Source organism: Pseudomonas sp. E102, from assembly GCF_052660185.1.
This window is the reverse complement of record NZ_CP084025.1, coordinates 4633514-4689608: the sequence shown is the minus strand read 5'-3', so window position 1 is coordinate 4689608 and position 56095 is coordinate 4633514. Positions and strand designations below refer to the sequence as shown.

53 protein-coding genes (2 of these 53 cut by a window edge) are annotated in these 56095 nt (G+C 60.7%); 17 read left to right on the top strand and 36 right to left on the bottom strand.

Features of this window, described 5'->3' with window-relative positions; all coding sequences use genetic code 11:
• The 4 genes from DOCECA_RS21225 to DOCECA_RS21210 all read right to left on the bottom strand — a co-directional run.
• Nucleotides 1-403 carry the 5' end (the start) of an SdiA-regulated domain-containing protein gene (locus DOCECA_RS21225; protein ID WP_434701415.1) on the bottom strand. It extends 512 nt beyond the left edge of the window, so 403 of the gene's 915 nt are visible here — the first part of the coding sequence; it begins with the start codon at nt 401-403; its stop codon lies beyond the left edge, outside the window.
• A gap of 120 nt (nt 404-523) precedes the next feature.
• Nucleotides 524-1450: an SdiA-regulated domain-containing protein gene (locus DOCECA_RS21220; RefSeq protein WP_434561246.1), complete on the bottom strand. Its 927-nt coding sequence runs from the start codon at nt 1448-1450 to the stop codon at nt 524-526.
• Nucleotides 1451-1681: 231 nt separating this feature from the next.
• On the bottom strand, nt 1682-2347 hold the full coding sequence (locus DOCECA_RS21215) for a fumarylacetoacetate hydrolase family protein (RefSeq protein ID WP_420766458.1): 666 nt from the start codon (nt 2345-2347) through the stop codon (nt 1682-1684).
• A gap of 42 nt (nt 2348-2389) precedes the next feature.
• On the bottom strand, nt 2390-3784 hold the full coding sequence (locus DOCECA_RS21210; protein ID WP_445571027.1) for an FAD-binding oxidoreductase: 1395 nt from the start codon (nt 3782-3784) through the stop codon (nt 2390-2392).
• A 204-nt stretch (nt 3785-3988) separates the two neighbouring features.
• On the opposite strand from DOCECA_RS21210, the gene serA reads away from it, so the two are divergent.
• Complete coding sequence (gene serA, locus DOCECA_RS21205; protein ID WP_039592617.1) at nt 3989-5218, top strand: phosphoglycerate dehydrogenase; 1230 nt, start codon at nt 3989-3991, stop codon at nt 5216-5218.
• 194 nt (nt 5219-5412) lie between these two features.
• On the opposite strand, the gene DOCECA_RS21200 is transcribed toward serA, so the two are convergent.
• A complete protein-coding gene (locus DOCECA_RS21200) occupies nt 5413-5838 on the bottom strand; it encodes a DUF4399 domain-containing protein (RefSeq protein WP_420766456.1) in 426 nt (141 codons plus the stop codon).
• Nucleotides 5839-5969: 131 nt separating this feature from the next.
• On the opposite strand from DOCECA_RS21200, the gene DOCECA_RS21195 reads away from it, so the two are divergent.
• The gene (locus DOCECA_RS21195; protein WP_434701420.1) at nt 5970-6536 is read left to right on the top strand and encodes a transporter substrate-binding domain-containing protein; all 567 of its coding nucleotides are present in this window, start codon (nt 5970-5972) and stop codon (nt 6534-6536) included.
• Between the two features lie 185 nt (nt 6537-6721).
• On the opposite strand, the gene DOCECA_RS21190 is transcribed toward DOCECA_RS21195, so the two are convergent.
• The 12 genes from DOCECA_RS21190 to DOCECA_RS21135 form a co-directional block, all read right to left on the bottom strand.
• Nucleotides 6722-7348 (bottom strand): class I SAM-dependent methyltransferase, encoded by a 627-nt coding sequence (locus DOCECA_RS21190; protein WP_434561240.1) that lies wholly within the window; start codon nt 7346-7348, stop codon nt 6722-6724.
• Between the two features lie 69 nt (nt 7349-7417).
• Entirely contained in the window at nt 7418-8062 is a 645-nt protein-coding gene (locus DOCECA_RS21185; RefSeq protein ID WP_434561238.1) for a methionine ABC transporter permease, read from the bottom strand.
• Nucleotides 8052-9176 carry a methionine ABC transporter ATP-binding protein gene (locus DOCECA_RS21180; RefSeq protein ID WP_445571026.1) on the bottom strand — a complete coding sequence of 375 codons (1125 nt, stop codon included), beginning with the start codon at nt 9174-9176 and terminating at the stop codon, nt 8052-8054. Before DOCECA_RS21180 ends, DOCECA_RS21185 begins: the two co-directional genes overlap by 11 nt.
• 2 nt (nt 9177-9178) lie before the next feature.
• The gene (locus tag DOCECA_RS21175) at nt 9179-9988 is read right to left on the bottom strand and encodes a MetQ/NlpA family ABC transporter substrate-binding protein (RefSeq protein WP_420766451.1); all 810 of its coding nucleotides are present in this window, start codon (nt 9986-9988) and stop codon (nt 9179-9181) included.
• Nucleotides 9989-10127: 139 nt separating this feature from the next.
• Entirely contained in the window at nt 10128-11486 is a 1359-nt protein-coding gene (locus tag DOCECA_RS21170; RefSeq protein WP_445571025.1) for an LLM class flavin-dependent oxidoreductase, read from the bottom strand.
• Nucleotides 11486-12679, bottom strand: coding sequence for an SfnB family sulfur acquisition oxidoreductase (locus DOCECA_RS21165; protein ID WP_434608381.1), 1194 nt, complete (start codon nt 12677-12679; stop codon nt 11486-11488). The genes DOCECA_RS21170 and DOCECA_RS21165 overlap by 1 nt, the downstream gene beginning before the upstream one ends.
• A 23-nt stretch (nt 12680-12702) precedes the next feature.
• The gene (locus DOCECA_RS21160) at nt 12703-13944 is read right to left on the bottom strand and encodes an SfnB family sulfur acquisition oxidoreductase (RefSeq protein WP_445571024.1); all 1242 of its coding nucleotides are present in this window, start codon (nt 13942-13944) and stop codon (nt 12703-12705) included.
• Nucleotides 13945-14194: 250 nt separating this feature from the next.
• Entirely contained in the window at nt 14195-14956 is a 762-nt protein-coding gene (locus DOCECA_RS21155; protein WP_434649298.1) for a hypothetical protein, read from the bottom strand.
• A gap of 436 nt (nt 14957-15392) precedes the next feature.
• Entirely contained in the window at nt 15393-16154 is a 762-nt protein-coding gene (gene tcyN / locus DOCECA_RS21150) for an L-cystine ABC transporter ATP-binding protein TcyN (protein WP_420766446.1), read from the bottom strand.
• 3 nt (nt 16155-16157) lie between these two features.
• Nucleotides 16158-16823 carry a cystine ABC transporter permease gene (gene tcyL, locus DOCECA_RS21145; RefSeq protein ID WP_420766445.1) on the bottom strand — a complete coding sequence of 222 codons (666 nt, stop codon included), beginning with the start codon at nt 16821-16823 and terminating at the stop codon, nt 16158-16160.
• The gene (gene tcyJ / locus DOCECA_RS21140; protein WP_420766444.1) at nt 16823-17623 is read right to left on the bottom strand and encodes a cystine ABC transporter substrate-binding protein; all 801 of its coding nucleotides are present in this window, start codon (nt 17621-17623) and stop codon (nt 16823-16825) included. Before tcyJ ends, tcyL begins: the two co-directional genes overlap by 1 nt.
• A gap of 202 nt (nt 17624-17825) precedes the next feature.
• Nucleotides 17826-18818: a D-cysteine desulfhydrase gene (locus DOCECA_RS21135; protein WP_434608372.1), complete on the bottom strand. Its 993-nt coding sequence runs from the start codon at nt 18816-18818 to the stop codon at nt 17826-17828.
• A gap of 389 nt (nt 18819-19207) precedes the next feature.
• Here DOCECA_RS21135 and betT point away from each other — a divergent pair, with 389 nt between their 5' ends.
• The gene (gene betT, locus DOCECA_RS21130; protein WP_434611683.1) at nt 19208-21169 is read left to right on the top strand and encodes a choline transporter BetT; all 1962 of its coding nucleotides are present in this window, start codon (nt 19208-19210) and stop codon (nt 21167-21169) included.
• A 120-nt stretch (nt 21170-21289) separates the two neighbouring features.
• On the opposite strand, the gene DOCECA_RS21125 is transcribed toward betT, so the two are convergent.
• The gene (locus DOCECA_RS21125; RefSeq protein ID WP_420766442.1) at nt 21290-22030 is read right to left on the bottom strand and encodes an SDR family oxidoreductase; all 741 of its coding nucleotides are present in this window, start codon (nt 22028-22030) and stop codon (nt 21290-21292) included.
• Between the two features lie 125 nt (nt 22031-22155).
• On the opposite strand from DOCECA_RS21125, the gene DOCECA_RS21120 reads away from it, so the two are divergent.
• Nucleotides 22156-23046, top strand: coding sequence for a LysR family transcriptional regulator (locus DOCECA_RS21120; protein WP_434561222.1), 891 nt, complete (start codon nt 22156-22158; stop codon nt 23044-23046).
• A 205-nt stretch (nt 23047-23251) separates the two neighbouring features.
• Complete coding sequence (mgrA, locus tag DOCECA_RS21115) at nt 23252-24289, top strand: L-glyceraldehyde 3-phosphate reductase (RefSeq protein WP_434561220.1); 1038 nt, start codon at nt 23252-23254, stop codon at nt 24287-24289.
• Between the two features lie 186 nt (nt 24290-24475).
• Here the strand turns inward: mgrA and tauD are convergent, their stop codons facing one another.
• The 7 genes from tauD to DOCECA_RS21080 form a co-directional block, all read right to left on the bottom strand.
• Nucleotides 24476-25318 carry a taurine dioxygenase gene (tauD, locus tag DOCECA_RS21110; protein WP_445571023.1) on the bottom strand — a complete coding sequence of 281 codons (843 nt, stop codon included), beginning with the start codon at nt 25316-25318 and terminating at the stop codon, nt 24476-24478.
• Between the two features lie 48 nt (nt 25319-25366).
• A complete protein-coding gene (gene tauC, locus DOCECA_RS21105) occupies nt 25367-26206 on the bottom strand; it encodes a taurine ABC transporter permease TauC (RefSeq protein ID WP_434608369.1) in 840 nt (279 codons plus the stop codon).
• Entirely contained in the window at nt 26203-26997 is a 795-nt protein-coding gene (gene tauB / locus DOCECA_RS21100) for a taurine ABC transporter ATP-binding subunit (protein ID WP_434649293.1), read from the bottom strand. The genes tauC and tauB overlap by 4 nt, the downstream gene beginning before the upstream one ends.
• Nucleotides 26998-27016: 19 nt before the next feature.
• A complete protein-coding gene (gene tauA / locus DOCECA_RS21095) occupies nt 27017-27994 on the bottom strand; it encodes a taurine ABC transporter substrate-binding protein (protein WP_445571022.1) in 978 nt (325 codons plus the stop codon).
• A 183-nt stretch (nt 27995-28177) separates the two neighbouring features.
• Nucleotides 28178-29761 carry a glutamate--cysteine ligase gene (gene gshA, locus DOCECA_RS21090; RefSeq protein WP_420766435.1) on the bottom strand — a complete coding sequence of 528 codons (1584 nt, stop codon included), beginning with the start codon at nt 29759-29761 and terminating at the stop codon, nt 28178-28180.
• A gap of 269 nt (nt 29762-30030) precedes the next feature.
• Nucleotides 30031-30414: a PaaI family thioesterase gene (locus tag DOCECA_RS21085; protein WP_445571021.1), complete on the bottom strand. Its 384-nt coding sequence runs from the start codon at nt 30412-30414 to the stop codon at nt 30031-30033.
• A complete protein-coding gene (locus DOCECA_RS21080; protein ID WP_434649252.1) occupies nt 30414-32738 on the bottom strand; it encodes a Tex family protein in 2325 nt (774 codons plus the stop codon). Before DOCECA_RS21080 ends, DOCECA_RS21085 begins: the two co-directional genes overlap by 1 nt.
• A gap of 356 nt (nt 32739-33094) precedes the next feature.
• Here DOCECA_RS21080 and ompR point away from each other — a divergent pair, with 356 nt between their 5' ends.
• On the top strand, nt 33095-33835 hold the full coding sequence (gene ompR, locus DOCECA_RS21075) for an osmolarity response regulator transcription factor OmpR (RefSeq protein WP_003196691.1): 741 nt from the start codon (nt 33095-33097) through the stop codon (nt 33833-33835).
• A 111-nt stretch (nt 33836-33946) separates the two neighbouring features.
• Nucleotides 33947-35260 (top strand): ATP-binding protein, encoded by a 1314-nt coding sequence (locus DOCECA_RS21070; RefSeq protein WP_039592640.1) that lies wholly within the window; start codon nt 33947-33949, stop codon nt 35258-35260.
• A gap of 130 nt (nt 35261-35390) precedes the next feature.
• On the opposite strand, the gene rimK is transcribed toward DOCECA_RS21070, so the two are convergent.
• Together rimK and rimB are read right to left on the bottom strand one after the other, a co-directional pair.
• The gene (rimK, locus tag DOCECA_RS21065; RefSeq protein WP_215003541.1) at nt 35391-36296 is read right to left on the bottom strand and encodes a 30S ribosomal protein S6--L-glutamate ligase; all 906 of its coding nucleotides are present in this window, start codon (nt 36294-36296) and stop codon (nt 35391-35393) included.
• The gene (gene rimB / locus DOCECA_RS21060) at nt 36293-36775 is read right to left on the bottom strand and encodes a retropepsin-like aspartic endopeptidase RimB (RefSeq protein ID WP_039592641.1); all 483 of its coding nucleotides are present in this window, start codon (nt 36773-36775) and stop codon (nt 36293-36295) included. Before rimB ends, rimK begins: the two co-directional genes overlap by 4 nt.
• Nucleotides 36776-37011: 236 nt before the next feature.
• Here rimB and DOCECA_RS21055 point away from each other — a divergent pair, with 236 nt between their 5' ends.
• The 7 genes from DOCECA_RS21055 (at nt 37012) to DOCECA_RS21025 (ending at nt 44171) form a co-directional block, all read left to right on the top strand.
• Nucleotides 37012-37416 (top strand): RNA-binding S4 domain-containing protein, encoded by a 405-nt coding sequence (locus DOCECA_RS21055; protein ID WP_420766432.1) that lies wholly within the window; start codon nt 37012-37014, stop codon nt 37414-37416.
• Nucleotides 37417-37643: 227 nt separating this feature from the next.
• A complete protein-coding gene (hslO, locus tag DOCECA_RS21050) occupies nt 37644-38546 on the top strand; it encodes an Hsp33 family molecular chaperone HslO (protein ID WP_420766431.1) in 903 nt (300 codons plus the stop codon).
• A gap of 178 nt (nt 38547-38724) precedes the next feature.
• Nucleotides 38725-40269, top strand: a complete 1545-nt coding sequence (locus tag DOCECA_RS21045) for a phosphoenolpyruvate carboxykinase (RefSeq protein WP_420766430.1) — start codon at nt 38725-38727, stop codon at nt 40267-40269.
• A 230-nt stretch (nt 40270-40499) separates the two neighbouring features.
• Nucleotides 40500-41735: a colicin E3/pyocin S6 family cytotoxin gene (locus DOCECA_RS21040; protein WP_445571020.1), complete on the top strand. Its 1236-nt coding sequence runs from the start codon at nt 40500-40502 to the stop codon at nt 41733-41735.
• A gap of 7 nt (nt 41736-41742) precedes the next feature.
• Nucleotides 41743-41997 carry a colicin E3-like toxin immunity protein gene (locus tag DOCECA_RS21035; RefSeq protein ID WP_445571019.1) on the top strand — a complete coding sequence of 85 codons (255 nt, stop codon included), beginning with the start codon at nt 41743-41745 and terminating at the stop codon, nt 41995-41997.
• Between the two features lie 481 nt (nt 41998-42478).
• Entirely contained in the window at nt 42479-43705 is a 1227-nt protein-coding gene (locus DOCECA_RS21030; RefSeq protein ID WP_434561198.1) for a 3-hydroxyacyl-CoA dehydrogenase NAD-binding domain-containing protein, read from the top strand.
• A gap of 46 nt (nt 43706-43751) precedes the next feature.
• On the top strand, nt 43752-44171 hold the full coding sequence (locus DOCECA_RS21025) for an acyl-CoA thioesterase (RefSeq protein WP_420766426.1): 420 nt from the start codon (nt 43752-43754) through the stop codon (nt 44169-44171).
• A 72-nt stretch (nt 44172-44243) separates the two neighbouring features.
• Here DOCECA_RS21025 and DOCECA_RS21020 read toward each other — a convergent pair whose 3' ends face one another.
• From DOCECA_RS21020 to DOCECA_RS21005, 4 genes are all read right to left on the bottom strand, one after another.
• Nucleotides 44244-44726 carry a glycine zipper domain-containing protein gene (locus DOCECA_RS21020; RefSeq protein ID WP_420766425.1) on the bottom strand — a complete coding sequence of 161 codons (483 nt, stop codon included), beginning with the start codon at nt 44724-44726 and terminating at the stop codon, nt 44244-44246.
• Nucleotides 44727-44963: 237 nt separating this feature from the next.
• Nucleotides 44964-47312, bottom strand: a complete 2349-nt coding sequence (locus tag DOCECA_RS21015; RefSeq protein WP_434561194.1) for an FdhF/YdeP family oxidoreductase — start codon at nt 47310-47312, stop codon at nt 44964-44966.
• On the bottom strand, nt 47309-48148 hold the full coding sequence (gene fdhD / locus DOCECA_RS21010) for a formate dehydrogenase accessory sulfurtransferase FdhD (protein ID WP_420766423.1): 840 nt from the start codon (nt 48146-48148) through the stop codon (nt 47309-47311). The genes DOCECA_RS21015 and fdhD overlap by 4 nt, the downstream gene beginning before the upstream one ends.
• A gap of 93 nt (nt 48149-48241) precedes the next feature.
• Entirely contained in the window at nt 48242-49129 is an 888-nt protein-coding gene (locus tag DOCECA_RS21005; protein ID WP_420766422.1) for a LysR family transcriptional regulator, read from the bottom strand.
• A gap of 135 nt (nt 49130-49264) precedes the next feature.
• Between DOCECA_RS21005 and lysM the strand changes: the two genes are divergently transcribed.
• On the top strand, nt 49265-49705 hold the full coding sequence (gene lysM, locus DOCECA_RS21000) for a peptidoglycan-binding protein LysM (protein WP_434608346.1): 441 nt from the start codon (nt 49265-49267) through the stop codon (nt 49703-49705).
• Nucleotides 49706-49816: 111 nt separating this feature from the next.
• On the opposite strand, the gene yrfG is transcribed toward lysM, so the two are convergent.
• Complete coding sequence (gene yrfG / locus DOCECA_RS20995; protein ID WP_434649255.1) at nt 49817-50479, bottom strand: GMP/IMP nucleotidase; 663 nt, start codon at nt 50477-50479, stop codon at nt 49817-49819.
• A gap of 89 nt (nt 50480-50568) precedes the next feature.
• On the opposite strand from yrfG, the gene nudE reads away from it, so the two are divergent.
• Complete coding sequence (gene nudE / locus DOCECA_RS20990) at nt 50569-51135, top strand: ADP compounds hydrolase NudE (RefSeq protein ID WP_420766419.1); 567 nt, start codon at nt 50569-50571, stop codon at nt 51133-51135.
• The gene (gene cysQ, locus DOCECA_RS20985) at nt 51132-51959 is read left to right on the top strand and encodes a 3'(2'),5'-bisphosphate nucleotidase CysQ (RefSeq protein WP_434701435.1); all 828 of its coding nucleotides are present in this window, start codon (nt 51132-51134) and stop codon (nt 51957-51959) included. The genes nudE and cysQ overlap by 4 nt, the downstream gene beginning before the upstream one ends.
• 68 nt (nt 51960-52027) lie before the next feature.
• Here cysQ and DOCECA_RS20980 read toward each other — a convergent pair whose 3' ends face one another.
• The 4 genes in view from DOCECA_RS20980 to rfbD are tightly spaced (at most 35 nt apart) and all read right to left on the bottom strand, a layout consistent with a single transcriptional unit that may run on beyond the window.
• Entirely contained in the window at nt 52028-52483 is a 456-nt protein-coding gene (locus DOCECA_RS20980) for a thioesterase domain-containing protein (RefSeq protein ID WP_434561184.1), read from the bottom strand.
• Nucleotides 52484-52515: 32 nt separating this feature from the next.
• Complete coding sequence (locus DOCECA_RS20975; RefSeq protein ID WP_434608340.1) at nt 52516-53907, bottom strand: sigma-54-dependent transcriptional regulator; 1392 nt, start codon at nt 53905-53907, stop codon at nt 52516-52518.
• Nucleotides 53904-55712 (bottom strand): sensor histidine kinase, encoded by a 1809-nt coding sequence (locus DOCECA_RS20970; RefSeq protein ID WP_420766415.1) that lies wholly within the window; start codon nt 55710-55712, stop codon nt 53904-53906. Before DOCECA_RS20970 ends, DOCECA_RS20975 begins: the two co-directional genes overlap by 4 nt.
• Before the next feature lie 35 nt (nt 55713-55747).
• Nucleotides 55748-56095, bottom strand: partial view of a dTDP-4-dehydrorhamnose reductase gene (gene rfbD, locus DOCECA_RS20965; RefSeq protein WP_434561182.1) — the 3' portion only. Its footprint extends 534 nt past the window's final position; only the last 348 of its 882 coding nucleotides appear in the window; the start codon falls outside the window, past its right edge; the stop codon is at nt 55748-55750.

The window sequence follows — 56095 nt, the reverse complement described above, 5'->3', positions numbered from 1 at the left end:
GCTGCTGACGTTCGTCGGTAATGACGTAGATGTTCTCGCTGATGAATTCCACCGCTTCCGGGTCGCCAAAGCCGACCAGGGCGATGCGTCGCAGAATCTTGCCTTCCAGTGACAGCTCGATCAGCTCGGCATTCTTGTTGGTGACGGTGAAGAGGCTTTTGCGGATCGGATCGAACGTCAGCGCGGAAACGTCGTCGTCCAGGCCTTCGATGACTTGGGCTTGTACCGTGACCTGGTATTGGTCCAGCGCAATGGCTTGCTCGCCAAGGGTGTGCCAGAGCGTATTGAAATTGAACCAGGCGCGCTCGAACAGACGCAGGTATTGCCCGGCTGCGATTAATCCAATCAGGGTAATCGACAGCAACAGCAGGATCAGGGGTCTTGGACGGGCAAGTCGGCGCATCGGGAGTGGGCTCGGATAAGAACAGGTGGTTGGAAATACCACGACTGCCTGAACTGAAGCTTAATGGCCGTCTGCCACGCCCTACAACGAAGGAAGAATTTCCCTACAGAGTTTTCGCAATCAGCGTTGTTTTTCGAAACGATAGAACAGGTTCGGCTCGCTGACCATATATAGGTTGCCCGCTTCATCGACGGTGACGCCTTCGGCGCGGGGAACCGTATCTTTCAGCCCGTTAAAGCCTCCCAGCAGCGTCATGAAGCTGACCTGTTCGCCTTCTGCATCCAGTTCCAGCAATAGATGGGAGTCGGCTGACAGCAACAGCATATGTCCCGTACGGGGATCGATCGCCAGGGCGGACAGGTTGCGCAGGTCCAGTTCATCGCTGACATGGATCTGCTTGTCGCCCTTGAGCAATTGGCTGCCGTCACTTTTCCATGTGAACAAGGCTGGCGGGCGCTCTTCGCCCAGCACCAGTTGTTGATTGCGCGGATCCCAGACGATCGCCTCGAACCCTTTGTTCTGGTTCTGTGACGCGCCAAGGTCGTATTGGGGAAAGTCCTTGCTGTTCAGCGTTTGGGTATTCGCATCGACCTGGACGATCGACAGGGTGTGGTTTCGCTCATCGGTAATGGCCAGCAGGCCATTTTCCATATAGGTCACGCCTTCGGGATTGTTCCAGCCCACCAATGGCATCTTGCGCAGCACGTCGCCTTGCAGGGTCAGCTCCGCCAGGAACGGATTCTTGCCCATGACCGCGAACAGCGTCTTGGTCTGCGGGTTGTAGGTGACGTCGGAAGCCTCGTCCTTTTCCATGCCAGGCAGGGGCTTGGCGTCGATCACGGCGCGATAGTCGGGCAACCAGATGCTTTCCTGGCGTTGGGCCGGGCTTTCGAAGCGTTCCGCCACCCAGAGCCGGCCCCGGTCATCCCAATGCATCGCGAACGCCAGGCCATAGGCAGCGATTGCGGCCAGCAGCAGCCAGGCATACCAGGGCAAGCCGAAGCGAGCACGGCGGACGGAGGTGGGCAGGGTTTGGGTCTTGGCCATCGGGGATGCGTTCCAGGAATTCGCGCGAGGGATCGGCAGGCTCAGATGCCGCAATCCCCGGAATTATCCGGATGGCATGTGAAAAAAACGGTAAATGCTGGACAAGGCTGCTCAAGAACCCGGTGGGAGCGAGCTTGCTCGCGATAGCGGACGGTCAGCCAACCTAACTGTTGGATGTGATGACCTCATCGCGAGCAAGCATGCTCCCACAGGAAATTGGAGGCGTGGCCGTTAGCGAACGCTGCTTTCGAAGCGGCTCGCCCCAGGCAGTTCCAGCACCAGTTCATCGCCAATGTTCAGCGGCCCGACGCCCGCCGGGGTGCCCGTGAGAATGACGTCTCCGGCCTGAAGCGAGAAGCAGCCGGCCATGTACTGGATCATCGGCACGATGGGGTTGAGCATCAGGCTGCTGTTGCCGTCCTGGCGGACTTCGCCGTTGATGGTCAGGCGAACGGGAATATCGGTCAGGTCGGCAAACGTGGCGTTCGAGACAAAGGGAGCGATCACTGCCGCGCCGTCGAAGGACTTGGCGACTTCCCATGGCAACCCCTTGGCCTTGAGTTCGGCCTGCTTGTCCCGCAGGGTCAGGTCCAGGGCCGGGGCGAAGCCGGAAATGGCGTCCAGTACTTCTTCAACGCTGGGCTTGGTGGACAGTGGCTTGCCGATCAGCACGGCGATTTCCGCTTCGTAGTGCACCGAGCCGCGGTCGGCGGGAATGCTGAAGCCGCCTTCCAACGGCACCACGCAGCTGCCTGGCTTGATGAACAGCAGCGGTTCGGTGGGCACCGGGTTATCCAGTTCCTTGGCGTGTTCGGCATAGTTGCGGCCGATGCACACTACTTTGCCCACCGGGAAATGAATACGCGTACCGTCGACATACTGGTGCTGATAGCTCATTACCGACTCCTGCCTTGAGATTTCATCAAGTGTTGTTATAGATCAAACCGCGAAAATCTTGCCTGGGTTCATGATGCCGTTCGGGTCGAACACCGACTTCACGGCTTTCATGTATTCGATTTCAACCGCAGAGCGACTGTACGTGAGGTAGTCGCGTTTGGTCATGCCCACGCCGTGTTCGGCGGAGATTGAACCGTTGTACTTCTCGACGGTTTCAAAGACCCATTTGTTCACCGTCGCGCATTTAGCGAAGAACTCATCCTTGCTCAGGTTTTCCGGCTTGAGGATGTTCAGGTGCAGGTTGCCGTCGCCGATGTGGCCGAACCAAACTATTTCAAAGTCTGGGTAGTGTTCGCCGACAATCGTGTCGATTTCGCGCAAGAAGCCCGGGACTTTGGAGACGGTTACCGAAATATCGTTTTTGTACGGCGTCCAGTGGGAAATGGTCTCGGAGATGTACTCGCGCAGCTTCCACAGGTTTTGCAGTTGGGTTTCGCTCTGGCTCATTACGCCGTCCAGTACCCAGCCTTGTTCGACGCAGTGCTCGAAAGTCTCCAGGGCGTGGTTGGCGACTTCTTCGGTGGTGGCTTCGAATTCCAACAGGGCGTAGAACGGGCAGCCGGTTTCGAACGGGGCCGGGACGTCGCCGCGGTCGAGGACCTTGGCCAGGGCCTTGTCGGAGAAAAATTCAAAGGCGGTCAGGTCCAGCTTGCCTTGGAATGCGTGCAGTACCGGCATGATCGAGTCGAAGTCCGGCGTGCCGAGCACCATGGCGGTGAGGTTTTTCGGCGCGCGGTCCAGGCGCATGGTGGCTTCGACCACGAAACCAAGGGTGCCCTCGGCGCCGATGAACAACTGCCGCAAGTCATAGCCGGTGGCGTTCTTGATCAGGTCCTTGTTCAGTTCCAGCACGTCGCCCTTGCCCGTCACGACCTTCATGCCCGCCACCCAGTTGCGGGTCATGCCGTAGCGGATGACCTTGATCCCGCCGGCATTGGTGCCGATATTGCCGCCAATCTGGCTCGAACCTGCCGAAGCGAAGTCCACCGGATAGTAGAGCCCATGTTCTTCAGCCTTGTTCTGCAACTGTTCGGTGACCACGCCCGGCTGGCATACGGCGGTGCGGTCGGTCAGGTTCACATCGAGGATCTGGTTCATGTAGTCGAATGACACGACCACCTCGCCATTCGCCGCGACGGCGGCGGCGGAGAGGCCGGTACGCCCGCCCGATGGCACCAACGCGACTTTGTGCGCGTTGGCCCAGCGCACAATGGCCTGGACTTGTTCGGTGGTCTTTGGAAACACAATGGCGGTCGGTGCGGGCGCGTAATGCTTGGTCCAATCCTTGCCGTAAGCATTCAGGGAGTCGGCATCGGTCAAAACTTTGCCAGGCTCAACCAGGGTCTTCAGCTCATCTATCACGGCAGGATTGGTCATCGACAGAACTCTCGAACAATTCATGGTCATCCTGAGAACGCTTCACGTCGCAGGAATGGGTGTTTGCGGGGGGCATATGCTAGCATACCGACCCCGCAGCGTAGTGCCCAACGGCTGTTCTGCGGCGACGGCTGTCATGCCGGTCGGGCCAGCATGCGCTGTCCGATTCCCTGCCATTTTTCTCCGGGACACAGGTTTACGCAGATGAGCAAGACTTCTCTCGATAAGAGCAAGATCAAGTTCCTTCTTCTCGAAGGCGTCCACCAATCGGCTGTCGACGTCCTCAAGTCGGCGGGCTACACCAGCATCGAGTACATCACCAGTTCTCTGCCGGAAGCCCAGCTCAAGGAAAAGATCGCCGATGCTCACTTCATCGGTATTCGCTCCCGTACGCAACTGACTGAAGAGATCTTCGACCACGCCAAGAAACTGGTGGCGGTCGGCTGCTTCTGCATCGGCACCAACCAGGTGGACCTCAACGCGGCTCGCGAACGCGGTATCGCGGTGTTCAATGCGCCGTATTCCAACACCCGTTCCGTTGCCGAACTGGTGCTGGCCGAGGCGATCCTGCTGTTGCGCGGCATCCCCGAGAAGAACGCTTCCTGCCACCGTGGCGGCTGGATCAAGAGCGCGGCCAATTCCTTCGAGATCCGCGGCAAGAAGCTGGGTATCGTCGGCTACGGCTCGATCGGTACTCAATTGTCGGTACTGGCTGAAGGCCTTGGCATGCAGGTGTTTTTCTACGACACCGTGACCAAGCTGCCGTTGGGCAACGCGACCCAGGTCAACGACTTGCACGAATTGCTGGGCATGTCCGACATCGTCACCCTGCACGTGCCGGAAACCCCGGCCACCCAGTGGATGATCGGTGAAAAGGAAATCCGCGCCATCAAGAAAGGCGGGATCCTGATCAACGCCGCTCGCGGCACCGTGGTCAAGCTCGACGCACTGGCCGAAGCGATCAAGGACAAGCACCTGATCGGCGCGGCGATCGATGTGTTCCCGGTGGAGCCTCGCTCCAACGATGACATCTTCGAAAGCCCGCTGCGTGGCCTGGACAACGTGATCCTGACCCCGCACATCGGCGGTTCCACCGCTGAAGCCCAGGCCAACATCGGTCTGGAAGTGGCTGAAAAACTGGTCAAGTACAGCGACAACGGTACCTCGGTATCGTCGGTGAACTTCCCGGAAGTGGCTTTGCCGGCCCACCCTGGCAAGCACCGCCTGCTGCACATCCACGAAAACATTCCGGGTGTGATGAGCGAGATCAACAAAGTCTTCGCGGAAAACGGCATCAACATTTCCGGTCAGTTCCTGCAGACCAACGAGAAAGTCGGCTACGTCGTGATCGACGTCGATGCCGAATACTCGGACCTGGCCCAAGAGAAGTTGCAGCACATCAACGGCACCATTCGTTGCCGCGTGCTGTTCTAAGCGGGCCTGGCTTGCAATGAAAACGGGAGCTCCGAAGGGGCTCCCGTTTTTTCTGTCCGACACAATGGAACCCTGTGGGAGCGAGCCTGCTAGCAAAAGCTGTCTGTCAGGCGCATTTACGTTGACTGATATGCCGCCTTCGCGAGCAGGCTCGCTCTCACAGTGGATACTGCATTTATCTTCTAAGTGCTGTGTTACTCGACGTTCACCGTGATCTTTTCGGACACGATCGACGGGTCGAACGGCATATGGCCGCTGTCGCCCAGGATCAATTGCAAGGTGTGTTTGCCCGGCGCCAGTTTGATCGTGGCTTCGGTTTGCGCCTTGCCAAAATGCATGTGGTGGGGGTCGGTCGGAATCGGCGTGCCCTCGGCAGGCAGATCATCGACATCGATCAGCAGGTGGTGATGGCCGGTGTTCTTGGTCACGTCGCCCGCCGGGGCAAGTGCAATATTCTTGACGCCGAACTTGACCTTGAACTCTTGGCTGACGGTGGCACCGTCTTCAGGAGAAACGATGAATACTTCTGCACCTTTGGGCGCCGGGGTTGCCGCTGTCGCCAGCATCGAAGTTCCGAGCAACAAACCGGCCAACGCCGCACGTGACATAAAACTTTTCATTTTTTACTCCAGTTTTCCCATAAATCCGTCGGGTCATGACAACTTCATGACTAATCGTTGTCGAAGCCTGCAACAACCATAGCAAAGCGAGCCTGAAACGAGCGTCGCTTGTATAAATACTAGGAGTGACCATGCGTTTCCTGCCTGGCCTGATCTGCCTGCTACCTCTGTTGAGCCCTCTGGCCCATGCGGAACTGATCGACGACGTCAACGACCGTGGCGAGTTGCGAATCGCCCTCGAGGCCAACACCGCGCCGTTCAATTTCAAGGAGGACGGCAAGCTCACCGGTTTCGAAGTGGAGCTGGGCGAAATGCTCGCGGGCGAGCTCGATGTACGCCCTGATTTTGTCGTCACCGATGCGGCGGATCTGTTGTCCGGCGTGGAAAGCGGCAAGTACGACGTCGCCATCAACCACATAGCAATGACCCCGGAGTTGGCGGAACGTTTCGATACCAGCGCTACTTATAGCCAACCGGATGCGCAATTGCTGGCAAGCAAGGATGAGGCGCAACGTCCTCTGGTCCTGGCGCAGTCTTTCCAGCCGGAAGAGAAAAAAAGCCCGGCGCCGAGCCTGGTGATTCCGTTCCAGAAGGGCAATCCTGCGTTCAAGGCGAGCCTGGACAACGCCTTGGGGCGGATCAAGGACGATGGACGGCTGGAGCGGTTGTCGCAGAAGTGGTTGCTCAAGCAAGGGTGAATTTGTGGTCAAACGCAATCGTTGTGGCGAGGGAGCTTGCTCCCGCTCGGCGGCGCAGCCGTCGTAGCGCGGTTGACGCGGTCTGTCGGGAAACCAGATTGACCGGGTTGGGGCCGCTTCGCGGCCCAGCGGGAGCAAGCTCCCTCGCCACAAGAGCTAGGCACAACCTCGTTACAGAGCCGCTTTCAAATCTTGCGCCATACACTCGCCAACCAAGGCTGCTGTTCTCGCGGCAGCCCCGCCGGCCGGTAGTAATGCTCCAGCTCCACAAAACCCGCCTGCGTGAGCGACACGCGCCAGGCCGCGAGGTCGTGATACGCGCCAAAGCGTTGGCCGTTCCAGCCTTCCTGGTTTTCGCCCCGGGGGTTTGAGCTGAACAGCACGCCGCCGGGCTTGAGCGTGGCGTGCAATTGCTTGAGCACGCGCGGCAGCTCCTGCACAGGGATGTGGAACAGGACGGCGTTGGCGAAGATCCCGTCGAAACGCTCCGCCGGCAGATCGAGTTGCAGGAAATCCTGTTGCCACACCTCGCATCCGCTGTCCTGGCGGGCCATGCGCGCGAATTCGCTCGAACCGTCGAGGCCCACCGCGACATGGCCCATGGCCGTGAAGGTGCGAAGATCACGCCCAGGGCCGCAGCCGAAATCGAGGATATGGAACGGCGCCTGGCCTTGGATGTGTCGCAGCAGGGCGTCGATGTTCTGGCTGACGTCATGATCGCGGGTGCCTTCGCGAAAACTCTCCGCCACGGCGTTGTAATGGCCAAGGGTCGTGGCGGTGATGGACTGCAGATCGTCGGCGGTGTGTTTCATGGTCGCTGGCTTTGGATTGGGAGTGTTTGATGACTATACCGCAAGCTCGCTCCCACAATGTTTCGCCTCTCAGCGCTTGTTCAGCCCCCGCGCCAACCGATCCCCGCCCAATTGAATCATCGCCACCAATGCCACCAGCAACACGATCACCGTGAGCATGATCTGGCTGTCGAAACGCTGGTAACCGTAGCGGTAGGCAATGTCGCCCAGGCCTCCGGCACCGATCGCCCCGGCCATGGCCGATGAGTTGATCATGGTCACCAGCGTGATGGTAAAGCCGCCGACGATGCCGGGCAGCGCTTCGGGTAGCAGCACATGCCAGACGATGTGCCAGCGCCGGCAACCCATGGCCTGGGCCGCTTCGATCAGGCCATGGTCAACTTCCCGCAAGCTGACTTCGGCGATACGCGCAAAAAACGGCGTGGCGGCAATCGTCAGCGGCACCACCGCGGCCCATACGCCATAGGTGGTGCCGACAATCAATCGGGTGAACGGAATCAGCGCCACCATGAGGATCAGGAAGGGGATCGAGCGGAACAAATTCACAAACCCGCCCAGGGCCTTGTTCAAGGCGGGCGCCTCATAGATGCCGCCCTTGCCGCTTGTGACCAGAATCACCGCCAGCGGAATGCCCGCCAGCAACGCGATCAGCGACGACACGCCAACCATGAGGAACGTGTCGATGAAGCCCTGCAGCAATCGGTCAAACCACATAACCCAACACCTCCACCCGTTGTGCCCAGTTGCCCGCACGTTGACGCAGTTCATCAGCGCCCCATGACGACCCGCTCACCGCCAGCAGCAACTGCCCCAGCCCGTGGCCTTGAATTCTTTCCAGGCCGCCGTGCAGCAGCCGTACCCGTCCACCCAGGGCACTGAACAGGGCCGCGAGGTCTGGTTCGTCGCCGCTGTGCCCCGTGAATTGCAGGCGCAGTACAGTGGCTGCGTCCGCGGAGGTCGGGTGGGGTTGCAAGCGGCTTTGCAGTTCCTCGGGCAGTGCGTGCTGCAACGGCGCCAGGAGCGTGCGGCTGACGGCATGCTGCGGGTTGCCGAAGACTTCCCAGACCGGCCCTTGTTCGACGATCCGTCCTTGTTCGAGCACCACCACCCGGTCGCAGACTTCGCGGATGACCGCCATTTCATGGGTAATCAGCACGATGGTCAGGCCCAGCCGCTGGTTGATCTCACGCAGCAAACCGAGGATCGATTGAGTCGTTTCCGGATCGAGCGCCGAGGTGGCCTCGTCGCACAACAGGATCTGCGGGTCATGGACCAGCGCCCGGGCAATCCCGACACGCTGCTTCTGACCGCCCGAGAGCTGCGCCGGATAGGCGCCGTGCTTACCTTGCAGGCCGACCAGTTCCAACAATTCGCGAACCTTGTGCAGACGTTGTTCCTTGGGCACGCCGGCAACCTTGAGCGGCAGCTCGACGTTCTGCCACACCGTCTTGGCCGACATCAGGTTGAAGTGCTGGAAGATCATGCCGATGCGCCGGCGCAGCTCCACGAGACGATCTTCATCGAACTCGCCGATGTCCACCTGATCGATCAGCACCCGTCCGCTGGTGGGTTGTTCGAGGCGGTTGATGGTGCGGATCAGCGAGGACTTGCCCGCGCCACTGCGGCCGATGATGCCAAAGACCTCGCCGCGCTGGATCGCCAGGTCGATGCCTTGCAGCGCGGCCACCGGGCCCTGGGTGCCAGGGTAGGTCTTGCCGAGGCCGATGAAGCGCACATGGGCACGGTTCAGTTCTGGATGCAGCTCGGTCTGGTCGGCGACGTGGGGCGCTGGGGCTTCATGGCGGAGTCGAGCGTTGACGGCACTCATGATCAGCCTTCCCAGCCGGCTTGGTAGAGCTTGCCGTGGGCCTTGTCCAGGGCCGCGCGCACGGCAGGTGAGTGTTGGTAAATGTCGACGAACTTGATCAGCCTTGGATCGTTCTCGCTCTTGGGCTGGATCACGAACTGGATGACATATTCCTTGTGGTCGAGGCCGTCGAAGAGCAAGGCAGACGTCGCGTCGAAGGTGTTCGCCAGGCGAATGTAGGCTGGATAACCTTGTACCAGATCCGCGTCTTCATAGGCACGCACCAACTGCACGGCTTCGACTTGCAGGATCTTGAGCTTCTTTGGGTTGGCGATGATGTCGTCTTCGGTGGCCTTGTAGCCGACGCCCGGCTTGAGCTGGATCAGTCCGGCCTTGGCCAGCAATTGCAAACCGCGTCCGCTGTTGATCGGATCGTTGGCAATGGCGACGCTGGCGCCTTCGGGCAGCTCGTCGAAGCTTTTGTATTTCTTCGAATAGAGGCCTACGTTGTTGATGATTCCCGGTGCGAACGGCACCAGGTCGAAACCGGCGGCGGCCTTGGCGTTCTCCAGGAACGGTATGTGCTGGAAATAATTCACGTCGATGTCGCCCGAAGCGAGGCTGACGTTAGGCGCAATCCAGTCGCTGAATTCCACCAGTTCGACTTTCAGGCCTTGTTTGCCGGCCTCTTCGACGGCGGCCTCCAAGGGAATGGCGAACGCAGCGGTGGTGCCGATTTTCAACGGGGCGTCGGCGGCGAACAATGCCGAGCTGAACAGGCCGAAAGCCAGGGCCAGGGTTCTGACTGGCAGAGTGAGGAAGTGCTTGGTCATGTCGGATATTCCAGTCATCGATTAATTGAGTGATGCGCCTTTGTGGCGAGGGAGCTTGCTCCCGCTGGGCTACGAAGTAGCCACAAACTCTTTGGGCGGGCTTCGCCCATCAGCGGGAGCAAGCCCCCTCGCCACAGGATCAGTGCCGGTAGGTTGAGCCGGTATGTTGTTCGGGCAAATGAGCCCCCCCGTGAAACAGCTTTTCCCGCAACGTGCCATCGTCGTATTCGGTCTTGTACGACCCGCGTCGCTGCAGCTCGGGAATCACCAGGTCGATGAAGTCCAGGTAACTTTGCGGCGTGACGATGCGGGTCAGGTTGAAGCCGTCGAGGCCGGTTTCGGCGATCCAGGATTCCAGCTCATCGGCGACCTGTTCGGGCGAGCCGACCACCGTGATGTAGCGACCGCCCAAGGCGTGTTGCTCCAGCAATCTGCGTCGGGTCCAGTCGTTGTTTTGCAGGGTCTTGGTGGCGGACTGGATGGCGTTGCTCTTCACGTACTGGATCGGTTCGTCCAGTTCGTACTCGGCAAAATCAATGCCCGTCGAGGCGGAGAAATGCGCCACTCCGGCCTCGGCGCTGGCGTAGCCCAGGTACTCGGCATGCTGGGTCCAGGCCGCCGCTTCGGTTTCGCCGACGATCACGTTCAGGCCCATGAACACTTTGATATCTTCGGCATGGCGCCCAGCCGCGAGGGCGCTGGCGCGGACCTTGTCCACCTGGACCTTGGTCGCCGGTTTGTTCTGGCCACTGATGAACACGCACTCCGCATGGCGCCCAGCGAACAGCAGGCCCCGCTCGGAGCTGCCCGCCTGGAACAGTACCGGCGTGCGCTGTGGCGAGGGCTCGCAGAGGTGATAACCCTCGATCTGATAGAACTCCCCCTGATGCTGGACCTTGTGCACCTTCTCTGGCCGGGCATAAATCCGCTGCTCGCGATCGTTGATGACCGCGTCGTCTTCCCAACTGCCTTCCCATAGCTTGTAGAGCACTTGCAGGTACTCGTCGGCCTGGTCGTAGCGCCGGTCGTGCTCGACCTGCGCGGTAAGGCCCATGGCCTTGGCGGCGCTGTCCAGGTAGCCGGTGACGATGTTCCAGCCAACCCGTCCGCGGCTCAGGTGGTCCAGCGTGCTCATGCGCCGGGCGAACAGGTACGGCGGTTCGTAGGTCAAGTTGGCGGTGAGGCCAAAGCCGAGGTTTTTCGTCACTGCGGCCATTGCCGATACCAGCAGCAACGGGTCGTTGACCGGCAGTTGAATCGATTCTTTCAGCGTGACGTCCACGGACCGCTGGTAAACGTCATAGACCCCGACGATATCGGCAATGAACAACCCGTCGAACAAACCTCGCTCCAGCAACTGGGCCAGCCCGGTCCAGTATTCAATGGTGTTGAACTGGGTAGAGGTGTCCTCTGGATGGGTCCACAGACCGTGGTTGATGTGCCCGATGCAGTTCATGTTGAACGCGTTGAGGAGGATTTTTTTCTTGCCGGCCGCCATCAGATTGTCCCCCGCAGCGGCGGTTTTTCATCGTTGAGGTAGAAGTTGCCGACCGCGTGATACTTCCAGCGCACCGGGTCGTGCAGGGTGTGCACTCGGGCGTTGCGCCAGTGGCGGTCGAGGCCATGTTCGGCCAGGGTCGCCTGGCTGCCGGCCAGTTCGAACAGCGTGCTGCCGGCGGCGAGGGAAATTTCAGTGCTGAGGGCCCGGGCTTCGGCCACGGCGATCGAGGCCGCCGCCACCGTTTCTGCGTTCGTGTCGGCCTGGGCGCGGTCAAGAAGTTCACCGGCGCGTTCCAGCAAGGCTTCGGCGGCATGCAGGCGAATGCTCAGGTGGCCGAAGCTTTTAAGAGTATGCGGGTCCTGGGTGGCGACGTCGCTGGTGGCGTCGATCCACGGACGGGTTTTGCTGCGGACAAAATGCAGGGCGTCTTCATAGGCGGCGCGGGCGATGCCGGCGTCGATGGCGGCGTGGAGGATCTGCGCCAACGGGCCTACCGGCGTTGGGCGTTCGAAGGCGCTCTGGAAGGGCACGATGTCTTCGGCATCGACAAGGACATCCTCGAACACCACCGAGCCGCTGCCGGTGGTGCGCTGGCCGAAACCGCTCCAGTCGTCGATCACCGTCAGGCCCTTGCTGCTGCGCGGGACGAACGCCAATTGCTGCACGCCGTTTTCATCCACCACCGAGGTGGGGATGCGCTGGGCATAGATCGCCCCGGTGGCGTAGAACTTGCGGCCGTTGATGCGATAGGCCTCGCCGTCGCGACGCAGTTGGGTGATGCGGTCATGGGCCGTCCTCGTCCCGAGCTCCGCCAGGGCGTTGCCAAACCGCTGGCCGGCCAGCACCTCGGCGTACAGCCGTTGCTTCTGGGCCTCGCTGCCGTTAACCCGCAGCACTTCCAATGCATAGAAATGATTTTGCGGAATCTGGCCGAGCGAACCATCGGCCTGTGAGATCAGCGCGATGACCTTGGCCAGCGTGACGTTGGATACGCCCGCACCGCCGTAGGCCTTGGGCACGCTGATGCCCCAAAGGCCCGCGCGAGTGAACGCTTCCAGCTCCGCAAGAGGCAGACGCCGTTCGCGGTCGCGCAGGGCACTGTCGCGTTTGAAGTCATCAGCCAGGTCGCTGGCGACAATCAAGGCTTGTTCATCGCTGGTGATCACCGCGACGTGTTGGGAAAACGTCATGTGCTGCTCCAGAGTCGGGGTCGTCAAATCCAGGAGTGCCGGGCAGGCAAGGTGCCGTTCAGGCGGTAATCGCCGACCGCGTGGTATTTCCAGCGCACGGGGTCGTGCAGGGTGTGGACCCGTGCGTTGCGCCAGTGGCGATCCAGGTTGAATTCAGCGAGGGTGGCGCGGCTGCCGGCCAGCTCGAACAGTTTCTCGCTGGCGTGCAGGGCGATTTCGGTGGTCAGGACCTTGGCTTCGGCGACGGCTATCGAGGCGCGGGCGGCGGACTGTTCGGTGATCGGCGCGGCGTTGACATGGTCAAGCACCAGCCCGGCCTTGCGCAGCAAAGCCTCGGCGGCGTGCAGTTCGATCTTCAGCTTGCCGACATCGGCGATGACATACAGATCGTCACTGGCCCGCTCGACGTTGGCGTCGATCCAGGGGCGCGAGCGTTTGCGCACGAAGTCGATGGCATCGTCGATGGCGCCGCGGGCGATGCCCAGGTCAATAGCGGCCTGGATCAGTTGCGAAAATGCTCCTTGCACGTTGGGCGTGTCGTTGATGCGCCAGTTGTCCAGTACCAGCTCGGCGTCGACCCGCACATCGTTCAGCAGCACCGTGCCACTGGCCGTGGTGCGCTGGCCGAAGCCCGACCAGTCATCAACGATACGCAGGCCCGGTGTGCCGCGCCGCACGAACGCCAATACCTGGCGACCCTCCTCATTCAAGGCCTTGACGGCGACCCAATGGGCGAACAGCGCACCGGTGGAATAGAACTTCTGCCCGTTGATGACATAGCCGTCACCGTCGGCCGTGATCCGTGCCTTGAGTTCCAAGGTGTTGCGGGTGCCGCGCTCCGGTCCGGCATTGCCGATGCGCCAGCCTTCCAGCACGCTTTGGAGAAGCAATCTCTTCTGCCGCTCGGTGCCCGTGGCAAGAATCAGCTGGAGCACGCCGAACTGGTTTTGGGGAATCTGACCAAGGGCCGGATCGGCTGCGCAAATGATTGCAAACACGTCGGCGATCGTGACGCAGGAGACTTGCGGGCCACCGTAATCGCGGGGCACGGCAATGCTGCCGAGCCCGCTGCGGGTGAATTGCTCGATTTCCGACCAGGGCAGCTTGCGTTGCTGGTCGCGACGCGCAGCTTGCTGGCGCGCCAATTGCGCCAGTTCATGGGCAGCTTTGATTGCTTCGGCATCGGTGCGCAGCACCTGCGCCGGCAGCAATGATGGGGCGATGTCCAGGTCGCTCTGGACCTTTGCCTGGGCCAGATCGGACATCACAGCCACTCCGTGGCTGCACGCAGTGCCTTGGCGCCCTGCATTGGGGTGATTGTGTTCCGTACCATACCCACCTCACATCTCAAGAAAACGCCGCGATGAAGCGGCGACCAAAATCAAGAATGTCCGGTGGTCCGGTTTATATACCCTAAACGCGTAGATATTATTTTTGAACTAACTTTTAGGAATAACCATAGGCTGGATGTGATACCGCCGTGGCCTTTCCAAATACGACTACGGAAGAGAAACGTCACGGCGCCCGGCGTCGCGGTTCAGCGGCCACGAGCAGATCTGACGGCGGATTCTTCAGATACGGGTTGGCGCAACCGATCTTCAACGTACGCGGCGGAGCCCAGCGGGAATTGTTGCCCACCCGGTCGATGATGCAATAGGTCACTTCCAGACGCAGGTCCTCGCCCGCTTCCATGATGACTTCCGGCGGAACCCAGACGTGGACCGGTTGGCCTACTTCACAAGGCTTGATCCTTGGCAGGTCCATGCGCACGTCGCCCCAACGCACGGTAATCGCATCGTCGGCGGCCATGTTCAGGTAGGGCTCGATCGTCACCGGCACGCCACGTCTGATCTGGTTCGGGTTCACGCCTTGGCGGCGGATGGTTTCCGGGATCCGCACCGGCGCCAGGCTCTGGTTTTCATCACCGGTCAAGGCCGACGGTTGGCCACCGGGGCAGTCCAGCTTGACCTGAACCTGTCGCGCCGCAGACAGCGCCGGCCCGCGTCCGATTTGCATGACGCGGTAGTGGACGCGGGAGGTCCCGTTGACGATGAAACTCTCCGGTACCCGCAGGCAAATGCTTGCGCGCAGGTCCGATTCTGTAAGCAGGCGGGAGCCGACGTAGCAGTTGTCCCAGAATAATTCGACCAGATCCCCCGGATCCATGCCGGGGTAGGGCGCTACAACGACCTCCAGGTGCGCGGCGCTGGTGATATTGATGCCGCTGCTGGCCAAGGTGGGCGCGGGCAACTCAGGGGTATGCGACGTACATGTCATGGGTGTTCTCCTTGATGTCTAAACGCACTACGTTCCGGAAATATCGAAGACGTGAATAATTGCCGCGTTACTTGGTTTTAGGATGCTCGTTGATTTTTATTGAAGATAAGAAAAGCGCTTCGCCTGTTTGCGTCTAGATAAAGGTTGGAGAGTTTCAGTGTCAATAGAAGCGCTTGCGCAAAAGTTGATAATGTCAGGCTTCAGAAATGTCCTACGCATTGCTGTTAAGAATACGTTGTTCTGGTCGTACTTTTCCTCGGGCGTTGGGGTTCGAGGCTTTGCAGAGTGCGGATAGGCTGATCTCAGTCGAGGCGCGGCTGAATAACTTTCTAACTTGGCTGGATAAGTAAAAGCGGGAAGTTCACGTTTTGCTTTGAATGTGGGATGTTGCAAGTTGTCTTACTTCCATCCTTGGAAGTAACGACATTGTGCTGCTTTAGTGCGTGCCGTGTCCGGCTGAGAGGAACTTGCTGAGGAACTGTCGGGTACGCTCTTCTTTCGGTGCTTCAAACAATGCCTTGGCTTCGCCTTGTTCAACGATCACGCCTTTGTCGAAGAACACCACGCGGTTTGCCACATCCCGGGCGAAGCCCATCTCGTGGGTCACGATGACCATGGTGCGTTTTTCTTCGGCCAAGCCACGAATGGTTGCCAGTACTTCACCCACCAGTTCCGGGTCGAGGGCCGAGGTGGGCTCGTCGAAGAGGATCACCGCCGGTTCCATCGCCAGCGCCCGGGCGATTGCCACGCGCTGTTGCTGGCCACCGGACAGGCGCCTTGGATAGGCGTTTTCCTTGCCGGCCAAGCCGACTTTCGCCAACAGTTTGCGACCCAGCGCTTCGGCGTCGGCACGGGGCGTCTTTTTCACCACGATCGGGCCTTCGGTGACGTTCTCCAGCGCGGTGCGGTGGGGGAACAGATTGAAGTTCTGGAACACGAAACCGACCTGCTGGCGCAAACGACGCACCAGGCCCTGCTGCTGGTTCAAAGGGCGACTGCCATCGATCTCGATGTCGCCGACCTTGATCCGACCGCTGCTGGGCTCTTCGAGGAAATTCAGGCAGCGCAGGAAGGTCGTCTTGCCCGAACCGCTGGGGCCGATGATCGCAACCACTTCGCCTTCTTCGATCTTCAAGTCGATGCCGTTGAGCACCACCTGGCCCTTGAACTGCTTTGTCAGTTTTTCCACGACAATCATGGGTCAGGACTCCTGGTCGTGCCGATTGACCCGAGCTTCCAATACGTTCTGCAAGTGCGAAAGCACGGTGGCGAGAACCCAGTAGATCAGCGCGGCGGCAAGATACATGGTGAAGATTTCGAAGGTACGGGCGGTGATCAATTGCGCCTGACGGAACAGCTCCGGCACCTGGATAGTCGCCGCCAGCGCGGTGTCCTTGACCAGGGAGATGAAGCTGTTGCCCAGCGGTGGCAGGGCCGTACGCGCGGCTTGCGGCAAAATGGCCCGACGCAGCGTCTGGGCACGGGTCATCCCGATGCTCGCCGCCGCTTCCCACTGGCCGCGCTCGATGGAGCTGATGGCGGCCCGCAGGATCTCACAGGCATAGGCCGCCATGTTCAGCGAGAAACCGATCAGCGCCGCTGGGAGCGGGTCCAGCTCGACCCCCAGCTGCGGCAACCCGTAGTAGATCAGGAATAACTGCACGAGCAACGGCGTGCCGCGAAAGAACGACACGTAGGCGCGGGCTATCCAGTTGACCACCTTGAGACGAGACAGGCGCATCAGCGCCAGGCCGAACCCCAGCAACAAGCCGAAGAACATCCCGCCCAGGCTGAGGATGACGGTGTAATACGCGCCCTTGAGCAGGAAGGGCGCGGAGTCCAACGCGAGTTGAAGAGCTGCTTCCATTATTGGGTGACGTCAGCGTTGAAATATTTTTCCGACAGTTTTTTCAGCGTGCCGTCGGCGCGCAGTTTTTCTATGGCTTTGTTCACGGCGGCCAACAACTCAGGCTCGCCTTTGCGCAGGGCGATACCAGCCTCCTGGCGAGAGAAGGCTTCGCCGGCGGCGGTCGTGTCCTTGGCTTTCTTGGCGTATTCCAGCGCGGCGAGGCGGTCGATCAGGATGGCGTCGATGCGGCCAACGCGCAGGTCCTGGAACTTGCTCGGGTCATCTTCGTAAGTGCGTACATCGGCGGTAGGCACGTTGGCCTTGACCCACTGTTCATAGTTGGTGCCCAAGCCAACGCCGACTTTTTTACCGCCCAGGTCAGCGGCTTTCTTGATGTTCAGCTCGTCGGCTTTCTTGGTCAGGACCAGCGCTTGAATGCCGGAAACAGTGTACGGCTCCGAGAAGTCGTATTTCTTCTTGCGTTCTTCAGAAATGGTCACCTGATTGACCACAGCGTCCAGGCGCTTGGATTCCAGTGCCGCGAGGATGCCTGCCCATGGGGTGGTCTGCAGCTTGACCTTCACACCCAGCTCCTTGGCCAGGGCTTCGGAAAATTCCACTTCGAAACCGGTCAGCTTGCCGTCGGCGTCAACGAAGCTGAACGGTGGGTACGTGCCTTCCAGGCCGATCTTGATTTCACCAGCGTCCTTGATGTTTTGCAGTTGCTCACCGGCAACCGCTTGCCCCAGCAGGCCGGCGCCCAGTACCAGGCCCAGCGAACCCACCAGCAGGTTGCGACGTAATGCGGAAAAATTCATGACAAGCCCCTGTGTTTTCTTAGAAGACATCGTTGGATGGAAAGGCGTCGCCGCGCTCCGAAAAGATTGCCACATCCTGCCTTAAAGCAGCCAAGACGTCTCGCGGCAAATGCGCCTGCGGCGAGACTATAGGGTGGCTTTTATAGGTTGGAAAATAATATTAAATCCTCCCTATATAACCACATGGATTGTTTTCTGGACCTCAAAACGCCGCGTTGTAGGCAAACAATGCCGGCGCACCACCGGTGTGAAGGAAGATGATCGGGCCCTCGTCGAAGCGGTCGCGACCAATGCCGTCGAGCAGGCCCGCCATGGCCTTGCCGGTGTAGACCGGGTCCAGCAAAAGCCCTTCCTGGCTCGCCAGTAGCTTGACCGCCGCCAGCGTGCCGGCGCTGGGTTCGCCGTAGCGGGGAGCAAAGTATTCATCCCACAGGTTCACTTTGAAGGCTTGCGGGACGGCGACATCCAACAGCTGCGCCGTGCGTTCGGCCAGGCCCTGGACCTTGGGGAATTGATCTTCTTCGCTACGGGAAACCGTCACGCCAATGACCGGAAGCGCGGGCAGGCTTTCGCTCAAGGCCAGCGCCAGGCCGCTGTGGGTTCCGGCACTGCCCGAGGCCAGCACGACGGCGGCGAAATCGATACCGGTGTCCTTGATCTGTTCGGCCAGCTCCAGCCCAGCACGGACGTATCCCAGTGCGCCGAGGGCGTTCGAACCGCCAATCGGCACCAGGTAGGGTTTTTTCCCGTTGCTGCGCAGGCGGCCAGCGAGGGCCTGCAATTGATCGTCGGCGTTATCCAGGTTATCCACCAATTCGACTTTCGCGTCGAACAGGTCAAGCAGCAGTCGATTGCCGTTACCCAGGTAATTGCTGTCGTCGGTGCCGATGGGGTTTTCCAGCAGCGCCACGCAACCCAGGCCCAGCCTGGCGGCCAAGGCAGCCGTCTGGCGGACATGGTTGGACTGGATCGCGCCAGCGGTGATGAGGGTGTCGGCACCTTGGGCCAACGCGTCGGCGCCCAGGTATTCAAGCTTGCGCAGCTTGTTGCCGCCCAGTGCCAAGGGCGTCAGGTCGTCGCGCTTGATGTAGACCTCGCGGCCGAGCCATTGGGAGAGTCGTTCAAGTTTCTCCAGCGGTGTCGGATGACCGAGCAGGTCGAGACGATGAAAGCGGGACAGCTGTTCTTTGATCATGAGTCCGTACTGGTTGTAGGCGATGTCGGACTATAGGCATGTGGATATTCGGGCGGCAACCAGCAATCTTCGACCCGGCGTGAATGGAGATGAAGAAGGGTTTGTAAGCTTCCACAGGGTTCGAGGCAACACTGAACGAATGCGCGCCAGGCAACGTCATACCCAGCCATAGGCTAGTGTATGAAACGTGCCATTTAGCCCGGCGATTAGTCTCTAGTTCCCTATTCATGTTTAACTTGAACGTTCATTCAAGTTAAACCATTGGTTTGCTGCCCGCTCACAACAGGAGGCTTGCCTTTGCCGAGTCCGTTTGTACACATCGCTGCTTCGCTTCGCGAGGTGCTCTGTCGATGAGCACTTCGTCCCTCCCACCCAGCGGCCTGGTCCGCATGAATCCGCCAGTGTTTTATTTCTCGGCGACCTTCATCCTGCTGTTCGGCCTGGTTGTCATCACGCTGCCCAAGCAGGCCGGCGCGTGGCTTCTGGCGGCCCAGAACTGGGCGGCCAACACGGTCGGTTGGTATTACTTGCTGGCGATGACCCTGTATCTGATTTTCGTGGTAGTCACTGCATTGTCCGGCTACGGCAAGATCAAGCTCGGAGCCGACCACGACGAACCCGAGTTCAGTTACCTGTCCTGGGCCGGCATGTTGTTCGCCGCCGGGATCAGCATCACGTTGTTCTTCTTTTGCGTTTCGGAGCCGCTGACCCATCTGGTCCAGCCCCCCCAAGGGGAGGCCGGCACCGCCGATGCGGCGCGCCAGGCCATGCAGATCCTATTCCTGCACTGGGGCTTGCACGGCTGGGGCGTCTTTGCATTCGTCGGCATGGCCCTGGCGTACTTCGCCTACCGGCACAACTTGCCGTTGGCCTTGCGGTCGGCGTTGTACCCGCTGATCGGCAAGCGCATCAATGGCCCGATCGGTTATGCAGTGGACGGCTTCGGCATCATCGCGACCGTGTTCGGCCTGGGCGCGGACATGGGGTTTGGAGTGCTGCACCTCAATTCCGGGCTGGATTACCTGTTCGGCATCGCCCACACGCAGTGGATTCAGGTTGGCCTGATCGTACTGATGATGGGGGCGGCAATCATCGTCGCCGTGGCGGGTGTCGATAAAGGTGTGCGGGTCATGTCTGACATCAACATGCTGCTGGCCTGCGCGCTGTTGCTGTTCGTGCTGTTTGCCGGGCCGACGCAGCACCTGCTCAACACGCTGATTCAGAATTTGGGGGACTACCTCGGCGCGCTGCCGATGAAAAGTTTCGACCTGTACGCCTACAACAAGCCCAGTGACTGGTTGGGCGGCTGGACCGTTTTCTACTGGGCGTGGTGGATCGCCTGGTCGCCGTTCGTGGGGCTGTTTATCGCACGGATTTCCCGTGGCCGTACGATCCGCGAATTCGTGTTTGGCGTGCTTTTGATTCCACTGGGTTTCACCCTGGCGTGGATGTCGATCTTCGGCAACAGTGCCCTCGACCAGGTACTGAACCATGGCATGAGTGCCTTGGGCATGTCCGCCCTGGAGAACCCGTCGATGAGCCTTTACCTGCTACTGGAAACCTATCCGTGGAGCAAGACGGTGATCGCGGTCACGGTGTTTATCAGCTTCGTGTTTTTTGTCACGTCCGCCGATTCAGGCACCGTGGTGCTTTCGACATTGTCTGCCAAGGGTGGCAGCCCCGATGAAGACGGGCCGAAATGGCTGCGTGTGTTCTGGGGGGCGATGACCGCCCTGGTGACCAGTGCCTTGCTGTTTTCCGGCAGCATCGATGCGCTCAAGTCAGCGGTGGTGCTGACGTCGTTGCCGTTCTCCATGATTCTTTTGCTGATGATGTGGGGGCTGCACAAGGCGTTCTATCTCGAATCCCAGAAGCAGATTGCGCAATTGCATTCCCTCGCGCCGGTGGCGGGATCTCGCCGGGGCACGGGCGGCTGGCGCCAGCGTCTGAGCCAGGCGGTGCATTTCCCTTCCCGGGACGAGGTGTACCGTTTCCTGGACACCACGGTGCGCCCTGCCATCGAAGAAGTGAAAGCGGTGTTCGCTGAAAAAGGCCTGGCGGTGATGACCCAGCCAGACCCGGCCAACGACAGCGTCAGCCTGGAGATCGGCCACGGCGAGCAGCATCCGTTCATCTACCAGGTGCAGATGCGCGGCTACTTCACGCCGTCCTTCGCCCGGGGCGGCATGGGCTCCAAGCAAATCAACAACCGGCGTTACTACCGAGCCGAGGTGCACCTGAGCGAAGGCAGCCAGGATTACGACCTGGTGGGCTACTCCAAGGAGCAGGTCATCAACGACATCCTCGATCAGTACGAACGCCATATGCAGTTCTTGCATCTGGTGCGCTGAGCTAAGCCCAAGGACGGCGTCAACGAGCTTAGGGTCTGGCACCACCGGCCCCAACGCGAGCAGGCTCGCTCCCACAGGTCAAGGATTCCCTTGTGGGAGCGAGCTTGCTCCGGGCGGCGATCAGACCAGCCCACCATTGGCCCGCAGGATCTGCCCGTTCACCCAGCCGGCAGCCGGGCTGGCCAGGAAAGACACGATGCTGGCAATGTCTTCCGGCTGGCCGAGGCGCTCCAAGGGCGGCATCTTCGCGTAGTGCTGCACCTGCTCTTCGCTTTTTCCGTGCATGAACAGCTCGGTGGCGACCGGCCCCGGGGCCACGGCATTGACCGTGATCTGTCGACCGCGCAGTTCCTTGGCAAACACCTGGGTCAGCGACTCCACCGCGGCCTTGCTGGCGATGTACACCGAATAGCCAGGCAGGTTCAGGCCCACGGTGCTGCTGGAAAAATTCACGATGCGGCCGCCGTCGTTCAGCCGGGTCGCGGCTTCGCGCAAGGTGTTGAACGTGCCCCGGGTATTGATTGCAAACGTGCGGTCGAACAGCTCATCGCTGTGCTGTGCCAAGGGCATGACCTGGAGGATGCCGGCGTTGTTGATCAACACATCGATCTTGCCCAGCTGTGCTTCGACTTCATCGAACATCCGGCTGACATCGGCGGCAACCGACACGTCGGCCTTCACCGCTATGGCCTGGTGACCGGCCTGGCGCAACTGCACGACCAGCCTGGAGGCTTCGGTGGCACTGCTGGCGAAGTTGACGGCGACGGCGAAACCGTCAGTGGCCAGTTGCTTGGCAATCTCTGCACCGATGCCGCGCGAGGCGCCGGTGACAATGGCAACTTTGGAGTTTGGAACAGTCATGGCAAGAATCCCCTGAGATGTCGTGGTAGGTTGAAGCCAGATTCACATGTTTACTCTTGGCGATAAATGCACGAAAGTTGCCTTGACTGTTCAATATCTCTCAACAATCAGGGCGCAGGATTCCGATGGATCAGGTCAAGGCCATGCGGGTATTTGTCCGCATATACGAGCGCAGCAGTTTCACCCTGGCCGCTGAAGATTTGAGCATGCCCCGGGCGACGCTGACCCACACGCTCAATCAGTTCGAGGCCTGGTTGGGGGTGCGTTTGCTGGAGCGCAGCACCCGCAAGGTACGCCCGACCCTTGATGGCGAAGCCTATTACCCGCGATGCGTGCAGTTGCTGGCCGAGCTGGAGGAAGCCGAACTGGCGTTTCGCGGCGTGGCGCCCAAAGGCAAGCTGAGGGTGGACCTGCACGGAACCCAGGCGCGATATTTCGTGATCCCGGCGCTGCCGCAATTCATGGCTCGCTACCCCGAAATAGAATTGTTCATCAGCGAGGCGGATCGTTTCGTCGACCTGATTGCCGAAGGCGTTGATTGCGTCGTGCGTTCCGGCACGTTGGCGGATTCGTCATTGATTGGCCGGCGCGTCGCCAATCTTCGGCAGATCACTTGCGCCAGTCCTGCTTACCTTCGCCGGCACGGTGAGCCGAAAAGCCTCGCGGATCTGAAACATCACAAAGCGGTGAATTACGTCTCGCGCAGTACCGGCAAGCTGTATCCGTTCGAGTTCATGGTCGAGGGCGAACTCAAGGAAGTGCCGATCGGGGGCACGTTGTCAGTGTCCGGCGCGGAAATCTACGCCGCGTCGGCCATCGCCGGGATGGGCCTGATCCAGTGCCCGCATTACCGGATGGAGGAGCCGATCCGGCAGGGTCTGATCCAGGAAGTCCTCGCCGCGACTCCACCACCTTCCATGCCAGTGTCGGTGCTCTATCCGCACAACCGACACATGTCGCCACGGGTGCGAGTGTTCGTGGATTGGGTGGCCCAGGTGTTTGCGCAGGCGCGTTAAGGCTTGGCTATCGAGCCCTGTGGGCGCGAGCTTGCTCGCGATGAGGCCATACCTGTCGATGATTTGTTGGCAGATCCACCGCTATCGTCGGATCGCCGCCCGGAGCAAGCTCGCTCCACACCTGCCATGCGAACTTTCGGCCTGACCGATGCGTCTGTGAAATGTTAGCTTCTGCCACTCGCCGTTCGCACAGAGAGCCTTTTCGATGACCTACACCGCTGCGCAAAACCGCTACGAGTCCATTCCCTATCGCCGCGTCGGGCGCAGCGGGCTGGTGCTTCCGGCCCTGTCACTCGGCTTGTGGCACAACTTCGGCGACAGTACGCCGATCGATACTCAGCGAGCCTTGCTGCGCACGGCATTCGACCTGGGCATCAACCATTTCGACCTCGCCAACAACTACGGCCCGCCCTACGGCAGCGCCGAAATCAATTTCGGTCGGCTGTTGCGTGAAGATTTCAAGCAGTACCGCGATGAACTGATCATCTCCAGCAAGGCCGGCTGGGACATGTGGCCCGGCCCTTATGGACAGGGCGGCGGTTCGCGCAAATACGTGCTCGCCAGCCTCGACCAGAGCCTGCAACGCTTGGGCGTGGATTACGTGGACATTTTCTACTCCCACCGTTTCGATCCCGACACGCCACTGGAGGAAACAGCCAGCGCCCTCGCCACAGCCGTTCAACAGGGCAAGGCTTTGTACATAGGCATCTCTTCGTATTCGGGCGTGAAGACCCGGGAAATGGCCGCGCTGCTCAAGGAATGGAAAGTCCCGCTGCTGATCCACCAGCCGGCCTACAACCTGCTCAATCGCTGGGTGGAAAAAGACCTGCTGGACGCTACCGAGGAGCTCGGCACTGGCGTCATCGCTTTCACGCCGCTGGCCCAGGGACTGCTGACCGACAAGTATCTCAAGGGCATTCCGGCCGATGCGCGGGTGAATCGTCCGGGCGGTGGCTCGTTGCAAGCGTCGCATCTGTCGGATGAAAATATCGCCCACGTCCGCGCCCTCAACGAAATCGCCCAGCGTCGCGGCCAAAGCCTGGCTCAAATGGCCCTGGCCTGGACGCTGCGCGATCCACGTGTCACCTCGGCCCTGATCGGCGCGAGCCGGCCGGAGCAGATCGTCGAGAACGTCGGGGCGTTGCAGAACCTCAACTTCAGCGCCGAGGAACTGGCCGAGATCGACCGGTTTGCCCAGGAGGGTGGGATTAACCTGTGGGAGAAGCCTTCGACAGCGGAGTAACACCGAACACCCCTGTGGCGAGGGAGCTTGCTCCCGCTGGGCCGCGAAGCGGCCCCAAACCCATTCAACGCTGCGTATCAGGAAAAGCAGTGGGACAGGTTTTGCGACTGCTGCGCAGTCGAGCGGGAGCAAGCTCCCTCGCCACGGGGATATGCGTTACCCCGGAAAACCATTCGGGCAAGGCACTCACCTGAAAAACGGCACATCCCCCAACACCGTCGCCCGGTGCATCACGCGCCGGGCGGGACGGTAGTCGTCCACGGCGAAATGCTGGGTCACGCGCTTATCCCAGAACGCCACGTCGTTGGCCTGCCAGCGCCAACGAACGGTGAACTCCGGTCGGGTGGCGTGGGCGAACAGCAGTTTCAGGATCGCCTCGCTTTCGGTTTCCGATAGCTCGTTGATTCGGGTGGTAAAGCCTTCGTTGACGAACAGCGAGCGGCGGCCGCTCACTGGATGAGTACGTATTACTGGATGGGACAACGGCGGGTTCTTGCGCCGAGCTTCCTCCCAACGCACCAGGTCTTCAGGCGAGTTGCCGAAGCGCTCCAGCGGAAATGAACGGGTGAAATCGTGGGTCGCTGTCAGACCTTCCAGCAAACTTTTCAACGGCGCCGACAACGCTTCGTAGGCTGCAATGCCGCTGGCCCATAACGTGTCGCCGCCAAACGCCGGCAGCAGCTTGGCGCTGAGCACCGCGCCCAGGGCGGGTGTCGGCAAGAAGGTCACGTCGGTGTGCCACACCGCGTTATCGCGAACATCGGTGACGGCGGTGTCGAGCACCAGCACTTCAGGCTGCTCCGGTATGTTGGGGTAGATCGGATGGATGTGCAGGTCACCGAAATACGCCGCGAAACGTGCCTGTTGCGGTGGTTCGATCGGCTGGTCGCGGAAAAACAGTACCTGATGTTCCAGCAATGCCTGCTCGACGAAATCCCGGTCTTGCGGACTCAGCGGTTGGCTGATGTCGATCCCGTTGATCTGCGCGCCGAGGGCAATGCTTAAAGGGGTAATGGTCGGGCGGCTCATTTTGATTCTCTCGGATGGGCGCCGAATGGTCGGCGTGGTCATTGCGTATCAGTGAGCCTGGCCGTGCCATGGCACCAGTTTGCGTTGCAGGGCGCGCAGGCCCATCTCCATGGCGAAGGCGATCACTGCGATCACCAGGATTCCCAGAACCACGACATCGGTGACCAGGAATTGCGCCGCCGACTGCACCATGAATCCCAGGCCGCTGGTGGCTGCGATCAGTTCAGCGGCGACCAGCGTCGACCAACCCACGCCCAGGCCGATGCGAATGCCGGTAAGAATGTCGGGCAAGGCGCTGGGTACGATCACATGACGAATCAATTGCCTCCGCGAGGCGCCCAGGGACTGCGCGGCGCGCAATCTGGCCGGGTCGACGGTGCGCACGCCGGTGGCCGTAGCGATGGCGATCGGGGCGAAGATCGCCAGGTAGATCAGCAGGACTTTCGACAGCTCGCCGATGCCGCACCAGATCACGATCAGCGGCAAGTAAGCCAGGGGAGGGATCGGCCGATAGAACTCGATCAGCGGATCGAGCACGCCACGGGCAATACGATTGGCGCCGATGGCGATGCCCACCGGCACCGCTGTCAGCACCGCGAACAACAGGCCCAGGCCAATCCGGCCGAGGCTTGCGCCCAGGTGTTGCCAGAGTGTCGAGTCCATGTAGCCGCTGGTTGCCAGCAGCCAACCCTTCTGCAGCACGGCGAAGGGCGGCGGCAGGAACAGCGGTTCGATCAGCCCGGTGGCGGTGATCGCCCACCAGAGAAACAGCAACACCACCAATGTCAGGCCGCTGATCCAGCGTGTGCTCAGCCTGCGTCGAGCGGGTGCGGCCGCGTGCGAATTCACGGCATCGCCGGCCACGGCTGGAATTTCATAGCTGCTCATGCGCGCTCCTGTTGTCGAGTGGCGCTGCGTTGGGAAAACACTCTGGCGAGCACGTGCTCGCGGGTCTCGATGAAGCGTGGATCGGACTTGATCGACCGGGCCGATTCGCCAGCGCCGTAGCGGTGGCCGAAATCCAGGCTCAGCCGCTCGACGATCCGCCCGGGATCGGGCGCCAGCAAAATCAGATCGGTCGCCAGGAACACGGCTTCTTCAATGTCGTGGGTAATCAGGAACACCGGTTTGGCGGTGCGCTGCCAGACCTGCAGCAGCAGTTCCTGCATCTGCTCGCGGGTGAAGGCGTCCAGGGCTCCGAACGGTTCGTCCATCAACAGTATCCGTGGATCGGCCGCCAGCGCGCGGGCCAGGCCGACGCGTTGCTTCTGACCGCCAGACAGCTGCCAGACGCGACGCTTTTCGAACCCGGCCAGGTCCACCAAGGCAAGCATTTCCCGGGCGCGAGCCTCGCGTTTTTCTCTCGCGAGCCCGGCCAGTTCAAGGCCAAACCCGACGTTTGCCAGCACGTCCTGCCAAGGCAGCAACGCATCGTCCTGGAACACCACGCCACGTTCGGCGCCCGGGCCTGACACTGGCACGCCGTCCAAGGTGATTTGTCCGGCGCTGGGCTCGACGAACCCGGCAATCAGGTTCAGCAACGACGTCTTGCCACTGCCGGATGGCCCGAGGGCGACCAGCAACTGCTGTGGGCCCAGGGTCAACGAAATATCCGTCAGTACCGGTTTCGTGGCGCCGGGGTACTGTGCGCTGATGCGCTCCAGCTGTAGCAAGGCCATCTCGGTGTCTCCTTTTTGATCAGCGAGTGATGTATTTGGCGCTGACGTACGGTGCGTAATCCGGCAGTACGGCTTCGACCTTGCCTTGCTCCTTGAGGAACGCGGCGGTGTCGGTTATCGCCTGGGTGGTTGGGGCGCCGAGGCTCAGCACCTGGTCTGCGGCCAGGGGGAATACGTTGCCTTGCAACAACAGCGGGATATCGCTGGCCTTGGCCCCGGATAGCTTCACCAGCTTGTCGATGTTGGACGCATCGGCCAGCCAGGCTTGTGGGTCCTTGCGGTACTGGGCATAGGCATCCAGGGTGACTTTTGCGAAAGCCGTGACGATTTCAGGGTGCTGCTGGGCGAAGTCCTTGCGCACGATCCATGCGTCGAAGGTCGGTGCGCCAAATTGCGCCAGTTCCGCAGAGGTAATCAGCACCTTGCCGTTTTCCTTGGCCACGCCCAGGGCTGGGTCCCAGACGTAGGTGGCGTCGATGTCGCCGCGTTTCCACGCCGCGATGATGGCCGGTGGGGCGAGGTTGAGCACGGTGACTTTCGATGGGTCGATATTCCAGTGTTTCAGCGCGGCGAGCAGGCTGTAATGGCCGGTGGAAACAAACGGCACGGCGATCTTCTTGCCGATCAGGTCTTGCGGGGTCTTGATGCCGGAGCCGTCACGGGCCACCAAGGCTTCGGCGGCGCCGATCTGCGTCGCGATGAGGAATGTTTCTACTGGCACCTTACGAGTGATCGCGGCGGTCAGCGGGCTGGAGCCGAGGTAGCCGATCTGCACATCGCCCGAGGCGATGGCGGCGATGATATCGGCACCGTTGTCGAACTTGCGCCAGGCGATCTTGGCCTGGGTGGCTTTTTCATACGCGCCATCGGCTTGGGCGACTTTCGCCGGGTCCACGGTGGTCTGGTAGGCGACGGTCAGGTCGGTTGCCTGAGCGAAAAAACTCGCCGCGGCCAGGGAGGCGGCTGCGAGAAGGCGAAGGGGGAAACTCAAAGACATGGTAAAGCTCCTCAACAAGCCGCCGGAGAGTCGGCGTTGGAGGAGACTAAATGATCTAAGAACTATAAAATAAATAACTTTTTCGCATTAGCTTATCTGCGAAAAAGTCTATCGAGAAGCCACGAAACCCCTGTGGCAAGGAAGCAAGCTCCCTCGCCACAGAATGTTCTTGCCAGCGGCGAATCAGTTACTGATCGCTAGAATGCTCGCCTGGTACGACCCCACGAACACGTCGAAATCACCCACTTCGTTCTGCTCCAACTCGGTTTGCTGGACCAGGGATCGCCGAGCATTTTCCTCGAAGGCAATTATTTCATCGGCCGACAGTGGCTCTGCGCGGAAAAACTCGGCGTGGGCCTTGCTCTGGCGCAGGGAGAACTGGGCGAAGCTTTCCTTGTGTTCGGCCATGGCCGCCAGTACCCGGGCGGATGGCGTGAGGGATGGGTCGCGGACTTTTGCCAGTTGGGCGTCCAGCGCCTGGCGGTGGTCATCACCACCTTGGCTTTGGTCGAGCAGTGCCGCCAGCGGGGCGATCTTGTCCAGCAATTCCAGGGCCCAGGCTTGCATGTCCACCGATTCACCCTGGCGCTGCAATTGCAGGCCTGGCTTGCGGCCTTCCTTGACCACCGTCAGGAAGTTGCTGGTGGCGTTGCTGCACTCGTTGTTTTCCAATTGCGGGCTGTCGTCGAGGCCGCAATACAAGAGGAACGCATCGAGGAACCGCGATTCGGTCAGGTCGATGCCCATCGGCAAGAACGGGTTGATGTCCAGGCAACGTACTTCGACGTACTGGATGCCACGGGCCATCAGCGCCTGGATCGGTCGCTCCCCGGTGTAGGTCACGCGCTTGGGGCGGATGTTGGAGTAGTACTCGTTTTCGATCTGCAGGATGTTGGTGTTGAGCTGCACCCATTCGCCGTTCTGGTGAGTGCCAATCTCGACATACGGCGCATACGGCGTTGCCACAGCCTTGCGCAGGCTATCGGTATAGCTTGCCAGGTCGTTGTAGCAAGGCGTCAGGCCGGCCTGGGCGTTGCTCTGGTAACCCAAGTCGCTCATGCGCAGGCTGGTGGCGTAGGGCAGGTACAAGGTGTCCGGGTCCAATTGTTCCAGCTGATGCGGTCGGCCACGCAGGAAACCGGCGTCGAGGGCCGGCGAGGCGCCGAACAGGTACATCAATAGCCAGCTGTAGCGCCGGAAATTGCGGATCAGGGCGATATAGGCCGACGACTGGAAATCCCGGTCGCTCAGATCGCTGGCTTCGTCCTGGCGCAGCAGGGGCCAGAGCTTTTCCGGCAGGGAAAAGTTGTAGTGGATCCCGGCGATGCATTGCATGGTCTTGCCGTAACGCAGGGCCAGACCCTTGCGATAGACATACTTGAGCCGACCGATGTTCGAGGTGCCGTAATAGGCGATCGGAATCTCCTCCTCAGCCGGCAGCGGACACGGCATCGAAGGGCTCCACAGGTATTCGTCGCCGAGCTTGCTGTAGACAAACCGGTGGATCCTGTCGAGGCTGCGCAGGGTATCAGCCGGGTTGGCCAGGGCCGGCGTGATGAATTCCAGCAGCGACTCGGAATAGTCGGTGGTGATCTGTTCGTTGGTCAGCGCCGAGCCCAGGGCTTGCGGGTGCGGCGTCTGCGCCAGGCGCCCGTTGTCGGTGACACGCAGGCATTCACGTTCGATACCGTGCAGGCACTGCTCGAGCAGAGAGAGGTTGGCGCGCTCGCCGAGCAGGGCCAGGCGGCGGTTTAAAAGGTCGCTCAAGTTGAATTCCTTCACGCGTCAGTCGCCCCAATATGGGGGTGGGCAAGACGGTCTACAAGGGTGAAGTTAAAACTGGCGTTTTCGCCTGGTTTACATACGGTCAAAGAAGATCGCCGCTGTCCCTCGTGGGAGCGAGCTTGCTCGCGATAGCGGTATATCAGTCAACTAAATGTGACAGGTCCATCGCCATCGCGAGCAAGCTCGCTCCCACAGGAAAGCCCGACACCGCATTCGTGGCGTCGAAATTAACTCAAATCGATGACCAGGAGCTATAGGACAGCGAACGTGCCTTGCGCTTTTGCGACCAGCTTGTCGCCTTGCATCACATCGGCCTCGACCACCAATGTGCGCCGGCCCGGGTGGATGACCCGGGCGGTGCACAACACCTCGCCGTCGGACACGGCGCGGATGTAGTTGATCTTGCATTCGATGGTCGCAGACTGCTGGTCGAAGCCATGGACACTGGAGCAGGCCAGGCCCATGGCGATGTCCACCAGGCTGAACAGCGCGCCACCGTGCAGCTTGCCGCCGCGATTACGCAATTCGGGGGCCAGGTCCAGGGTGACTTGCGCCACCCCGTCCCCAACGCTGTGCAAACGGCAGCCGAGCAGCTTGAAAAACGCGCTCTCCACCAACCCGGCTGGCGCGTCCATCAGCGTTTCTTCAATTGCTTGGCGTTGGCGAACAGCGAGGCCATGGCGTTGTTCGCCGGGGCCGCCGTGGCGGTTTCCTTGCGGGGCGCGGTGTTCTGCGACTGGCGTGGGGCGGCGCCTGGGCGAGCACCGCGGGCACCGTCGACCTTCTCACCCGGCGTGTCACTCATGCGCATCGACAGGCCAACGCGTTTGCGCGGGATATCGACTTCCATGACCTTCACTTTCACCACGTCGCCGGCCTTCACGGCTTCGCGCGGGTCCTTGATGAATTTTTCCGACAGTGCCGAGATGTGTACCAGGCCGTCCTGGTGCACGCCGATATCAACGAACGCGCCGAAGTTGGTCACGTTGGTGACCACGCCTTCGAGGATCATGCCCGGTTGCAAGTCCTTGAGGTCTTCGACGCCTTCCTGGAATTCGGCGGTCTTGAACTCCGGACGCGGGTCGCGGCCCGGCTTCTCCAGCTCTTGCAGAATGTCGGTCACGGTGGGCAGGCCGAAGGTTTCGTCGGTGAATTTCTTCGGGTCCAGGCGCTTGAGGAACGCGGCGTCGCCGATCAGCGAGCGGATGTCGCGGTCGGTCTGGGCGGCGATGCGTTGCACCAGCGGATACGCTTCCGGGTGGACCGCCGAGGAGTCGAGCGGGTTGTCGCCGTTCATGACGCGCAGGAAGCCGGCGGCTTGTTCGAAGGTTTTTTCACCCAGGCGCGGGACTTTCTTCAACGCGGCGCGGGTCTTGAACGCGCCATGTTCGTCACGGTGGGTGACAATGTTCTGCGCGAGTGTCGCGTTCAGGCCGGAAATCCGCGCCAGCAGTGCCACCGAAGCGGTGTTCACGTCCACACCCACGGCGTTCACGCAATCCTCCACCACGGCGTCCAGGCCACGGGCCAGTTTCAGTTGGGACACGTCGTGCTGGTATTGACCGACACCGATGGATTTCGGATCGATCTTCACCAGTTCCGCCAGTGGGTCCTGCAGGCGACGGGCGATCGACACCGCGCCACGGATCGACACGTCCAGGTCCGGGAATTCCTTCGAAGCCAGTTCCGACGCCGAATAAACAGAAGCACCGGCTTCGGAGACCATGACCTTGGTCATTTTCATGGCCGGGTATTTCTTGATCAGTTCCGCTGCCAGCTTGTCGGTCTCGCGGCTGGCGGTGCCGTTGCCGATAGCGATCAGGTCCACCGAATGCTTGGCGCACAGGGCGGCGAGCACCGCGAGGGTCTGGTCCCATTTGTTGTGCGGCACGTGCGGGTAGACCGTGGCGTGGTCCAGCAACTTACCGGTTGAATCGACGACCGCTACCTTGCAACCGGTGCGCAGGCCCGGGTCCAGGCCCAGGGTGGCGCGGGGGCCGGCCGGCGCGGCCAACAGCAGGTCGTGCAGGTTGTGGGCGAATACGTTGATCGCCTCGGTCTCGGCGTTATCGCGCAACTCACCGAGCAAGTCGGTTTCCAGGTGGGTATAGAGCTTGACCTTCCAGGTCCAGCGCACCACCTCGGCCAGCCATTTGTCGGCGGCGCGGTTCTGGTTCTGGATGCCGAATTGCTGGGCGATCATGCCTTCGCACGGATGCATGGTGCCGGGCAGTTCTTCGCCAACCTTCAGTGCGGAGCTGAGAATGCCTTCGTTGCGGCCACGGAAAATCGCCAGGGCACGGTGGGACGGCATGCTCTTGAGCGGTTCGTCGTGCTCGAAGTAGTCGCGGAACTTGGCGCCTTCCTCCTCTTTGCCGGCGATGACGCGGGCACTGAGGGTCGCCTCCTGCTTGAGGAAGTTACGCAGCTTTTCCAGCAGGTTGGCGTCTTCGGCGAAACGCTCCATGAGGATGTACTTGGCGCCTTCCAGCGCGGCCTTTACGTCCGCCACGCCTTTTTCCGCATCGATAAAACGCGCGGCTTCGGTTTCCGGGGCGAGAGTCGGGTCGTTGAACAGGCCGTCGGCCAGCTCGCCGAGGCCGGCTTCCAGGGCGATCTGGCCCTTGGTGCGGCGCTTTTGCTTGTAGGGCAGGTACAAGTCTTCGAGGCGGGTCTTGGTGTCGGCCAGCTTGATGTCGCGTTCGAGTTGCGGGGTCAGCTTGCCCTGCTCCTGGATGCTCGCCAGGATGCTGATGCGCCGTTCGTCGAGTTCACGCAGGTAGCGCAGGCGCTCTTCCAGATGACGCAATTGAGTGTCATCGAGGCTGCCTGTCACTTCTTTCCGGTAACGGGCGATGAAAGGGACCGTGGAGCCTTCATCGAGTAGCGCGACGGCCGCTTCGACCTGTTGTGGGCGGACGCCGAGCTCCTCGGCGATGCGGCTGTTGATGCTGTCCATAAAACCACCTGACAAATTGTGAAATCAGGCTCGCCACCGCAGAAGCCGGGCTCGGCGAGACTGGTTGAGCGGCCTGGCGTGCGCCGCTGCCTGGGTCAAAAGGCTGCCTGTTAACCCGTGAAATCAAAAAAATGCTGCCTGGCCAGGGGGAAAAAGTGTTTCGCCGGTGTAACGATCCGGCCCTGTCCTGGCACAAAGGCCGCGCATTATAACCAGCGTTCCACCGTTAGGGTGCGTCGCGCCCGTGGGCTTGATCAGCGGATTGCTGGAGATAGGCGAAAAATCTGCTAACAATGCACACGGTACGCACAACGGCAGCTAGGCCATAATGCGCGCCGAGATCAAAGGAGCTTCCTATGAGCAGCACCGCACAAACTGCTGAAGGCGAAAAAATTCTGATTGTTGACGACGATCCAGGGCTGAGCAGCCTGCTGGAGCGCTTTTTCGTCAGCAAGGGTTACCGAGCCCGCACTGTACCGAACACGGAGCAAATGGACCGTCTGTTGGCCCGTGAGGTTTTCAACCTCGTCGTCCTCGACCTGATGCTGCCCGGTGAAGACGGCTTGACCGCCTGTCGTCGCCTGCGCGGCGCGAACAACCAGATCCCGATCATCATGCTGACCGCCAAGGGCGACGAGCTGAGCCGTATCAAGGGCCTTGAACTGGGCGCCGACGATTACCTGGCCAAGCCGTTCAATCCGGACGAGCTGATGGCGCGGGTCAAGGCAGTCTTGCGTCGCCAGTCGGCGCCGGTGCCGGGCGCGCCGGGCAGCGAAGACGAAAGCGTCACCTTCGGCGACTATGAACTGTCGCTGGCCACCCGCGAGCTCAAGCGCGGCGACGAGGTACACATGCTCACCACCGGTGAGTTTGCGGTCCTCAAGGCTTTGGTGATGAACGCTCGCCAGCCGCTGACCCGAGACAAGCTGATGAATTTGGCCCGTGGCCGGGAATGGGATGCGCTGGAGCGTTCCATCGACGTGCAGATTTCCCGCTTGCGCCGGATGATCGAGCCCGATCCATCCAAGCCGCGTTATATCCAGACCGTCTGGGGCGTAGGCTACGTATTCGTGCCGGATGGCGCCGCCAGCAAGTGATCGGCGATTTGTAGGAGCGGGAAGCCTGGTTGATTGAAGTCTTTTCCAGGCGACTCGCGGTCCGTCATTGTGCGAGCATCGCTCGCTCCTGCAAGTGTGTAGCGGCTATTCATGAAAACCCCCGTTTGGTTCCCCCAGAGTTTCTTTTCCCGCACCCTCTGGCTGGTGCTCATCGTCGTGCTTTTTTCCAAGGCGCTGACGTTGGTCTACCTGCTGATGAACGAAGACGTGCTGGTGGACCGCCAATACAGTCACGGCGTTGCCTTGACATTGCGGGCCTACTGGGCGGCCGACGAAACCAATCGAGCAAAGATTGCCGAGGCGGCAACATTGATCCGGGTGGTCGGAGCCGGCGTGCCGGAAGGCGAGCAGCACTGGCCATACAGCGAGATCTATCAGCGGCAGATGCAGGCCGAGTTGGGCGCCGACACCGAGGTGCGATTGCGCATGCACTCGCCGCCGGCATTGTGGGTGCGCGCGCCAAGCCTTGGGGATGGTTGGCTGAAGGTTCCGCTGTACCCCCATCCATTGCGGGGCCAGAAGATCTGGAACGTGCTGGGCTGGTTCCTGGCGATCGGCCTGCTTTCAACGGCTTCGGCGTGGATCTTCGTCAGCCAGCTCAACCAACCGCTCAAACGCCTCGTGTACGCCGCCCGGCAATTGGGCCAGGGGCGTAGTGTACGGTTGCCGATCAGCGATACGCCCAGCGAGATGACCGAGGTGTACCGAGCGTTCAACCAGATGGCCGAAGATGTCGAGCAGGCCGGACGCGAGCGTGAGCTGATGCTTGCAGGGGTCTCCCATGACTTGCGCACGCCCCTGACCCGGTTGCGGTTATCGCTGGAGTTGATGGGCGAGCACACCGACCTGACTGATGAAATGGTCCGCGATATCGAAGACATGGACGCGATTCTTGACCAGTTCCTGGCATTCATTCGCGACGGTCGTGATGAGTCGGTGGAAGAAGTCGATCTCAGCGACCTGGTTCGGGAGGTGGCTGCACCCTATAACCAGAACGAAGAGAAGGTCCACCTGCGCCTGGAGCCGATCCAGCCGTTCCCGCTACGTCGCGTATCGATGAAGCGCCTGCTGAACAACCTGATCGGCAACGCCCTGAACCATGCAGGCACCGGTGTGGAAGTGGCCGCCTACGTTTCGGGCGATACCAGCGCGCCCTACGTCGTGCTGAGCGTCATGGACCGAGGCGCCGGCATCGATCCGTCGGAATTGGAGGCCATTTTCAATCCGTTCACCCGAGGCGATCGCGCCCGGGGGGGAAAGGGCACGGGACTGGGCCTGGCGATCGTCAAGCGCATCGCCTCGATGCACGGCGGCAACGTCGAGCTGCGCAATCGCGTGGGCGGCGGACTGGAAGCGCGGGTGCGGCTGCCGTTGGGCTTGATGTTGCCTCGGGATGCGGTGTAGCGGAATCGCTCGGAAGGCGCAAAACCTGTGGGAGCGAGCTTGCTCGCGATGCGGTGGCTCAGCCAAATTTATGTTGGCTGACACACCGTCATCGCGAGCAAGCTCGCTCCCACAGTAATTTATAAATGGATTACCCCTTGCCCTTGGTCCGGGTCATGTTCGGCCCGCCGTTTTTCTCCAAGTGCTCGATGATGATCCCTGCCACGTTCTTGCTGGTGGTGGTCTCGATGCCTTCCAGGCCTGGCGAGGAGTTGACTTCCATCACCAGCGGTCCGTGATTGGAGCGCAGGATGTCCACGCCAGCCACCGCCAGCCCCATGACCTTGGCTGCCCGCAGGGCGGTCATGCGCTCTTCCGGCGTGATCTTGATCAGGCTTGCGCTGCCGCCGCGATGCAGGTTGGAGCGAAACTCCCCTGGCTTGGCCTGGCGCTTCATCGACGCGATTACTTTGTCGCCGACCACGAAGCAACGAATGTCCGCGCCCCCGGCTTCCTTGATGTATTCCTGGACCATGATGTTCTGCTTCAGGCCCATGAATGCTTCGATCACCGACTCCGCCGCCGTTGCGGTTTCGCACAGCACCACGCCAATGCCCTGGGTGCCCTCCAATACCTTGATAACCAGAGGCGCGCCATTGACCATGGCGATCAGGTCGGGAATGTCATCTGGAGAGTGGGCGAAGCCGGTCACGGGCAAGCCGATGCCACGCCGAGACAGCAATTGCAGCGAGCGCAGCTTGTCTCGCGAGCGGGCAATCGCAACGGACTCATTGAGGGGATACACCCCCATCATTTCGAACTGGCGCAATACCGCGCAACCGTAGAAGGTCACCGACGCGCCGATACGCGGGATCACCGCATCGAAGCCTTCCAGCGGCTTGCCGCGGTAATGGATTTGCGGTTTGTGGCTGGCAATGTTCATGTAGGCGCGCAGGGTATCGATCACCACCATTTCATGGCCACGCTCGGTCCCGGCCTCGACCAGGCGGCGGGTGGAATACAGACGCGGGTTTCGCGACAGCACAGCGATCTTCATGCAACACCTGTGGCAGAGGTAGTGGATACCGGGAATGCCGGCTTGTCTTGAACGTATTTGATGCCTGGATTGACCACCAACTGGCCGTCGATCAAGGCCTTGGAACCCAGCAACAGGCGATAACGCATGGATTTGCGGCAGGCGAGGGTGAATTCGACCCGCCAGAACCGATCGCCCAACGCCAGCGTGGTGCTGATCACATAGCGGACCTGGGCGTGGCCGTTGGAGCTCTTGATGGTCTTGCGCGCCACCAAGGGTGCTTCGCAGCGGCGATGGCGCAGTTGCACGACGGTGCCGAGGTGCGCGGTGAAGCGCACCCATTTTTCGCCGTCACGCTCGAATGGCTCGATGTCGGTGGCGTGCAGGCTCGAGGTGCTGGCGCCGGTGTCGATTTTTGCCCGTAGCCCGGCGACTCCCAGATCAGGGAGCGCCACCCACTCGCGCAGACCGACAACGGTCAGATGGTCGAAAGTCTTCAATAAAAAACAACCTGAAATTGGCGCATCGGATTGCGGGCCCCGCGAATCGCGGTATTCACGCAGAATAATCACAAAATGACGACAGTTATCTACGTACTTGTTTGCATGTGTAACCGATGCCGACGCATGCCATGCGGACAGGCGGTTCGGCGGGCATTCTATCCGTCGGGACGGATTCGTGCGCCCGACAAAAACGGTAGTACAGTTCCAGCCATAGGTTAGAAAGAGGAATCCAAGTGGCACAAAAAAGCGAAGAGGATGACAAGGTCCGTCTCGATAAATGGTTGTGGGCGGCACGATTCTATAAAACCCGTGCCTTGGCCAAGGCTGCCATTGAAAGCGGCAAGGTCCATCACCGGGGCGAACGATGCAAGCCTGGCAAAGAGCCACGTATCGGTGATGAATACGTCATTCGAACAGGCTTCGACGAAAAAACGGTGGTCGTCGAAGCTTTGTCCATCGTGCGTCGCGGCGCGCCGCAGGCTCAAACGCTATACCGCGAGACCGAAGCCAGCGTCGCCAAGCGCGAAGCGGCAGCCGCCCAACGCAAGGCCGGTGCCCTGGGTGTGAGCACCGATGGCAAGCCCAGCAAGAAACAACGGCGAGACCTGTTCAAGTTCCATGGGAGCAACAGCGAGTAAAGCATCGGCCACACCGGAGCTTGCTCCCGCTGGGCTGCGTAGCGGCCCCAGAATCTTGCGGTCGCTACGCAACCGAGCGGGAGCAAGCTCCCTCGCCACAACAGCGCTGCACATGCGGATAGATGTTCAGTCTTCCCACAAAGCAAAATCATGGCTTGCTTGGAACCCATCCTGAATGCCCATAAAATGCCAGCCATCCATTGCCATCACCTCAGAACCAGACTCCTATGACTGATTTACCGGATACCGACTACACCCAACGTTTCATCTTCGATGACAGCGACGCCCGTGGCGAGCTGGTAGCGTTGGAGCGTAGCTACGCCGAAGTCCTCGCCAAGCACCCCTATCCGGAGCCGGTCGCGCAGTTGCTCGGCGAGTTGATGGCCGCCGCGGCGCTGCTGGTGGGTACCTTGAAATTCGATGGCTTGTTGATTCTCCAGGCCCGTTCCGAAGGCCCGGTGCCATTGTTGATGATCGAGTGTTCGAGCGAGCGTGAGATCCGAGGCCTGGCCCGTTATCACGCCGAGCAGATCGCCCCCGACGCGACACTCTCCGACCTGATGCCCAATGGCGTTTTGGCCCTGACGGTCGACCCGAGCCATGGCAAGCGCTACCAAGGCATTGTCGATCTCGACGGCGCAACGCTGGCCGAGTGCTTCACCAACTACTTCGTCATGTCCCAGCAGACCAACACACGCTTCTGGCTGTACGCCGACGGGCGGCGTGCCCGTGGCCTGCTGTTGCAGCAATTGCCGGCCGACCGCATTCGTGATTCGGAAGAACGTGATGCCAGCTGGCAACACGTCACCGCTCTCGCCAGCACCTTGAGCGCCGATGAGCTGCTGGGCCTGGACAACGAAACCATCCTGCATCGCCTCTACCACGAAGAACAGGTTCGCCTGTTCGAAGGCCAGCCGTTACGCTTCAAATGCAGTTGCTCCCGTGAACGTTCCGGCAATGCGTTGGTCAGTCTGGGTCTGGAAGATGCGCAGCAATTGGTGATCGAGCATGGCGGCGCCATCGAAATCGATTGCCAGTTTTGCAATGAGCGCTACCTGTTCGATGCCGCGGACATCGCCCAATTGTTCGCCGGTGCGGGTGTCGACACACCGTCAGATACTCGTCACTAAATCGGTTCAGCGCAGGTAAATCTCCTGGCAAACGCCGGATTTACGCCGTACTGACGGGAGGGCCCTACTCTTTTTGGGCTTTTCTGGCATAATCCGGCCCACTTTTTTCGGGTAGTAGTGCGCGACTTCCTACTACAAAACGTTTGGAGCACTCGGCCACGGGCCGACGGGGAATCTCATGACGCAAGCCAATAACGCCGTGTACACCGATCTGAGTGTCGATGATCTGGTTAAAGAAGCCCTGAATCGCGGTGAAGGCGAGCTTGCCGATACTGGCGCGCTGGTTGTACGTACCGGTCATCGTACCGGTCGTTCGCCAGTGGACCGTTTCATTGTGGAAGAGCCAACCACCCAGCACGCCATTGCCTGGGGCCCGATCAACCGCAAGTTCCCGGCTGACAAGTTCGATGCCTTGTGGAACCGCGTCGCAGCCTACCTGGGCGAGCGCGAGCGTTTTGTCTCCCACGTGCATGTAGGTTCCGATCCTGCGCACTACCTGCCGGTCAAGATGACCACCGAGACTGCCTGGCACAACCTGTTCGGCCGCTGCCTGTTCATCAACCCCGAGCAATACAACGCCGGCGGCAAGGACGAATGGCAGATCCTCAACGCGCCGAACTTCGTCTGCGAGCCTGAGCGCGACGGCACCAACTCCGACGGTACCGTGATCATCAACTTCGCGGCCAAGAAAGTGCTGATTGCTGGCATGCGCTACGCCGGCGAGATGAAGAAAGCCCTGTTCTCCGTGCAGAACTTCCTGCTGCCGGCCGCCGACGTGCTGCCGATGCACTGCGCCGCGAACATGGGCGAAGAGGGCGACGTGACCCTGTTCTTCGGCCTGTCGGGCACTGGCAAGACCACCCTGTCCGCCGATGAAAGCCGCTACCTGATCGGTGACGACGAGCACGGTTGGGGCGTGGGCGTGGTCTTCAACATCGAAGGCGGTTGCTATGCCAAGTGCATCGACCTGTCCGAGAAGAACGAGCCGGTCATCTGGAAAGCCATCCAGCACGGCGCCGTACTGGAAAACGTGGTCCTGGACCCGGTCACCAAGAAAGCCGACTATGCCGACGACAGCCTGACCCAGAACAGCCGCGCCGCCTACCCGCGTGAGCTGATCGAAAAACGCGCACCGAAAAACCTCGGTGGCGAGCCAAACGCCGTGATCTTCCTGACCTGCGACCTGACCGGCGTACTGCCACCTGTGTCGATCCTCAGCGAAGAACAAGCCGCCTACCACTTCCTGTCCGGCTACACCGCACTGGTGGGCTCGACCGAAATGGGTTCGGGCAGCGGCATCAAGTCGACTTTCTCCACCTGCTTCGGCGCGCCGTTCTTCCCGCGTCCAGCCGGTGAATACGCTGAGCTGCTGATCAAGCGCATCCGTGGTTTCGGCTCCAAGGTCTACCTGGTCAACACCGGCTGGACCGGCGGCGGCTACGGCGTCGGCAAGCGCTTCAACATCCCGACCACCCGTGCGGTGATCGCAGCGATCCAGAGCGGCGCGCTGATCGGTGCTGAAACCGAACACCTGGACATCATCAACCTGGACGTGCCGCTGGCCGTCCCAGGCGTCGAGACTGGCCTGTTGAACCCACGCAACACCTGGGCCGACAAGGCTGCCTACGACGAAGCGGCCAAGGCATTGGCCGGTCTGTTCATCGAAAACTTCAAGAAGTTCGAAGTGAGCGACGCGATCAAGGCGGCAGGTCCACAGCTGTAAGGCTTGCCGATACATGAGAAAGCCGCCCTTTAAGGGCGGCTTTTTTGTGGGTGACTATTTTTCTTCCCGCGCCTGTTTATCCCTGGAAAGTAGAGGGCGAAATCGTATCCCAACAAAAAGAAAAGTCTCACGTCAGTCTCGGAACCGTCTGGTGATCACTTCCTTGCTTACTCGGTAAGGTTCGCCGCGCCGCTTGTATTGAACGGGCGCTGACCGAGCAAGGACGAAGCATGGCGAAAGGTAAAAGCGATATCCCTCAGGTCTGGGAGTACCGCGGTGGCGAAAGGCGCTACAGAGTCCTGCGGGACATGACCCCGGGCGAGCTGGCAAAAAGAGACGCCGATTTTAAAGCCCATGAGGACATGCTCGCTCGGCAAGAGGAATACATGAGCCAGCGGCTGGGCCAGACAAGCCAGAGGGATGCACCGAGCATCAAGGGCTGTGTGTTCGCCAAATCCTGCGAACTGCCCGATGCAATCATCGACTATCACAATCCAACCGGTTACATCCCGACGGAACTGCTGAGCGCCTATGGTGCGTTCAAATTGTTGGGCGGTCGGGAGGTTGACGCGTCAGGCTGCGTACCGCTGAAGACCATCAGCGGAGCGTTACCGGCGAGTTTTGGCACGCTCGCACTGGGTGGGACCGCTTTGGCCTCCCTTGGCGCTGGCGCGACGGTCACGGCACCCGTGGCGGCCGGCGCGCTGGTGGGGTTGGTGGGGCTGCTGATGCCCTCGAACCTGGGCGATGGTTCGCTGTACACCGAAGAGCAACTAAGGTCCCTTGAAAAAGCGCGCAGCCGGGTTCGCCTACATGTCGAAACCCAGGCCGACGGGACGCTGAAAGGGTATGGCTACAACACCCAGTCAAGACGCGACTGGGAGATGATCCCGGTGGTGACATTCCAGGCGCGTGGCGAGCAGCAAGTGGCAGCTTTTGGCGATGGGGTCGAGTTGATCTGGACGCCGGCAGTGGACCCTTGCGCGACGTTGGGCATCCCAGCTTTGGAGGCTGCGCCACAGGCGCCGCGTATCTGGATCTTCCCGCCGACACCCATGGCGGACAGCATTATCGTCAATCCGATTTATCCACCGGAATACAAGGATTTCATTCTTGTGTTTCCGGTGGGGTCTGGGGTTTCGCCGTTATATATAGTTTTGAGTGTTCGGCGCAAAGGGTTGCCGGAGGCAGGGCATGATTACCATCGGGCACCAAAGACAGAGGAGATTACTGGATTTGCTGACTTGAAGATCGCCAAACAAAAGACCCCTCGTCAAGGTGGGGGCGGTTTTCGCGAACGGTGGACCGATTCTAAAAAAAGAACTATTTATGAGTGGGATTTCATGCACGGTGAGTTGGAGGCATACCGTGCTAGTGATGGAAGCCATCTAGGTTCGTTTGACTATTTAACGGGCGAGCAACTAGATCGTCCGAAACCGAATCGTAATATTAAAAAATATTTGTGAGAAAAAAATGGGTCTAAAGCTAAAACTGAGTTGGTATGACAAAGAAACCGAGTTAGGCGAAGGGCGCGAATATTCACAGGATTTTGGCGACGATTCATGGGTGCTTGTTGAGCTGGGGGTGCCTGTAGAAAACAACATTAACGTGGGTGGATTTAATGTTGATGACAAATGGGCTGAGATATTACAGCCCCATTTTGAACATGTTCTAAATCTAACGCTGTATGACTATCAAGTCTCTTTTGATTATCGAGATGAGTGGTGAGCGTAAGGTAACGAGGCCGCGGGAACTACAATTGGCATTTCCACTCCAGCAAGCATCGGTGGCACTTCGGGTAGCCTCATGCAAGCGCCTAGCAAGAGGCTTGTGATCAGGACGGTAGGTAACGTCAGTTTCTTCAACATGATTTTCTCCTTGGTTAATGTGCAAAGGGCATCCTGCCTTTTGCTGGTCTGATCTGCTGATTCATGGATCGACGGCGCACCTTAACGCGTCAAATGACTGGAGACGAGACATCAAAACGCCTGGATTTGTATCGCTTCGTGGCAAAGCGGTAACACTCCCGAGCGGTATCATCCGGTGCGTGGAGAACACGGGCGAGTTCAATCACATCACAGGCGAGCAGACCAACAACTGCGAGCTCCATCCATCCGCTGAATGCCCTCCATCACACGAATAAATTTCAAAAAATGTCGATGGCTGACTAAGGTGAAGCAGTCTTTGGATCGCCAACAAGAGAGCAAACATGAGCCAGACATCCTTCGATATCCAGCGCGCCGCCGTGGTCGGCGCAGGCACCATGGGGCGGGGCATCGTGATGTGCCTGGCCAACGCTGGCGTTACGGTGCAGTGGGTCGATAACAATCCACAAATGCTGGAGCAGGCGCTGGCCACGGTGGCCGATACCTACGCCCATAACGTCCGCCAGGGCCGACTCGAACAAAGCGAAGCCGACGCCAGGATCGCCCGTATTGCGCGGGCCCAGGACTACGCGGCGATCCGCAACGTGGACCTGGTCATTGAAGCAGTCTACGAGAACCTCGAACTCAAGCAGAAAATATTTCGCGAGCTGGACGGCATGCTCAAGCCCGAGGCAATCCTGGCAAGTAACACCTCGGCGCTGGATATCGATGCCATTGCCGCCGCCACGCGTCGGCCAACGCAAGTGCTGGGCCTGCACTTCTTCAGCCCGGCGCACATCATGAAGTTGTTGGAGATCGTGCGCGGCGCACAAACGTCCAAGGCTGTGCTGGACGCTGCCCTGGCGCTGGGCAAGCGCATGGGCAAGGTGAGCGTGGTGTCGGGCAATTGTCACGGCTTCATCGGCAACCGAATGCTTCACCCTTATGTGCTGGAGGCGCGCAAGATGCTGTTGGAGGGTGCGTTCCCCCATCAGGTGGATGCGGCGCTGCAGGGCTTTGGTTTCGCCATGGGACCGTTTCGAATGTACGACGTGGTCGGGATCGATCTGGAGTGGCGCGCGCGGGAGCTGGCGGGCCAAGGGCAGGATGCCCCCGAGGTGCAGGTGGACAACCGCTTGTGCGAGTTGGGTCGGTTCGGCCAGAAAAGTGGCAACGGTTATTACCACTATGAGCCGGGCAGCCGGCAGGCTGAACACGATGTAGAAGTCGATGCGCTGGTGCAGCGAGTCAGCGAGGACCTGGGTTTCCAGCGGCGTGACATCGACGCCGATGAGATCCTCGAACGCTGCTTGCTGGCGCTGGTCAACGAAGGTGCGAAGATTCTCCAGGAAGGCATTGCCGAGTCGTCCCATGATATCGACCTGGTGTATCTCAACGGCTATGGCTTCCCGGCTGACAAGGGCGGCCCGATGGCCTGGGCTGATCAGCAAGGCCTTGCGGACATCCATGCACGCTTGGTGGACCTTGAGACGAAGCAGGGGGATCAATGGAAGCCTGCTCGCCTGATCGGAGAGTTGGCGGCGCAAGGCAAGGGTTTCTCGCAGCGATAACCGACAGCCTGTCTTCCCCACAACACTGCACAACCAAGGACAAGAGATGCCCCAGCGCACCGAGTACTTTCATTTCCAGCCGGTGACTACGCGCTGGCACGACAACGATGTGTACGGTCACGTCAATAACGTCACCTACTACAGCTTTTTCGATACGGCGGTGAATACCTACCTGATCGAGGCCGGTGGACTGGATATCCATGACGGCGAAGTAGTGGGTTTCGTGGTGAGTTCAGCCTGCGACTATTTTGCATCGGTCGCATTTCCGGACCGGATCGAGATCGGCCTGCGGGTCGCCAAGCTGGGCAACAGTTCGGTGCAATACGAGCTGGCGGTGTTCAAGGAGAACGAGCAGGAGGCCTGCGCGGCGGGGCGCTTCGTGCATGTGTTCGTGGACCGGATGTCGAATCAGCCAGTGCCGATCCCGGGTCGGCTACGCGAGGCATTGGAACGATTGGTACCCTGAAACGAAAAATCGCAGCCTCCGGTCAGTCTCCCGAAGGCTGCGATCATCTAACGGTACGGGTCAAACCGGCCGTCAATCGTCGTGATAGCGATGCTTGTGCTTGTGCTTGCGATGTCCGTAGGCATGACCGCGGCCCCGGTGGCCATCGCGGTAGTAGCGGCGATCGCTACGGCGACCTTCGTAACGGTCGTCATCGTCGTCCTTGCCCATGTAGTTACCCAGTGCGCCACCGGCGCCACCGCCCGCTGCGGCACCGATCAGGCTGCCCGTGGAGCCGCCCACGCTGCGGCCGACCACGTTACCGCCGGCTGCACCCAGTGCGCCGCCGATTGCCGCTTCGCCGCGGCTATGTTTGTCTGCGCCGACTGCGCTACCGCCCGCGCCGCCCAGGGCCGCGCCGATAGTGGAGCCGGTGTTGCCGCCCAGGGACTGGCCGACGACCGAACCCAAAACCCCGCCCAATGCGCCGCCTACACCTGCTTCGGCGGTACCGCCGGCAGACGCGACGCCACTGACCAGGCCAAGGGACAACAAGAGAATGGAGGAGAACTTCATAGAGGAGCCTCAAAGGGATGACGGCGCGATCCTGAGGCTGGCTTCGCTTGGTTACAATCGAAATCCGACGAGTAACACGACTTGTGCACAATTCGCTAAGTTACTGTTTTCATAGCGGAACTTAAGTAGATTTTGCCGGTCTTTAGCTACTTCAGACAGGCCGTTTTCACTGGAAAACGGCCTTTTTCATGGGCGTCTGAAAGTGCCCGGCAAGGCCAGTACAACGCCAGGATTGACTCAGGCCGATTTGGCCATGATCAGCCCGTTCTCGCTCGCCGCTTCCAGACGGATCGCCACGAACTTCGAGGTCGGGGTGTGGCTGCCGTCACCGGTACTTTCCAAGGGTACCAGCGGGTTCACTTCCGGGTAGTAGGCGGCGGCCTGTCCGGCCGGGATGTCGAAGGCCAGCAAGGTAAACCCTTTGACCCGCCGCTCGCGTCCGTCGTCCCACAGGGAAACGATGTCGGCCTTTTGCCCGGGTTTGAAGCCCAGTCGGATGATGTCCGCTTCGTTGACGAACAGTACGTCACGCTGGCCTTTCACACCGCGATAGCGATCATCGAGGCCGTAGATGGTGGTGTTGTACTGGTCGTGGGAGCGCATGGACTGCAGGATCAGGTCCGGCAATTGCCCTGTGGCTCGGGTCCGCTCGTGGAGCAGGTCGGTCGGCAACCGGTTGGGCTTGAAGTTGGCGCGGCCCGACGGTGTGTTCCAGCGACGGGCACCGGCACTGTTGCCCAGATAGAAGCCACCGGGATTCTTGAGTTTCTGGTTGAAGTCCTTGAAGCCGGGGATGGTCTCGGCGATCAGGTCGCGGATGCGGCTGTAATCGGCCACGAGCCAGTTCCAATCCACCGGACGGCTGCCCAGCGTGGCGGCAGCGATGCCGGCGATGATCCACGGCTCCGAACGCATCTGGTTCGACAACGGCTGCAATTGGCCATTGGAGGCGTGGACCATGCTGAACGAGTCTTCCACGGTCACGGCCTGGGAGCCTTCGGCTTGCAGGTCGATGTCGGTGCGACCGAGGCACGGCAGGATCAACGCATCTTTCCCGTGGGCCAGATGACTGCGGTTGAGCTTGGTGCTGATCTGTACGGTCAGGTCACAATTGCGCAGGGCCTGGAAGGTGCGGTGGCTATCGGGAGTAGCCTGGGCGAAATTGCCGCCCAAGGCGATAAATACCTTGGCCCGGCCCTCGGCCATGGCGTGGATCGCCTCGACTACGTTATGGCCGTTTTCACGCGGCACCTTGAACTGGAAACGCCGCTCCAGCGCGTCGAGGAACGCAACGGGCGGACGCTCGTTGATGCCCATGGTCCGGTCGCCCTGCACATTACTGTGCCCTCGCACCGGGCAAAGCCCCGCGCCTGGCTTGCCGATGTTGCCACGCAGCATCATCAGGTTGGCGATTTCCTGGATGGTCGCGACGGAATGGCGGTGCTGGGTAATGCCCATCGCCCAGCACATGATCACGTTGCTGGCTTTGGCGTACATGCGCGCGGCCTGCTCGATCTCGGCCAGGGTCAGGCCTGATTGTTCGGCGATTTGTTCCCATGGGGTGTCATCGACGACCGCCAGGTATTCCAGGACATCGACGCTGTGTTCGTTGAGGAACCCATGGTCGAATACTGCGGGGCCGCCGCTGTTCTGTGCTTCACGCTCCCATTGCAGCAGGAACTTCGCCATGCCGCGCAGCACGGCCATGTCTCCGCCCAGGGCTGGACGGAAATACGCGGTATTGGTGGGTTTATCACCGTTGGTTAGCATTTCCAGCGGGTGTTGCGGATGCTGGAAGCGCTCCAGGCCACGCTCTTTCAGCGGGTTGATGCACACGACTTGGGCGCCGCGCTTCACGGCTTCGCGCAGCGGTTCGAGCATCCGTGGGTGGTTGGTGCCGGGGTTCTGGCCCCAGACGAAGATCGCGTCGGCATGCTCGAAGTCGTCAAATGTCACCGTGCCTTTGCCGACACCCACACTCTGGGACAGGGCTACACCGCTGGCCTCATGGCACATGTTCGAACAATCGGGGAAATTGTTGGTGCCGTACGCGCGCACGAACAATTGATACAGATAGGCTGCCTCGTTGCTGGCCCGGCCCGAGGTGTAGAACTCGGCCTCGTTCGGGTTGGACAGTCCTTGCAGATGCTTGCCGATCAACGCAAATGCCGCATCCCAGCTGATGGGCTTGTAGCGGTCGGTTTGCGCGTCGTATTGCATCGGCTCCGTCAGGCGCCCCTGGTATTCAAGCCAGTAGTCACTCTGCTCGAGCAATGACGTGACGCTGTGCTTGGCAAAAAAAGCGGCGTCGACACGACGTTTGGTCGCTTCCCAGTTCACCGCCTTGGCGCCGTTCTCACAGAACTTCACCATGCCGCTTTCTGGCGAATCACCCCAGGCGCAGCCAGGGCAATCGAAGCCGCCGTTCTGATTGGTCTTGAGCATCATGCGGATGTTTTTCAGCGCGTTATCGCTGGTCAGCCAGGCCTGGGCAACGCTGATCAGCGCGCCCCAACCACCGGCTGGGCCCTTGTAGGGTTTGTAGCGCGGTGCGGGTTTCTGGTTGGCTTGTTGATAATTGCTCACGCTTGTTTCTCCATCGCAGGGCTATAGACCCGCGGCGCACTTTTTTGCGGCAGGTGGATGAGGTTGAGGTTGTGTTGGCGGGCCCATTGCACGGCAAGGCCCGTGGGCGACGACAGGCTGACCAACGTCTGGATGCCGGCGCGCAGTACTTTCTGGATCAATTCGAGACTGCAACGGCTGGTGACGATTGCCACGCCACCAGCCACCGGGATTTGCTGACGGATCAACGCGCCGATCAATTTATCGAGAGCGTTGTGCCGGCCAATGTCTTCGCGGCCCATCAGCAACTCGCCGTTGGCGTTCATGAACAATGCCGCATGGACGGCGCCACAGTGTTGGCCCAGGGGCTGGAACTGGCTGATGCGTTGACGCAGGCCATCGAGCCATTGCGCTGGTGGCAAGGGTGCCCCGGGCAGCGACTTGAGGTCGGGCAGCGCCTGTTCCACGGCTTCCACGCCACAGAGTCCGCAGCCACTGGTGCCGGCCATTTGGCGACGTTGCTCCTTGAGATTCCAGAAGGCGCGATTGGCGATGGTGACCTGGGCATATTGGGCCGAACCGGCGCCGCTCAGTTGCAAGTCGTAAATGTCCGCTGGATCCTCGATGATGCCGCTGCCCAGGCTGAACCCGACGATAAAATCCTCGAGATCGGTTGGCGTGACCAGCATCACCGCTTGGCTGATGCCGTTATAGGCAATGGCCAACGCCACTTCCTCGGCCAGCGCGGCGCTGGCCGATTCGAAGTGCTCCAGGTTGCAGTAGCGATAGCTCTGGCTGGCGGCTGGCGTGGAAGGTTCCACGTCAGGCACTGGACAGGCCTGAGGCTTGTCGTTCATGGGCATCACTGAAAGTAGGAATAGTGCTAAGACTAAATGCGGCAATCTGCCACGTCTAATCGCTATTACTGATCTTTCAATAGATGACGTCGATCAAGGAAAGGTTATTGATTTCTGGTAAAGGGCGAAACAAGCCTCCGCCAACGCCGAGCGCGGAGCCCCGCGCCGCATGATCAGCCCAAGCGGAACAAGGGTTTGGGCGTTTTCGATGGGCTGGATGCGCAAGTCCTCGGTCATGACGTTCAGTCCGCTGTCCAATGGGACCACCGCGCAGCACAATCCGCCATGCACCGCTTGCAGCAATTGATGCACGGCGTCGGTTTGCAGCAACGGTTGAGGTGCAAGGCCTCGGCTATGAAACGCGTGATCGATGGATTGGCGAAAATGCATGCCGCTGGTGAGCATGCCCAGGGGCAGTTCAACCAGTGATTCCCATCTCAGCGGTTCTTCGCCAAAAAAGAAAAACCGCTGGTCGTACAGCAGGCCCATGCGGGTGTGGCTGAAGGGCAAGGATTCGAAGCGCTCGTTATCCAGGCGTTCCATGTAGGAAATGCCCAGGTCGATGCGGTTGTTCGCCAATTGTTCGAGGATGCGCTCCGAACTCAAAGACGATAATTCGAAGCGCAGGCTCGGGTGCTCGGTGTGCAGGCGTTGCATCATCGACAGCGGGTCGAAATCCGACAGCGGCACCACGCCCAGGCGCAGCGTACCCACCAGGTTGCCACGGCAGGCCGCCGCTTCGGCCTGAAGCCCGTCATAGGCCGCCAGCACTGTGCGTGCCCAAGCCAGCACCCGTTCGCCTGGCGCGGTAAAACCCTCGAAACGCTGGCCGCGGTTGACCAACGGAAGGCCCAGCTCTTCTTCCAGGCTGCGCAAACGCATCGACAGGGTGGGTTGGGTGATGTGACAACGGGCGGCAGCCTGGCCGAAGTGGCGGGTTTCGTCGAGCGCGATGAGAAATTTCAGCTGCTTGATGTCCATCTTCACTCCTTGGCGCGGGAAGATTGGGATTCTAGCGCTTTGGGCGTGTTGGGGTCATTGGTCGGTTGGAAGGCGGGCTCGGTGGGCTTGGTCTAGGCTTTGTGTCTGGACATTCAATTCCAAGGAGCAAGCGCCATGAGTCTTTTTAGTTTTGTGAAGGAGGCGGGTGAGAAACTTATCGATCTCCTGACCCCCGGTAATGCCAATGCCGGTGAGCAATTGAAGGAGCACATCAGTAAAGTCGGGCTGGGCAACCCCAATATCCAAGCGACCGTTGAAGGTGACAAAGTCATCGTGACCGGTGAAGTCTCGAGCCAGGAGGAAAAAGAAAAGGTCCTGCTGGCTGTGGGCAATATCCAAGGTGTCGGCAGTGTTGACGATCAGATCACCGTGACTGGGCCGGTAGCGCAGGCCGCACGTTTCGTAACCGTGAAGAAGGGTGACACGCTCAGCGCCATATCCAAGGCCGAGTACGGTGACGCCAACAAGTACAACAAGATCTTTGAAGCCAACAAGCCGATGCTTTCGCACCCAGACAAAATCTATCCGGGGCAGGTGCTGCGTATTCCGGAATAGACTGCCGCATTTGCGGCGCCTTCATCGCGAGCAGGCTCGCCCCCACAGAGGCTTTGGTTCGCGGCGAAACCATTGTGGGAGCGAGCTTGCTCGCGATGAAGGCAGCGCGGTTCAAAGCCCGGCAATCAAATCCCGATAATCCCCGACCGCTTCGAATTCCCCGGTATCCTTCGGCCCCTTGCGGCTGTCCGGTTCGCTGACCGCCAGCAGATGCGCGATGCCAAAATCACGGGCGCTGCGCAAGACTGGCAAGGTATCGTCAATGAACAGGCTGCGAGCGGGGTCGAAGTCCAGGTCGGCTTGCAAGGCATCCCAGAACTGCGGGTTCTCCTTGGGGAAACCGTAATCGTGAGAGCTGATCAAACGCTCGAAATACGGGGCGAGCTCGATACGCTCCAGCTTCAGCGACAGCGAGTCTCGATGGGCGTTAGTGATCATCACGACGCGTTTGCCGGCCCTTTGGATCGCTGCCAGGAACGTATCGGCATCGGGGCGCAGGGCGATCAGGTGGGCGGTTTCCAGTTTCAATTCGCGCACCGGCAGCTTCAGCTCCGCGCTCCAGAAGTCCAGGCAGTACCACTGCAACTGGCCGGCGTTGCGCTCGAACAGCGGTTGCAGCTCCATCTCGGCCATCGCGCGGCTGACGCCATGCAGTTCGGCGTAGCGCTGAGGCAGGTGTTCCAGCCAGAAATGGTTGTCGTAATGCAGGTCCAGCAGGGTGCCGTCCATGTCCAGCAGGACCGTGTCGATCGCGTGCCAAGGCAACGAGGCCATAAAAACTTCTCCAGCGGTAATCGGATATCCGACACAAACAATCAGAATAGGCCGGGTATAGTAGCCCGCTATCGCCCAGGGAGCCGTTTATGCGCCAGAAACCCACCATACTCGACCGACGGATTGTCGCCACCAGCCGCCTGTTTTGCGTGGAAGAAATGAAGCTGCGTTTTTCCAATGGTGTGGAGCGCACTTACGAGCGTTTGGCGGCCAAGAGCCCTGGCTACGGCGCGGTGATGATTGTCGCGATGCTCGATGCCGACCATGCCGTGCTGGTGGAAGAGTATTGTGGAGGTACCGACGCTTATGAGTGGTCATTGCCCAAGGGTTTGGTCGAGCCGGGCGAAGACGTGCTGGCGGCGGCCGAGCGCGAGCTCAAGGAAGAGGCCGGTTTTGGCGCGCGTCAGCTGGAACACCTGACGGAGCTGTCGTTGTCGCCTGGCTACATGAGCCAGAAGATCCAAGTGGTGCTGGCGACCGACCTGTATGAAGAGCGGCTGGAGGGCGACGAACCCGAGCCGATGCGAGTGGATAAGGTCAACCTGGGCGAGCTCTCGGCCCTTGCACAGAATCCCCAATTCACCGAGGGACGGGCGCTGGCGGCGTTGTATCTGGCCCGCGACCTGCTGACCCAGCGTGGAGCCTACCTGCCATGATTTTTCCTCACCCGCTGATGGTCCCGGTGATCGAACTGGCGCTTCGGGCCGGCGCGGCAATCCTGCCGTTCTGGCGCGCCGATGTAGAAGTTGCGCACAAGGCGGATGAATCGCCTGTAACCGCCGCGGACATGGCCGCCCACGATGTCATCGTCGCTGGATTGACCGCGCTGGCGCCGGATATTCCGATCCTCTCCGAGGAGGACGCCGATATCGCGCAAAGCGTCCGCGCTACCTGGAAACGCTGGTGGCTGGTGGACCCGCTGGATGGCACCAAGGAATTCATCTCGGGCAGTGAAGAGTTCACCGTCAACATCGCCTTGGTCGAAGAAGGACGGGTGGTGTTCGGCGTGGTCTCGATGCCCACCAATGGCCGTTTCTACGTCGGTGGCGTGGGGCTGGGGGCCTGGCGTGGCGAGAAAGGCGTCGAGCCTTCGCCGATCACGGTGCGTAACGCGCTAGCGCCTGGTGATGCCTTTACCGTGGTCGCCAGCCGGCGCCACACCAGTGCGGAGCAGGAGCGCCTGTTGGCCGGCTTGAGTGAGAGCCTCGGCGCCTTGCAACTGACCAACATCGGCAGTTCGCTGAAATTCTGCCTGTTGGCTGAAGGCGCCGCCGATTGTTACCCCCGTTTGGCGCCAACGTCTCAGTGGGACACCGCCGCCGCCCAGGGCGTACTCGAAGGAGCGGGCGGCGAGGTGCTGGACCTGAGCGGCGAACCGTTCCGCTATCCACCGCGCGAGTCGCTGTTGAATGCTTCGTTCCTGGCGCTGCCGGCGAAAGCGGCGTGGCGTGGGAAGCTGTTGGAGCTTGCCCGCTCTTGAACCAAGGCTGATTTCTGGCCGGATGCTTTTGTGAGAGCAAGCTCCCTCGCCACGTGAATCAACGACGATCAGCGGTGCAAAACGTATTGCCCTTCGAATTGCACCGCCACATTCTCGCTGTCGACGTTCAACACCCGCGTTTGTAATGCCAGCCGTGCCCGCCCGTAGCGCTTATAAGTCGCCACGAAACGTTTCCAGGTCTTTTCATCGGGCGCGTCGCAAATGACGGTTGCGTCTCGGGTCACGGGCAGCGGATAGCTGATCTGCCCTTCCTGGATCACGATGTGTCCGTCTTCGACTCCCTCCTCGCGCAAGGCCAGGTGCAACCAGCCCCAGCCACCCAGCACCGCGCCGCAATACAGGCTCCCCCCGAACATGGTGCTCTTGTGGTTGACGTTGGCCTCGAGCGGCAGGAACAGACGCAGCTGGCGGGCCTGCCATTGGAGCACCTTCAGGCCCATGTCCCGGGTCAATGGGATGTCCCGGTGCAGGATCGTTTCCAGATAATGGCTGTCGCGGTTCATGCGGGCCCTCTTCTAACGGTGGGTGGCAGGACTCAATCGGAATCGTCGGCCTGGCCTGGGCTATTGTCGCCGAAGGCCAGTCCATGCTTGCGCAGCTTGTCGTGCAGGGTTTTGCGTGGAATGCCCAACGCTTCGGCAAGGCTGCGCACTGAACTGTGAGGCCGTGCCAGCTCGGCGGCTATGAGGGTTTTTTCGAAGTTCTCAACCTGCTCGCTCAAACCGCCGCTGACGGTTTGCACCGGGGCGCCTGGCTGGCCTTCCGGCGTGCTGCTATCCAGGGCCAGCTCCAGGCCCAGGGCGAAACGCTCGGCGGCGTTCTGCAACTCGCGTACGTTGCCCGGCCAGTCATGGCGCAACAACAGCGCCCGGTGGGCCGGTAGCAGTTCGTGGGGCGGCAGGCCATGACGGGCGCTGGCCTCATCGGCAAAATGCTGGAACAGCATCAGCACGTCCTCACCGCGCTCGCGCAACGGCGGTATGCGCAGCGGCGCGACATTCAGCCGGTAATACAAGTCGGCGCGAAAGCGGCCTTGATCGGCGGCCTGGCGCAGGTCTTCCTTGGTGGCGGCGACGATACGGATGTCCAGGGGGATCTGCTGATTGCCACCCAGTCGTTCCACCACCCGCTCTTGCAGCAGGCGAAGCAATTTGACCTGCACGTCCAGGCTCATGCTTTCGATTTCATCGAGAAACAACGTGCCGCCATTGGCGAATTCGAATTTGCCGATACGGCGCTTCTGCGCGCCGGTGAAGGCGCCGGGTTCGTGGCCGAACAGTTCGCTTTCAACCACCGACTCGGCCAAAGCGCCGGCGTTGATCGCCACGAACGGCCCGTTGCGTCGACTCGAGAGATCGTGCAGCGCGCGGGCGACCACTTCCTTGCCGGCGCCGGTTTCACCCAGGATCAACACGTCGGCGCGCGTCGCTGCCAAGGCACCGATCTGCTCGCGCAGGCGCAACATGGGCGACGATTGTCCTACCAGCCGGGCGCTGAGTTCATGGCGATCGCTGAGGGCCAGGCGCAGGCTGCGGTTATCCAGGACCAGGCGCCGCAAAGCCAGGGCCCGACGCACACTGTCGAGCAGATGATCGCTGGCAAAGGGTTTTTCGAGAAAGTCGTAGGCCCCGGCGCGCATTGCCTGCACGGCCAGCGGTACATCGCCATGGCCGGTAATCAGCAGCACTGGCAGGTCCGGGTCCTGGGCGTGCAGTTGGCCCAGCAGTTCCAGGCCGTCCATGCCGGGCATGCGGATATCGCTGACCACCACGCCTGGCCAATCCCTCGGCAGTTGCCCGGCCAGGCCGTTGGCCTCGCCCAGTGGCAGGATTTTCAGCCCAGCCAGGTCGAGGGTCTGGCTCAGGGCCTGACGCAGGTGGGGATCGTCGTCGATCAGCACCACCTCAATCTGGTTTTCGATGGTCATACACTACGGTCCTCGGACGGTTGCAGGCTCACCCCGGGCGCACCCGCCCGCAGCTTCAGGGTAATCAGGGCGCCGCCTTCCTTGTGGTTGGCGAACAACAATTCGCCGCCGAAGGCGCGCATCAGGGTGTCGCAGATTGCCAGCCCCAGGCCAAGGCCCTGGGTGCGAGTCTTGGTGGTGTAGAACGGCTCACCGGCGCGGCCGAGGGCTTCCATGCAGAAACCCGGGCCGTTATCGCGGATGTACAGGTTGACGCCGGTTTCGGTCGCCTGGGCACTGAGCCAGAGTCTACGCGGCGGACCTTTTTCAGTCAGGGCATCCAGGGCATTGGCCAGCAGGTTGCCCAGCACCTGGCGCAGGCGTGTTTCACCGGCCTCGACCCACAAGGTGGCGGCGGGCAGGTCACGGATCAACTCCACTTCCATGCTGCGCCGACGTTTGGCGAGCAAGGCAAGGGCATCGTCCAGCGCCGGTTGCAGCGCGACGCTTTCCGGGGCGTGGCGGTCGCGGCGCGCGAAGGCGCGCAGGTGAGCGATGATCGACGCCATGCGCCCGGTCAGTTCGTTGATCAGCTTGAGGTTGCCACGGGCGTCGTCGGTGCGTTGGTGATCGAGCAGTATTTCTGCGTTTTCGGCATAACTTCTGATCGCCGCCAACGGTTGGTTGAGTTCATGGCTGATGCTGGCCGACATGGTGCCGAGCGCCGACAACTTGCCGGCCTGCACCAAATCATCCTGGGCACGGACCAGTTCCTGCTGGGCGTGCTCGCGTTCCAGCACCTCTTGCTTGAGACGACGGTTGAGGCCCTCCAGGTCGCTGGTGCGTTCCGCGACGCGGCCCTCCAATTCATGACGGGCCTTGGCCTCGAAGGCGATTCTTTCCAGGTAGTGGCGCCTGCGCTGCATCATCAACCCGAGCAACAGCATCAAGACCAGCAATGCCGCGCCGCCGATGACGACCACCGTGCGCACCGGGCGGTCAATCAGGGTGCGCGGGGCCAGGATGCTCACATTCCAGCCGGTTTCTTCGATGGCCTGGGTCTGGGTCAGCCAGGCATTGGGGTCCAGGTTGAGCGGCTTGGGGTCACGGGTAGGGTAGGGTTGTATCGCGCTGATCGCCTTGCTTTCCGGATCGCTCAGGGGCCGCGTCGAGCGGAAACGCCATTCCTGGCGCGAGGTGAGAATGACCACGCCGTTGTGGTCGGTCACCAAGAGCTGTTCGGGCGTTTTGCCCCATAGGCTTTCGGTGTGGTCCAGGTCCACCTTGACCACCAACACGCCGATGACTTTTTCGCGATCATGCACGGCGGCAGCGAAGAAATAACCGCGTTTGCCCGATGTGGTGCCCAGGCCGAAAAAACGTCCCAGGCGCCCGGCCATGGCCTCGATGTAATAAGGGCGAAAGGCGAAATTGCGACCGACGAAGCTGTCGTGCTTATCCCAATTAGACGCCGCCAGGGTCTTGCCCGTGGCGTCCATCAGGTACATGACCTCGGCGCCGGTCTGGGCGCTGATGTTTTTCAATAACCGGTTGGCATTGCCCTGGGTGACGCCATCGTCCGGCGTCGACAAGGCCGCGCGCAGGGCCGGCAGCTCGCCGAGTATCTGGGGCAGTACTTCGTAGCGGTGCAACGTCCCCAGCAGGTTGGCGACGTAGAGGTCGAGTGTCTGTCTGTTCTGCCCGGCCAGTTCGCTGCGGTAGTAACGCTCGGCCAGATGCTCAAGCGGCCACAGCAACGGTGCCAGGCACAGCGCGAGCAACGCCAGGCTGCGCCAACGAGGTCTGCGGGGGAGGGTGGAGGTCATGGAAGTCTGCGCCTGGGGTTACAGGCGCATTATGCCTAGGCTTGCCCGGCAAGGCACTGCTGTAACGCGCTTCGCCAGTCTGGTTGGCTCACGCCCCACTCCCTGGCCAGCCGGGCGCAGTCCAGGCGCGAGTTCAACGGACGCGGCGCCGGGGTCGGGTATTCGCTCGATGCGATGGCTTCAAGCACGGCGCAGGATTTGTGCTGCTCGACCAGGTGTTCACCGATGGCTTGGGCGAATCCGAACCAGGATGTCTGGCCCTGGGCTGTCAGGTGATAGGTGCCCCAGGCGCCGCGTTGCCCAGCTTGCCAGCGCTCGATCAGCTTCGCGGTGCTCTCGGCGATCGTCCCCGCCCAGGTCGGTGCGCCGATCTGGTCCGAGAC

Excerpts from the sequence above, each read along its gene's own strand:
- DOCECA_RS21220 (WP_434561246.1), bottom strand. The coding sequence starts at position 1,450 with ATGGCCAAGACCCAAACCCTGCCCACCTCCGTCCGCCGTGCTCGCTTC.
- DOCECA_RS21215 (WP_420766458.1), bottom strand. The coding sequence starts at position 2,347 with ATGAGCTATCAGCACCAGTATGTCGACGGTACGCGTATTCATTTCCCG.
- DOCECA_RS21210 (WP_445571027.1), bottom strand. The coding sequence starts at position 3,784 with ATGACCAATCCTGCCGTGATAGATGAGCTGAAGACCCTGGTTGAGCCT.
- serA (WP_039592617.1), top strand. The coding sequence starts at position 3,989 with ATGAGCAAGACTTCTCTCGATAAGAGCAAGATCAAGTTCCTTCTTCTC.
- DOCECA_RS21200 (WP_420766456.1), bottom strand. The coding sequence starts at position 5,838 with ATGAAAAGTTTTATGTCACGTGCGGCGTTGGCCGGTTTGTTGCTCGGA.
- DOCECA_RS21195 (WP_434701420.1), top strand. The coding sequence starts at position 5,970 with ATGCGTTTCCTGCCTGGCCTGATCTGCCTGCTACCTCTGTTGAGCCCT.
- DOCECA_RS21190 (WP_434561240.1), bottom strand. The coding sequence starts at position 7,348 with ATGAAACACACCGCCGACGATCTGCAGTCCATCACCGCCACGACCCTT.
- DOCECA_RS21185 (WP_434561238.1), bottom strand. The coding sequence starts at position 8,062 with ATGTGGTTTGACCGATTGCTGCAGGGCTTCATCGACACGTTCCTCATG.
- DOCECA_RS21180 (WP_445571026.1), bottom strand. The coding sequence starts at position 9,176 with ATGAGTGCCGTCAACGCTCGACTCCGCCATGAAGCCCCAGCGCCCCAC.
- DOCECA_RS21175 (WP_420766451.1), bottom strand. The coding sequence starts at position 9,988 with ATGACCAAGCACTTCCTCACTCTGCCAGTCAGAACCCTGGCCCTGGCT.
- DOCECA_RS21170 (WP_445571025.1), bottom strand. The coding sequence starts at position 11,486 with ATGGCGGCCGGCAAGAAAAAAATCCTCCTCAACGCGTTCAACATGAAC.
- DOCECA_RS21165 (WP_434608381.1), bottom strand. The coding sequence starts at position 12,679 with ATGACGTTTTCCCAACACGTCGCGGTGATCACCAGCGATGAACAAGCC.
- DOCECA_RS21160 (WP_445571024.1), bottom strand. The coding sequence starts at position 13,944 with ATGTCCGATCTGGCCCAGGCAAAGGTCCAGAGCGACCTGGACATCGCC.
- DOCECA_RS21155 (WP_434649298.1), bottom strand. The coding sequence starts at position 14,956 with ATGACATGTACGTCGCATACCCCTGAGTTGCCCGCGCCCACCTTGGCC.
- tcyN (WP_420766446.1), bottom strand. The coding sequence starts at position 16,154 with ATGATTGTCGTGGAAAAACTGACAAAGCAGTTCAAGGGCCAGGTGGTG.
- tcyL (WP_420766445.1), bottom strand. The coding sequence starts at position 16,823 with ATGGAAGCAGCTCTTCAACTCGCGTTGGACTCCGCGCCCTTCCTGCTC.
- tcyJ (WP_420766444.1), bottom strand. The coding sequence starts at position 17,623 with ATGAATTTTTCCGCATTACGTCGCAACCTGCTGGTGGGTTCGCTGGGC.
- DOCECA_RS21135 (WP_434608372.1), bottom strand. The coding sequence starts at position 18,818 with ATGATCAAAGAACAGCTGTCCCGCTTTCATCGTCTCGACCTGCTCGGT.
- betT (WP_434611683.1), top strand. The coding sequence starts at position 19,208 with ATGAATCCGCCAGTGTTTTATTTCTCGGCGACCTTCATCCTGCTGTTC.
- DOCECA_RS21125 (WP_420766442.1), bottom strand. The coding sequence starts at position 22,030 with ATGACTGTTCCAAACTCCAAAGTTGCCATTGTCACCGGCGCCTCGCGC.
- DOCECA_RS21120 (WP_434561222.1), top strand. The coding sequence starts at position 22,156 with ATGGATCAGGTCAAGGCCATGCGGGTATTTGTCCGCATATACGAGCGC.
- mgrA (WP_434561220.1), top strand. The coding sequence starts at position 23,252 with ATGACCTACACCGCTGCGCAAAACCGCTACGAGTCCATTCCCTATCGC.
- tauD (WP_445571023.1), bottom strand. The coding sequence starts at position 25,318 with ATGAGCCGCCCGACCATTACCCCTTTAAGCATTGCCCTCGGCGCGCAG.
- tauC (WP_434608369.1), bottom strand. The coding sequence starts at position 26,206 with ATGAGCAGCTATGAAATTCCAGCCGTGGCCGGCGATGCCGTGAATTCG.
- tauB (WP_434649293.1), bottom strand. The coding sequence starts at position 26,997 with ATGGCCTTGCTACAGCTGGAGCGCATCAGCGCACAGTACCCCGGCGCC.
- tauA (WP_445571022.1), bottom strand. The coding sequence starts at position 27,994 with ATGTCTTTGAGTTTCCCCCTTCGCCTTCTCGCAGCCGCCTCCCTGGCC.
- DOCECA_RS21085 (WP_445571021.1), bottom strand. The coding sequence starts at position 30,414 with ATGGACGCGCCAGCCGGGTTGGTGGAGAGCGCGTTTTTCAAGCTGCTC.
- DOCECA_RS21080 (WP_434649252.1), bottom strand. The coding sequence starts at position 32,738 with ATGGACAGCATCAACAGCCGCATCGCCGAGGAGCTCGGCGTCCGCCCA.
- ompR (WP_003196691.1), top strand. The coding sequence starts at position 33,095 with ATGAGCAGCACCGCACAAACTGCTGAAGGCGAAAAAATTCTGATTGTT.
- DOCECA_RS21070 (WP_039592640.1), top strand. The coding sequence starts at position 33,947 with ATGAAAACCCCCGTTTGGTTCCCCCAGAGTTTCTTTTCCCGCACCCTC.
- rimK (WP_215003541.1), bottom strand. The coding sequence starts at position 36,296 with ATGAAGATCGCTGTGCTGTCGCGAAACCCGCGTCTGTATTCCACCCGC.
- hslO (WP_420766431.1), top strand. The coding sequence starts at position 37,644 with ATGACTGATTTACCGGATACCGACTACACCCAACGTTTCATCTTCGAT.
- DOCECA_RS21045 (WP_420766430.1), top strand. The coding sequence starts at position 38,725 with ATGACGCAAGCCAATAACGCCGTGTACACCGATCTGAGTGTCGATGAT.
- DOCECA_RS21040 (WP_445571020.1), top strand. The coding sequence starts at position 40,500 with ATGGCGAAAGGTAAAAGCGATATCCCTCAGGTCTGGGAGTACCGCGGT.
- DOCECA_RS21035 (WP_445571019.1), top strand. The coding sequence starts at position 41,743 with ATGGGTCTAAAGCTAAAACTGAGTTGGTATGACAAAGAAACCGAGTTA.
- DOCECA_RS21030 (WP_434561198.1), top strand. The coding sequence starts at position 42,479 with ATGAGCCAGACATCCTTCGATATCCAGCGCGCCGCCGTGGTCGGCGCA.
- DOCECA_RS21025 (WP_420766426.1), top strand. The coding sequence starts at position 43,752 with ATGCCCCAGCGCACCGAGTACTTTCATTTCCAGCCGGTGACTACGCGC.
- DOCECA_RS21020 (WP_420766425.1), bottom strand. The coding sequence starts at position 44,726 with ATGAAGTTCTCCTCCATTCTCTTGTTGTCCCTTGGCCTGGTCAGTGGC.
- fdhD (WP_420766423.1), bottom strand. The coding sequence starts at position 48,148 with ATGAACGACAAGCCTCAGGCCTGTCCAGTGCCTGACGTGGAACCTTCC.
- DOCECA_RS21005 (WP_420766422.1), bottom strand. The coding sequence starts at position 49,129 with ATGGACATCAAGCAGCTGAAATTTCTCATCGCGCTCGACGAAACCCGC.
- lysM (WP_434608346.1), top strand. The coding sequence starts at position 49,265 with ATGAGTCTTTTTAGTTTTGTGAAGGAGGCGGGTGAGAAACTTATCGAT.
- yrfG (WP_434649255.1), bottom strand. The coding sequence starts at position 50,479 with ATGGCCTCGTTGCCTTGGCACGCGATCGACACGGTCCTGCTGGACATG.
- nudE (WP_420766419.1), top strand. The coding sequence starts at position 50,569 with ATGCGCCAGAAACCCACCATACTCGACCGACGGATTGTCGCCACCAGC.
- cysQ (WP_434701435.1), top strand. The coding sequence starts at position 51,132 with ATGATTTTTCCTCACCCGCTGATGGTCCCGGTGATCGAACTGGCGCTT.
- DOCECA_RS20980 (WP_434561184.1), bottom strand. The coding sequence starts at position 52,483 with ATGAACCGCGACAGCCATTATCTGGAAACGATCCTGCACCGGGACATC.
- DOCECA_RS20975 (WP_434608340.1), bottom strand. The coding sequence starts at position 53,907 with ATGACCATCGAAAACCAGATTGAGGTGGTGCTGATCGACGACGATCCC.
- DOCECA_RS20970 (WP_420766415.1), bottom strand. The coding sequence starts at position 55,712 with ATGACCTCCACCCTCCCCCGCAGACCTCGTTGGCGCAGCCTGGCGTTG.